The 54,493-nt window shown below is 70.5% G+C and carries 56 protein-coding genes (2 of these 56 only partly in view); 24 read left to right on the top strand and 32 right to left on the bottom strand.

The genetic code is table 11. The features are described from left to right. Together ACFV9W_RS04965 and ACFV9W_RS04960 are read left to right on the top strand one after the other, a co-directional pair. On the top strand, positions 1-593 hold the end of the coding sequence (locus ACFV9W_RS04965; RefSeq protein WP_385755695.1) for a 3-oxoacyl-ACP reductase. It extends 745 nt beyond the left edge of the window; 593 of the gene's 1,338 nt are visible here — the last part of the coding sequence; its start codon lies off the left edge, out of view; it ends in the stop codon at positions 591-593. A 204-nt stretch (positions 594-797) separates the two neighbouring features. After that, positions 798-1,655, top strand: coding sequence for a MaoC family dehydratase (locus tag ACFV9W_RS04960; RefSeq protein WP_385755693.1), 858 nt, complete (start codon positions 798-800; stop codon positions 1,653-1,655). A 6-nt stretch (positions 1,656-1,661) separates the two neighbouring features. On the opposite strand, the gene ACFV9W_RS04955 is transcribed toward ACFV9W_RS04960, so the two are convergent. Next, a complete protein-coding gene (locus tag ACFV9W_RS04955) occupies positions 1,662-2,276 on the bottom strand; it encodes a TetR/AcrR family transcriptional regulator (RefSeq protein WP_385755691.1) in 615 nt (204 codons plus the stop codon). A 178-nt stretch (positions 2,277-2,454) separates the two neighbouring features. After that, complete coding sequence (locus tag ACFV9W_RS04950) at positions 2,455-2,850, bottom strand: hypothetical protein (protein WP_385755689.1); 396 nt, start codon at positions 2,848-2,850, stop codon at positions 2,455-2,457. Positions 2,851-3,353: 503 nt separating this feature from the next. Between ACFV9W_RS04950 and ACFV9W_RS04945 the strand changes: the two genes are divergently transcribed. Then, positions 3,354-3,761: a hypothetical protein gene (locus tag ACFV9W_RS04945; protein WP_385755688.1), complete on the top strand. Its 408-nt coding sequence runs from the start codon at positions 3,354-3,356 to the stop codon at positions 3,759-3,761. Between the two features lie 84 nt (positions 3,762-3,845). On the opposite strand, the gene ACFV9W_RS04940 is transcribed toward ACFV9W_RS04945, so the two are convergent. The 3 genes from ACFV9W_RS04940 to ACFV9W_RS04930 form a co-directional block, all read right to left on the bottom strand. Beyond that, positions 3,846-5,165, bottom strand: a complete 1,320-nt coding sequence (locus ACFV9W_RS04940) for a dicarboxylate/amino acid:cation symporter (protein ID WP_385755686.1) — start codon at positions 5,163-5,165, stop codon at positions 3,846-3,848. Positions 5,166-5,531: 366 nt separating this feature from the next. Beyond that, entirely contained in the window at positions 5,532-5,828 is a 297-nt protein-coding gene (locus tag ACFV9W_RS04935; RefSeq protein WP_385755684.1) for a DUF4229 domain-containing protein, read from the bottom strand. A gap of 109 nt (positions 5,829-5,937) precedes the next feature. Beyond that, positions 5,938-6,516: a hypothetical protein gene (locus ACFV9W_RS04930; RefSeq protein ID WP_385755683.1), complete on the bottom strand. Its 579-nt coding sequence runs from the start codon at positions 6,514-6,516 to the stop codon at positions 5,938-5,940. Between the two features lie 160 nt (positions 6,517-6,676). Between ACFV9W_RS04930 and ACFV9W_RS04925 the strand changes: the two genes are divergently transcribed. After that, positions 6,677-7,216, top strand: a complete 540-nt coding sequence (locus tag ACFV9W_RS04925) for a GNAT family N-acetyltransferase (RefSeq protein ID WP_385755681.1) — start codon at positions 6,677-6,679, stop codon at positions 7,214-7,216. Positions 7,217-7,305: 89 nt separating this feature from the next. Here the strand turns inward: ACFV9W_RS04925 and mqnE are convergent, their stop codons facing one another. From mqnE to ACFV9W_RS04910, 3 genes are all read right to left on the bottom strand, one after another. Beyond that, the gene (gene mqnE / locus ACFV9W_RS04920; protein ID WP_385755680.1) at positions 7,306-8,469 is read right to left on the bottom strand and encodes an aminofutalosine synthase MqnE; all 1,164 of its coding nucleotides are present in this window, start codon (positions 8,467-8,469) and stop codon (positions 7,306-7,308) included. Between the two features lie 44 nt (positions 8,470-8,513). Further along, the gene (locus ACFV9W_RS04915; protein ID WP_385755679.1) at positions 8,514-8,969 is read right to left on the bottom strand and encodes an Lrp/AsnC family transcriptional regulator; all 456 of its coding nucleotides are present in this window, start codon (positions 8,967-8,969) and stop codon (positions 8,514-8,516) included. Between the two features lie 203 nt (positions 8,970-9,172). After that, positions 9,173-9,856: a UbiX family flavin prenyltransferase gene (locus ACFV9W_RS04910; RefSeq protein ID WP_385755678.1), complete on the bottom strand. Its 684-nt coding sequence runs from the start codon at positions 9,854-9,856 to the stop codon at positions 9,173-9,175. Positions 9,857-9,938: 82 nt separating this feature from the next. Between ACFV9W_RS04910 and ACFV9W_RS04905 the strand changes: the two genes are divergently transcribed. Next, a complete protein-coding gene (locus ACFV9W_RS04905; protein WP_385755676.1) occupies positions 9,939-10,556 on the top strand; it encodes a rhomboid family intramembrane serine protease in 618 nt (205 codons plus the stop codon). Between the two features lie 25 nt (positions 10,557-10,581). Here the strand turns inward: ACFV9W_RS04905 and mqnP are convergent, their stop codons facing one another. Both mqnP and ACFV9W_RS04895 read right to left on the bottom strand, forming a co-directional pair. Next, positions 10,582-11,487, bottom strand: a complete 906-nt coding sequence (mqnP, locus tag ACFV9W_RS04900) for a menaquinone biosynthesis prenyltransferase MqnP (protein ID WP_385755674.1) — start codon at positions 11,485-11,487, stop codon at positions 10,582-10,584. Further along, the gene (locus tag ACFV9W_RS04895; RefSeq protein ID WP_385755673.1) at positions 11,487-12,944 is read right to left on the bottom strand and encodes a menaquinone biosynthesis decarboxylase; all 1,458 of its coding nucleotides are present in this window, start codon (positions 12,942-12,944) and stop codon (positions 11,487-11,489) included. Before ACFV9W_RS04895 ends, mqnP begins: the two co-directional genes overlap by 1 nt. A gap of 87 nt (positions 12,945-13,031) precedes the next feature. Between ACFV9W_RS04895 and ACFV9W_RS04890 the strand changes: the two genes are divergently transcribed. From ACFV9W_RS04890 to ACFV9W_RS04880, 3 genes are all read left to right on the top strand, one after another. Then, positions 13,032-13,310, top strand: coding sequence for a PLD nuclease N-terminal domain-containing protein (locus tag ACFV9W_RS04890; protein WP_385755671.1), 279 nt, complete (start codon positions 13,032-13,034; stop codon positions 13,308-13,310). A 5-nt stretch (positions 13,311-13,315) separates the two neighbouring features. Then, a complete protein-coding gene (locus tag ACFV9W_RS04885; protein WP_385756037.1) occupies positions 13,316-13,774 on the top strand; it encodes a nucleoside deaminase in 459 nt (152 codons plus the stop codon). Between the two features lie 190 nt (positions 13,775-13,964). Continuing rightward, positions 13,965-14,558 carry a TetR/AcrR family transcriptional regulator gene (locus ACFV9W_RS04880; RefSeq protein WP_385755669.1) on the top strand — a complete coding sequence of 198 codons (594 nt, stop codon included), beginning with the start codon at positions 13,965-13,967 and terminating at the stop codon, positions 14,556-14,558. A gap of 60 nt (positions 14,559-14,618) precedes the next feature. On the opposite strand, the gene ccsB is transcribed toward ACFV9W_RS04880, so the two are convergent. From ccsB to hemL, 7 genes are all read right to left on the bottom strand, one after another. Then, complete coding sequence (gene ccsB / locus ACFV9W_RS04875; protein ID WP_385755667.1) at positions 14,619-15,707, bottom strand: c-type cytochrome biogenesis protein CcsB; 1,089 nt, start codon at positions 15,705-15,707, stop codon at positions 14,619-14,621. Then, the gene (locus ACFV9W_RS04870) at positions 15,704-17,422 is read right to left on the bottom strand and encodes a cytochrome c biogenesis protein ResB (protein ID WP_385755665.1); all 1,719 of its coding nucleotides are present in this window, start codon (positions 17,420-17,422) and stop codon (positions 15,704-15,706) included. Before ACFV9W_RS04870 ends, ccsB begins: the two co-directional genes overlap by 4 nt. A gap of 3 nt (positions 17,423-17,425) precedes the next feature. Further along, the gene (locus ACFV9W_RS04865) at positions 17,426-18,190 is read right to left on the bottom strand and encodes a cytochrome c biogenesis CcdA family protein (RefSeq protein ID WP_385755664.1); all 765 of its coding nucleotides are present in this window, start codon (positions 18,188-18,190) and stop codon (positions 17,426-17,428) included. Between the two features lie 6 nt (positions 18,191-18,196). Continuing rightward, a complete protein-coding gene (locus ACFV9W_RS04860) occupies positions 18,197-18,817 on the bottom strand; it encodes a TlpA family protein disulfide reductase (RefSeq protein WP_385755662.1) in 621 nt (206 codons plus the stop codon). A 66-nt stretch (positions 18,818-18,883) separates the two neighbouring features. Beyond that, the gene (locus ACFV9W_RS04855) at positions 18,884-20,119 is read right to left on the bottom strand and encodes a hypothetical protein (protein WP_385755660.1); all 1,236 of its coding nucleotides are present in this window, start codon (positions 20,117-20,119) and stop codon (positions 18,884-18,886) included. Between the two features lie 167 nt (positions 20,120-20,286). Then, positions 20,287-20,979, bottom strand: coding sequence for a histidine phosphatase family protein (locus tag ACFV9W_RS04850; protein ID WP_385755658.1), 693 nt, complete (start codon positions 20,977-20,979; stop codon positions 20,287-20,289). Next, positions 20,976-22,301, bottom strand: coding sequence for a glutamate-1-semialdehyde 2,1-aminomutase (gene hemL / locus ACFV9W_RS04845; RefSeq protein WP_385755657.1), 1,326 nt, complete (start codon positions 22,299-22,301; stop codon positions 20,976-20,978). The genes ACFV9W_RS04850 and hemL overlap by 4 nt, the downstream gene beginning before the upstream one ends. Positions 22,302-22,506: 205 nt before the next feature. Here hemL and ACFV9W_RS04840 point away from each other — a divergent pair, with 205 nt between their 5' ends. After that, a complete protein-coding gene (locus tag ACFV9W_RS04840) occupies positions 22,507-23,079 on the top strand; it encodes a hypothetical protein (protein ID WP_385755655.1) in 573 nt (190 codons plus the stop codon). Between the two features lie 8 nt (positions 23,080-23,087). Here ACFV9W_RS04840 and ACFV9W_RS04835 read toward each other — a convergent pair whose 3' ends face one another. Next, positions 23,088-23,954 carry an LLM class flavin-dependent oxidoreductase gene (locus tag ACFV9W_RS04835; RefSeq protein ID WP_385755654.1) on the bottom strand — a complete coding sequence of 289 codons (867 nt, stop codon included), beginning with the start codon at positions 23,952-23,954 and terminating at the stop codon, positions 23,088-23,090. 137 nt (positions 23,955-24,091) lie between these two features. On the opposite strand from ACFV9W_RS04835, the gene ACFV9W_RS04830 reads away from it, so the two are divergent. Continuing rightward, on the top strand, positions 24,092-25,291 hold the full coding sequence (locus ACFV9W_RS04830; RefSeq protein WP_385755652.1) for a glycosyltransferase family 4 protein: 1,200 nt from the start codon (positions 24,092-24,094) through the stop codon (positions 25,289-25,291). A 529-nt stretch (positions 25,292-25,820) separates the two neighbouring features. On the opposite strand, the gene ACFV9W_RS04825 is transcribed toward ACFV9W_RS04830, so the two are convergent. The 3 genes from ACFV9W_RS04825 to ACFV9W_RS04815 form a co-directional block, all read right to left on the bottom strand. Then, a complete protein-coding gene (locus ACFV9W_RS04825; RefSeq protein WP_385755651.1) occupies positions 25,821-26,474 on the bottom strand; it encodes a CE1759 family FMN reductase in 654 nt (217 codons plus the stop codon). Continuing rightward, positions 26,471-27,562 carry an LLM class flavin-dependent oxidoreductase gene (locus tag ACFV9W_RS04820; RefSeq protein ID WP_385756035.1) on the bottom strand — a complete coding sequence of 364 codons (1,092 nt, stop codon included), beginning with the start codon at positions 27,560-27,562 and terminating at the stop codon, positions 26,471-26,473. The genes ACFV9W_RS04825 and ACFV9W_RS04820 overlap by 4 nt, the downstream gene beginning before the upstream one ends. 110 nt (positions 27,563-27,672) lie before the next feature. After that, positions 27,673-28,263: a TIGR03086 family metal-binding protein gene (locus tag ACFV9W_RS04815; RefSeq protein ID WP_385755650.1), complete on the bottom strand. Its 591-nt coding sequence runs from the start codon at positions 28,261-28,263 to the stop codon at positions 27,673-27,675. A gap of 100 nt (positions 28,264-28,363) precedes the next feature. On the opposite strand from ACFV9W_RS04815, the gene ACFV9W_RS04810 reads away from it, so the two are divergent. Continuing rightward, a complete protein-coding gene (locus ACFV9W_RS04810) occupies positions 28,364-29,170 on the top strand; it encodes a DUF6597 domain-containing transcriptional factor (protein ID WP_385755648.1) in 807 nt (268 codons plus the stop codon). Positions 29,171-29,174: 4 nt separating this feature from the next. Here the strand turns inward: ACFV9W_RS04810 and ACFV9W_RS04805 are convergent, their stop codons facing one another. Together ACFV9W_RS04805 and ACFV9W_RS04800 are read right to left on the bottom strand one after the other, a co-directional pair. Beyond that, positions 29,175-29,360, bottom strand: a complete 186-nt coding sequence (locus ACFV9W_RS04805; protein ID WP_385756055.1) for a hypothetical protein — start codon at positions 29,358-29,360, stop codon at positions 29,175-29,177. Next, positions 29,347-30,117 (bottom strand): SDR family NAD(P)-dependent oxidoreductase, encoded by a 771-nt coding sequence (locus tag ACFV9W_RS04800; protein WP_385755646.1) that lies wholly within the window; start codon positions 30,115-30,117, stop codon positions 29,347-29,349. Before ACFV9W_RS04800 ends, ACFV9W_RS04805 begins: the two co-directional genes overlap by 14 nt. A 204-nt stretch (positions 30,118-30,321) precedes the next feature. On the opposite strand from ACFV9W_RS04800, the gene ACFV9W_RS04795 reads away from it, so the two are divergent. Then, positions 30,322-31,179 (top strand): hypothetical protein, encoded by an 858-nt coding sequence (locus ACFV9W_RS04795; protein WP_385755644.1) that lies wholly within the window; start codon positions 30,322-30,324, stop codon positions 31,177-31,179. A gap of 49 nt (positions 31,180-31,228) precedes the next feature. On the opposite strand, the gene ACFV9W_RS04790 is transcribed toward ACFV9W_RS04795, so the two are convergent. Then, positions 31,229-32,422: an RtcB family protein gene (locus ACFV9W_RS04790; protein WP_385755642.1), complete on the bottom strand. Its 1,194-nt coding sequence runs from the start codon at positions 32,420-32,422 to the stop codon at positions 31,229-31,231. A gap of 201 nt (positions 32,423-32,623) precedes the next feature. Here ACFV9W_RS04790 and ACFV9W_RS04785 point away from each other — a divergent pair, with 201 nt between their 5' ends. The 3 genes from ACFV9W_RS04785 (at position 32,624) to ACFV9W_RS04775 (ending at position 35,906) form a co-directional block, all read left to right on the top strand. Then, positions 32,624-33,484, top strand: coding sequence for a DUF3558 domain-containing protein (locus ACFV9W_RS04785; RefSeq protein ID WP_385755640.1), 861 nt, complete (start codon positions 32,624-32,626; stop codon positions 33,482-33,484). A gap of 149 nt (positions 33,485-33,633) precedes the next feature. Further along, on the top strand, positions 33,634-34,440 hold the full coding sequence (locus tag ACFV9W_RS04780; RefSeq protein ID WP_385755638.1) for a DUF3558 family protein: 807 nt from the start codon (positions 33,634-33,636) through the stop codon (positions 34,438-34,440). Between the two features lie 137 nt (positions 34,441-34,577). After that, positions 34,578-35,906, top strand: a complete 1,329-nt coding sequence (locus ACFV9W_RS04775; protein ID WP_385755636.1) for a DUF2637 domain-containing protein — start codon at positions 34,578-34,580, stop codon at positions 35,904-35,906. A gap of 68 nt (positions 35,907-35,974) precedes the next feature. Here ACFV9W_RS04775 and lysS read toward each other — a convergent pair whose 3' ends face one another. Continuing rightward, positions 35,975-37,744, bottom strand: a complete 1,770-nt coding sequence (lysS, locus tag ACFV9W_RS04770) for a lysine--tRNA ligase (protein WP_385756034.1) — start codon at positions 37,742-37,744, stop codon at positions 35,975-35,977. Positions 37,745-37,884: 140 nt separating this feature from the next. Here lysS and argS point away from each other — a divergent pair, with 140 nt between their 5' ends. Together argS and ACFV9W_RS04760 are read left to right on the top strand one after the other, a co-directional pair. Then, positions 37,885-39,645, top strand: a complete 1,761-nt coding sequence (gene argS, locus ACFV9W_RS04765) for an arginine--tRNA ligase (protein ID WP_385755634.1) — start codon at positions 37,885-37,887, stop codon at positions 39,643-39,645. A 117-nt stretch (positions 39,646-39,762) separates the two neighbouring features. Next, complete coding sequence (locus ACFV9W_RS04760) at positions 39,763-40,128, top strand: PH domain-containing protein (protein WP_385755633.1); 366 nt, start codon at positions 39,763-39,765, stop codon at positions 40,126-40,128. 18 nt (positions 40,129-40,146) lie between these two features. On the opposite strand, the gene ACFV9W_RS04755 is transcribed toward ACFV9W_RS04760, so the two are convergent. Next, positions 40,147-41,715 carry a FadD3 family acyl-CoA ligase gene (locus tag ACFV9W_RS04755; protein ID WP_385755631.1) on the bottom strand — a complete coding sequence of 523 codons (1,569 nt, stop codon included), beginning with the start codon at positions 41,713-41,715 and terminating at the stop codon, positions 40,147-40,149. Positions 41,716-41,824: 109 nt separating this feature from the next. Here ACFV9W_RS04755 and ACFV9W_RS04750 point away from each other — a divergent pair, with 109 nt between their 5' ends. The 3 genes from ACFV9W_RS04750 to ACFV9W_RS04740 all read left to right on the top strand — a co-directional run bounded on the left by ACFV9W_RS04750 (position 41,825) and on the right by ACFV9W_RS04740 (position 44,285). Next, the gene (locus ACFV9W_RS04750) at positions 41,825-42,973 is read left to right on the top strand and encodes a lipid-transfer protein (RefSeq protein WP_385755630.1); all 1,149 of its coding nucleotides are present in this window, start codon (positions 41,825-41,827) and stop codon (positions 42,971-42,973) included. Between the two features lie 80 nt (positions 42,974-43,053). Next, positions 43,054-43,512, top strand: a complete 459-nt coding sequence (locus ACFV9W_RS04745) for a Zn-ribbon domain-containing OB-fold protein (protein ID WP_385755629.1) — start codon at positions 43,054-43,056, stop codon at positions 43,510-43,512. Continuing rightward, a complete protein-coding gene (locus ACFV9W_RS04740) occupies positions 43,509-44,285 on the top strand; it encodes an enoyl-CoA hydratase/isomerase family protein (RefSeq protein ID WP_385755628.1) in 777 nt (258 codons plus the stop codon). Before ACFV9W_RS04745 ends, ACFV9W_RS04740 begins: the two co-directional genes overlap by 4 nt. A 6-nt stretch (positions 44,286-44,291) precedes the next feature. Here ACFV9W_RS04740 and ACFV9W_RS04735 read toward each other — a convergent pair whose 3' ends face one another. From ACFV9W_RS04735 to ACFV9W_RS04725, 3 genes are all read right to left on the bottom strand, one after another. Continuing rightward, on the bottom strand, positions 44,292-44,798 hold the full coding sequence (locus ACFV9W_RS04735; RefSeq protein ID WP_385756033.1) for a hypothetical protein: 507 nt from the start codon (positions 44,796-44,798) through the stop codon (positions 44,292-44,294). A 50-nt stretch (positions 44,799-44,848) separates the two neighbouring features. Then, positions 44,849-47,254: a PQQ-binding-like beta-propeller repeat protein gene (locus tag ACFV9W_RS04730; protein ID WP_385755626.1), complete on the bottom strand. Its 2,406-nt coding sequence runs from the start codon at positions 47,252-47,254 to the stop codon at positions 44,849-44,851. Positions 47,255-47,412: 158 nt separating this feature from the next. Next, positions 47,413-48,129, bottom strand: coding sequence for a VOC family protein (locus ACFV9W_RS04725; RefSeq protein ID WP_385755625.1), 717 nt, complete (start codon positions 48,127-48,129; stop codon positions 47,413-47,415). Positions 48,130-48,292: 163 nt separating this feature from the next. On the opposite strand from ACFV9W_RS04725, the gene ACFV9W_RS04720 reads away from it, so the two are divergent. Then, the gene (locus tag ACFV9W_RS04720; protein ID WP_385755623.1) at positions 48,293-48,940 is read left to right on the top strand and encodes a TetR family transcriptional regulator; all 648 of its coding nucleotides are present in this window, start codon (positions 48,293-48,295) and stop codon (positions 48,938-48,940) included. 79 nt (positions 48,941-49,019) lie between these two features. On the opposite strand, the gene ACFV9W_RS04715 is transcribed toward ACFV9W_RS04720, so the two are convergent. Both ACFV9W_RS04715 and ACFV9W_RS04710 read right to left on the bottom strand, forming a co-directional pair. Continuing rightward, on the bottom strand, positions 49,020-49,496 hold the full coding sequence (locus ACFV9W_RS04715) for a nitroreductase family deazaflavin-dependent oxidoreductase (protein WP_385755622.1): 477 nt from the start codon (positions 49,494-49,496) through the stop codon (positions 49,020-49,022). Continuing rightward, positions 49,496-50,695: an acyl-CoA dehydrogenase family protein gene (locus ACFV9W_RS04710; RefSeq protein WP_385755620.1), complete on the bottom strand. Its 1,200-nt coding sequence runs from the start codon at positions 50,693-50,695 to the stop codon at positions 49,496-49,498. Before ACFV9W_RS04710 ends, ACFV9W_RS04715 begins: the two co-directional genes overlap by 1 nt. A gap of 104 nt (positions 50,696-50,799) precedes the next feature. Between ACFV9W_RS04710 and ACFV9W_RS04705 the strand changes: the two genes are divergently transcribed. From ACFV9W_RS04705 to ACFV9W_RS04695, 3 genes are all read left to right on the top strand, one after another. After that, positions 50,800-51,969 carry an acetyl-CoA acetyltransferase gene (locus ACFV9W_RS04705; protein ID WP_385755618.1) on the top strand — a complete coding sequence of 390 codons (1,170 nt, stop codon included), beginning with the start codon at positions 50,800-50,802 and terminating at the stop codon, positions 51,967-51,969. 190 nt (positions 51,970-52,159) lie between these two features. Next, positions 52,160-53,410, top strand: coding sequence for a hypothetical protein (locus ACFV9W_RS04700; protein ID WP_385755616.1), 1,251 nt, complete (start codon positions 52,160-52,162; stop codon positions 53,408-53,410). 49 nt (positions 53,411-53,459) lie between these two features. After that, entirely contained in the window at positions 53,460-54,179 is a 720-nt protein-coding gene (locus tag ACFV9W_RS04695) for a pyridoxal 5'-phosphate synthase (RefSeq protein ID WP_385755615.1), read from the top strand. Between the two features lie 31 nt (positions 54,180-54,210). Here the strand turns inward: ACFV9W_RS04695 and ACFV9W_RS04690 are convergent, their stop codons facing one another. After that, a protein-coding gene (locus ACFV9W_RS04690; protein ID WP_385755613.1) for a GNAT family N-acetyltransferase crosses the window boundary here: on the bottom strand, positions 54,211-54,493 show its end. The gene runs 611 nt beyond the window's last position; 283 of the gene's 894 nt are visible here — the last part of the coding sequence; its start codon lies beyond the right edge, outside the window; its stop codon occupies positions 54,211-54,213.

Genomic DNA, 54,493 nt, shown 5'->3' with positions numbered 1-54,493 from the left:
TGGCGGAGCGGCTCGGCGGGCGCGCGCTGCCGCTGGACATCACGGCCGACGACGCGGGCGAGCGGATCGCCGAGTTCGTGCCCGACGGCCTCGACACACTCGTGCACAACGCGGGCATCACCCGCGACCGGCGCCTGGCCAACATGCCCGCCGAGCGGTGGAGTTCGGTCCTGGAGGTCAACCTCGCGAGCGTGCTGCGGACGACGGACTCGCTGCTCAAGGCGGGGGCCGTGCGGCGCGGCGGCTCGATCGTCGCCACCGCCTCCATCGCCGGCATCGCGGGAAACACCGGGCAGACCAACTACGCGGCCAGCAAGGCGGGCATCGTCGGCCTCGTACGGTCCCTGGCGCCGCGCGCCGCCGCGGAGCACGGGGTCACGGTGAACGCGGTGGCCCCCGGGTTCATCGAGACCAGGATGACGGCGGCCGTCCCCCTCTTCATCCGGGAGGCCGGGCGGCGCATGAACTCCCTCGGTCAGGGCGGACTTCCGGTGGACGTGGCGGAGACGACGTCGTGGTTCGCGTCCCCGGCGTCGGGGGCGGTGAACGGGCAGGTGGTGCGGGTGTGCGGACAGTCCCTCCTCGGCGCGTAAGCCCTCCGGGCGGGACGGGACGGGCGGGCGGGCCGACCGTTGCGCCCGACCGTCCCCCGGCCTCGGGGCTCCGCCCCGGACCCCGCGCCTCAATCGCCGGCGGGGCTTGAACTGCCCACCCGCCCCCGACGCCGGAGGGCTTGAATTGCCCACCCGCCGCTCGGGCTTGATTTGCTCGACCGTCGCCTCGCTAGGACGTTTCTCATGACCCACACCGTCGCCCTCGACGCCGCCCCCTCCCTGCTCCCCCTCATGCTCCGCGGCGCCGCCCTCTCACCGCTCAAGCGGCCACGCCAGGACGCTCCCCTGCCCGACACCCGGCTCACCGTCCCCGGTCTCCGGATCACGCAGCACCACCTCACCGCGTACGAACGCGCCTGCGGATTCGCCACCGAGCGGCCCGAGGTACCCGTCACCTACCCGCACGTCCTCGGATTCCCGCTCGCGATGCGGCTGATGTCGGAGCGCGCGTTCCCGCTGCCGCTGCCCGGCCTCGTCCACACGTCGATCGCCATCACGCAGCAGCGCGACCTGACACCGACCGAAACGTTCGAACTGGGCGTCCGTGTACGGGAGTTGCAGCCGCACCGCCGTGGCACGGAGGCCGTCGTCGTCACCGAGCTGCACACCGAAGGGGAACCGGTGTGGCAGTCGACCAGTACGTATCTCGCACGGCACAAGACATCGGCGCCCGCCGCCGAGGAGCCGCGAGAGGCCACCCCCGCCGAACCGCTCCCCGAACTCGCCCGCTGGTGCCTCGGCGACGACCTCGGCCGCCGCTACGCCGCCGCGTCCGGCGACCGCAACCCCATCCACCTGCACCCGCTCACGGCCCGCCTCTTCGGCTTCCCGCGCGCCATCGCGCACGGCATGTGGACGGTGGCCCGCTGCCTGGCGGAGCACAAGGCGCACGGGCCCGTCCACGTACAGGCCCGTTTCAAGGCGCCGGTGCTGCTGCCGGGCGAGGTGGCGTACGCGGCGCAGGGCCCGGCCTTCGAGCTGCGGGCCGCCAAGGGCGACCGGGTGCACGTCACCGGCGAGGTACACGGGCTGGCGGACTAGGGGGCCCTAACGCGCCGACCACCGCTCCCCGGCCATCAGGTTGCCGAGCCCCGACCACGCGAAGTTCATCATCGTCGCGGCGGCCTCCTTCGCGGACACCGACGCGTCGCCGTTCGCCCAGCCGGCCAGCGCCTCCGCCGCGCCGACCAGGGCCTGGGCGAGGCCCGCGACCTCGCGCTCGGCCAGCTCCGGGTTGTCGTGCGCCTCGCGCGCCGCCTCCGCGATCAGATGCGTCACGAACGCCACGATCTCCTCGCGCATCGCGACGACCTCCGCCACGAACGGGTCCCCGCCGGAGCGCGCCTGGCTGTGCAGCACCGCCCAGCCGTCGGGCCGCTCGGCGGTGTGCGCGAAGAAGGCGGTCAGGCCCTCCCACAGCTGCCGGTCGGCGGTCGCATCGGTGCGTACGCCCGCCCTGATCGCGTCGACGAGGGCCGCGGACTCCCGCCGGATGCACGCGCTGAACAGGTCTTCCTTCGAGTTCAGATACAGGTACACCAGCGGCTTGGAGACGCCCGCGAGGTCGGCGATCTCGTCCATCGAGGCGGCCCGGTAGCCCCGCTTGCCGAACACCAGCACGGCGGCGTCCAGCATCTGCCGCTCCCGCTCGGCCCTCGGCATCCTCTTCTGCCTCACCACCCCGGACCGCACGCCACCGCCCACCCCAGTCGCCTTTCCTCGCACGTTCTACCCGGTTCAGCGTACGCATCGGGCGCCTCGTCACGGCACGCCGAGGCCCCCACGACGATCCGTACCTGGAGGAACACGGGTCGTCGGCGGGGGCCTCGGCGAACAGCGGTCAGATGATGCGCTCGGGGGCGTCGAACTGGTCGACCGGCGCGTCGTTGCACGCGGCGACCGGGCCGCCGAGCACATTGCCGCCGACGCCCTGGGCGGCGGGGACCGCGCAGCGCAGGTCGGCGTTGACGAGCGGGGCGCCGTACGTGTTGAGGATGCCGCCCGGGTCGCCGCCGATGGCGACGTCGCCGTTCGCGGTGCCGAACTGCGAGACGCCCGTCCCGCTGGTCGTGTCGCCGAAGGCGGCGGCGCGGCCGGCCTCGTTCGCGTCGTGGGCGTTGGTCATCGTCTCGGCCTGCGGGCCGGACTCGGCGGCGGTCGCGGCACCCGCCCCACCGACGGTGGCGGCGACGGCGGCCGAGGCGAGAGCGGCACCGGACAGAACCTTGCGGATCATGATCACTCCAAGCTGTGGGGGTGGACAGCAGGAGCTTGCACGTTCCGGTGGCCGCGGCACACGAATTACAGGCGGTAGATCCCATCAATCCAACCAAACAGATCAATGATTTTCGACCGGAAAGCACAGAAACGTTTCTTCTTTGAAGAAAAAAAGGTGTGAGATTCTCGCGACGACCCGCGCAAGGAGTGACGCGCGTCATCGCGAGAACCTCGTCCCGCCGGCGCCGAGCCCGAGAGAAAGGGAAGACTCCGGGCGGCGCGGATGCAGCATGCACTCCTATGACCTGCGAAAACGGCAACGTTCGTTGACGTGTCCCAGTGATCCACTCCATTGGATCAAAAGCACCGCCGCGGCCCGGAATTCGCCCGGCATATCGCCGCCGGGGCTTTATTGATCTATTCGGTTAGTTTGATGTGCCGTTTCACAGGTGGTGTGCCCGGTGTCGGGGCGGCGGCGTGCATGCTCCTGCTGTCCACTCCCCCCGCATGCTTGGAGAATTCATGATTCGCAAGGTTCTGGCCGGCGCCGCTCTCGCGTCGGCCGCCGTCGCCGCCACCGTCGGAGCGTCGGGCGTCGCGTCCGCCACCGGATACGGCGAGGGGTACGGCGACGCGCCGGAGACGGTGTCCGGCGGCTACGACGGGACCGACACCGACGCCGCCACCATGACGGGCGACACCACGAGCGGCACCGGTGTCTCGCAGTTCGCCACCGACAACGGCGACGTGGCGATCGGCGGCGACCCGGGCGGCATCCTCAACTCCTACGGTGCCCCGCTCGTCAGCGCCGACCTGCGCTGCGCGGTTCCGGCCCCGCAGGGCGTCGGCGGCAATGTGCTCGGTGGCCCGGTCGCCGCGTGCGACGACGCCCCGGTCGACCAGTTCGACGCGGCCGAGCGCATCCTCTGACCCCTCCGCGGCCGCGGACACACGGAAAGGCCCGCCCCGGGTTTCCGGGAGCGGGCCTTCGCGTGGGGACGGGCCTGGGGGACGTCAGGCGGCGGCCGGCACGGCCACCTCCTGCGGCTCGTCCACCGGGGAGGACGTCGCGCTGTTGTAGGCGTCGCGGTCGAGGATCTTCTCGCGGGCGGAGACGAGCACCGGCACGAGCGCCTGACCGGCGACGTTCGTCGCGGTCCGCATCATGTCGAGGATCGGGTCGATCGCGAGGAGCAGACCGACGCCCTCCATCGGCAGGCCGAGGGTCGACAGGGTCAGCGTCAGCATGACCGTGGCGCCCGTCAGACCGGCGGTGGCGGCGGAGCCGATCACCGAGACGAAGGCGATGAGCAGGTAGTCACCGACGTTGAGGTCGATGCCGAAGATCTGCGCGACGAAGATCGCGGCGATCGCCGGGTAGATCGAGGCGCAGCCGTCCATCTTGGTCGTCGAGCCGAACGGCACGGAGAAGGAGGCGTACTCCTTCGGAACGCCGAGGCGCTCGGTGACCCGCTGCGTGAGCGGCATGGTGCCGACGGAGGAGCGGGAGACGAAGGCCAGCTGGATCGCGGGCCAGGCGCCCTTGAAGAACTGCAGCGGGCTCAGCTTGGCGACCGTGGCGAGCAGCAGCGGGTAGACGCCGAAGAGGACCAGGGCGCAACCGATGTAGATGTCGGCGGTGAACGTCGCGTACTTGCTGATGAGGTTCCAGCCGTACGTGGCGATGGCGTTGCCGATGAGGCCGATGGTGCCGATCGGGGCGAGCTTGATGACCCACCACAGGGCCTTCTGGAGCAGTTCGAGGACCGACTCGGAGAGGGTGAGGATCGGCTGGGCCTTCTCGCCGACCTTCAGGATGGCGATGCCGGCGACGGCGGCCATGAAGACGATCTGCAGCACGTTCAGCTCGGTGAACGGCGTGATGATGTCCGTCGGGATGATGCCGGTGAGGAAGTCGATCCAGGACCCGGCCTCCTCCGGCTTCGCGCCGTCCTTCGGCGTCAGGCCCGTACCGGCGCCCGGGTTGGTCAGCAGGCCGATGGCGAGGCCGATGACGACCGCGATCAGCGACGTGACCATGAACCAGATCAGCGTGCGCGAGGCGAGCCGGGCGGCGTTGTTGACCTTACGAAGGTTGGTGATCGACACCAGGATCGCGAAGAAGACGAGCGGGGCGACGGCCAGCTTCAGGAGCTGGATGAAGGTGTCGCCGACCTTCGCCAGGGTGGTGACCAGCCAGGATATGTCCTGGCTGCGGGCCAGCCAGCCGAGCAGCACACCCAGGACGAGACCGCCGAGGATCTGCGCCCAGAACGGGATCTTGGGTATGCGGAAGCCGGACTTCTGTTCGGCTGCGGGGGTGTTCGCGGACACGGAGGCACTCCAGTGATGACGCGCGGGGTTGCGGGCAACGTGCGGGAGCGGCGACCGCTGGATCCTCGGATCCGGTCAACGACGCCGCTGCATACTTCGGAATTTCGCGATCAGACGCGACACGCCGCGGACATGCAGCGGCAGAGATCGACATGCAGGCGCTCCACGAGCGGGACGCCCATGGCCTTCTGATGCGCTGCTGATGTCTTCATGACAGGAACGTTAACACTGCAACTTTGAGAACATCAAAGGGGTTCTTTGGGGAAGATGAGGTGCCCGTACGCCCCCAAAGCGGGATTTGCCTTGAAAACGCAGGCGACCCCGGCACCAGATCCGGTGCCGGGGTCGTGCGAGGTGTGAGGAAGCTTACGAGGCCGAGCCCGTGCGGGCGGCGTCGTCCGCGTCGTCCTCCATGGTGCGGTTGGCCGTCATGTTCGCCTTGGCGCGGTCCACGCGGGCGACGACCTTCTTGGAGGCGCGGTCGCGCTCACCGCGCAGCACGATGTAGCTGATGGGTGCCGAGACCACGAGACCGAGCAGGGCGATCCAGAGCCAGTAGGAGCCACCGATGCCAGCGGGCACGATGCCGGTGGCGACGAGACCCCAGACGACGAGGAAGCAGCCCACGAAGATCCCGAGCCGCATCAGCGTGTAGCGGAGCATGTCAATCCACTCTTCCGTTCCGAAATGGTGCCCTTACAGGACGAGCGCCCCTCCAGTGAAGCACGGGGAGGGGCGTCCGATTCCGGCGGGGGCTCATGGAGTCCCGGCGTCAGACCAGCCAGCGGTTCTTGCGGACGGCGGGCAGCTGGGCCCACACCCCGCCGAGGCCGTAAGTGCGGCCCGCGCCGGTCGCCGCGGTGACCAGCAGGACGAGGGCGATCATCCAGTGGTCGTCCATGAACGGGTTGCTGTCGGGCCACAGCGAGACGAGCCACATGAAGGCCATCATCAGCGTGCCCGCGGCGGCGGCGATCCGCATGCCGATGCCGAGGATCATGGCGAGGCCGACGCCGAGCAGGCCGAGCATGAAGACCATGTCGAGCCACCAGGCCCCGGCCACGGAGTCAAACATGTGGGCGAAGGGCCCGGTCGTGCCGTGCAGCAGGAAGCCCTCGGTGGGGCTGCCGCCGTTGAGCCAGCTCCCGGCGGAGGGGGTCGCCTTCCCGAGGCCGAAGGTCTTGTCGAGGAAGGCCCACAGGAAGTAGAAGCCGACGAGCACGCGGGACGCGGCGAGGACCTTGCGGGCGGCGGGCGCGCGGACGAGCACGTCGTCCTGGCTGCCGGCGTCGCGGCGCGGGGCGCCCGTGGCGCCGTGTCGGGCGGGACTGTCCGATGCGTGGAGAGCCATGGCCGTTGCCTTCTTCCTTGAGCACCCTGCGGTGCGCTCCGCTCGTGAATACATTCACAAGCTACGCCCGGTACTTAGCTCTCCCCTACGGCCGAAGGTCCCGATCCCGGCATACGAACGTCCCGACCTCACCGGGAATCCCGTGGTTACGCTCGCCCACATGTCCCTCCGCTTCACCCTCGACCCCGCGATCGACCCCGCCCTGCGCGACGGGCTCCTCGCCCTGTGGTCGGACGTCACGAACGCCGGCGGCGCGGTCGGCTTCGTCCCGCCGGTCACACCCGATGACATACGCCCCGAGCTGGTCAAGCGCCTCGCCGACCTCGCCGAGGGTCGCACCCGGCTCCTGGTGGGCCACGACGAACACGGCGGGATCGCGGCGTCCGCCTTCCTCGCGTACAACCAGCACCGCCTGATGAAGCACCACTTGTGGCTCTACACGGTGATGGTCCACCCCGCCCACCAGGGCAAGGGCTACGGCCGCGCCCTGATGTCGGCCGCCGCCGACGCGGCCCGCACCTTCGAGGGCATCGAGGCCATCCGCCTCACGTGCCGCGGCGGCACGGGCGCGGACGCCTTCTACGCGGCATGCGACTACAAAGAGGTCGGCCGCGTCCCCGGCGCGATCCGGGTGTCCCCGGGCGACGACCGGGACGACGTCCACATGATGCTGCCCATCGGGAGCCCCGCCGGCGATTGAGGCGCGGGGTCCGGGGCAGAGCCCCGCGACCCATGGAGACGCCCACCGCAACAAAAACGGGCCCCGGCAGAACCGGGACCCGTTAAAGATCAGACCCGCATGGGCTGCGGCTCATCCCGCCGCCCCGGGTCGGCCCCCTCGTACTCCCGGATGATCTCGTACCGCGTGTTCCGCTCCACCGGCCGGAACCCCGCGTCACGAATGAGGTCGAGCAGATCCTCACGCGTCATCTTGCTCGGCGTCCCGTAGTTGTCCGCGTCATGCGTGATCTTGTACTCGACGACCGAGCCGTCCATGTCGTCCGCCCCGTGCTGGAGCGCGAGCTGCGTGGTCTGCAGTCCGTGCATGACCCAGAAGCACTTCACGTGCGGCACGTTGTCGAACAGGAGACGGGACACGGCGAAGGTCTTCAGCGCCTCCGCGCCCGTGGCCATCGTCGTCCGCGCCTGCAGCTTGTTGCGGACCTTGCCGTCCTGCATGTCGACGAAGTCGTGCTGGTAGCGCAGCGGGATGAAGACCTGGAAACCGTTGGTCTCGTCCTGGAGTTCGCGCAGCCGCAGCACGTGGTCGACGCGGTGCCGGGGCTCCTCGATGTGCCCGTACAGCATCGTGGACGGGGTCTTGAGGCCCTTCTCGTGCGCGAGCCGGTGGATCCGCGACCAGTCCTCCCAGTGGGTGTCGTGGTCGACGATGTGCTGCCGGACCTCCCAGTCGAAGATCTCGGCGCCGCCGCCGGTGAGGGACTCGAGACCGGCCTCGATCAGCTCGTCGAGGATCTCGCTCGCGCTCATCCCGGAGATCTTCTCGAAGTGATGGATCTCGGTGGCGGTGAAGGCCTTCAGCCCGACGTTCGGCAGGGCCTCCTTGAGCGCCTTGAGCGAGCGCGGGTAGTACCGCCACGGGAGGTTCGGGTGCAGCCCGTTGACGATGTGGAGTTCCGTCAGGTTCTCCGACTCCATCTCCTGGGCGAGCTTGACGGCCTCCTCGATGCGCATCGTGTAGGCGTCCTTCTCGCCGGGCTTGCGCTGGAAGGAGCAGTAGGCGCACGACGCGGTGCACACGTTCGTCATGTTCAGATGACGGTTGACGTTGAAGTGCACGACGTCGCCGTTCTTGCGCGTGCGCACCTCGTGGGCGAGGCCGCCGAGCCAGGCCAGGTCGTCCGACTCGTAGAGCGCGATGCCGTCCTCGCGGGACAGCCGCTCGCCGTCCCTGACCTTCTGCTCCAGCTCGCGCTTGAGCCCTGCGTCCATGCCCGTTACCTCTCCTCGCTCAACGACCGTCCCACCGTACGCCGTCACGCTTCCTCGGGAAGTTCCCCCACCCGGTTCTCCCACTTCGTGGAGAGGATGATCGTGGTGCGCGTCCGGGACACGCCCTTCGTGCCGCTGAGGCGCCGGATCGTGCGCTCCAGGCTGTCGACGTCGCCCGCGCGGACCTTGAGCATGTACGAGTCGTCGCCCGCGATGAACCAGCAGTCCTCGATCTCGTGCAGGTCGCGCAGGCGGGCCGCCACATCCTCGTGGTCGGCCGCGTCGGAGAGCGAGATGCCGATGAGGGCGGTGACACCGAGGCCGAGCGAGGCGGAGTCGACGGTGGCGCGGTAGCCGGTGATCACGCCGGCCGCCTCGAGGCGGTTGATGCGGTCCGTGACGCTGGGTCCGGACAGGCCGACGAGCCGGCCCAACTCCGCATACGAGGCGCGGCCGTTCTCGCGCAGGGCCTGGATGAGCTGCCTGTCCACGGCGTCCATAAGGTCCAATGCCTTTCATTGTTCAGCGTTGACGCGAGCTTATGTGTACGATCGAAGGCGCGCTAGGGTTTTCCCCCGCAAAATCTAAAGTCCATCCTTCGGATCAGCGAAGATCCATCGGATATCGAGCCTCGGCGTGCCGGCCGTTCGTGCGGCGCGCGGGGGCGGGCTGCTCGGCACCAGAAGCGCTGACCGCGACCGCGTCACCCTGTCGCACGGGAGCCTCCCCCGAGCTCTCCCTCCCAGCGGCGGTACAGCGTGTGCGGCACCCCCGCCGCGTCCAGCGTCCGCCCCGCGACGAAGTCCACCAGGTCCTGGATGTGCGTCGCCCCCGCGTAGAACGCCGGTGAGGCGGGCAGCACCACGGCGCCCGCCTCGTCGAGCGACACCAGGTGCTTGAGCGTCTGGCCGTTCAGCGGCGTCTCCCGTACGGCGACGATCAGCGGCCGCCGCTCCTTGAGGGTCACACTCGCCGCCCGCTGCAACAGGTCCTTCGAGAGCCCGAGCGCGACCCCGGCCACGCACGCCGTCGAGGCGGGCACGATGATCATGCCCTTGACCGGGTACGAGCCGGAGGAAGGGCCCGCCGCGAGATCGCCCGCGGGCCAGTACCGCACGTCGTCGAGGCCGATCCCGCCGAACGTGTCCGGCTTTCCGTCGGCGCCGCGCGCCAGCCACTGCGCCAGGTCCTCGCGCCAGTGCGCGTCCCGCAGCGGGATGCCCGTCTCGTCGAGCAGCGTGAGCCGCGAGGCCCGCGAGACGACGAGGTCCACCGATTCGCCCGCCGCGAGCAGGGCCCGCAGCACGGAAGCGGCGTACGGGGTACCCGACGCTCCGGACACCCCGACGACCCAGGGCCTGCGGCTGCTTGCTTTGACGTGCTCCACACCACGAGCCTATCCGGCGGCCCGGCGGGGGAACTTGAGCAGGGGCGGCGAGCGTTCCTTCCATGACGGGCGGGGGGCTGGGATGACGTACGAGGACGGAATTGCCGGATCGGGCCGGGCGGTGGCGCGGCGCCGGCCGACGCGCGGGCGGGCGCTGACCGCGGGCAAGGTGATGCTCGCCTGGGTGGCCCTGCTGTGGCTTCTCGAAGCGGTCGACGCGGCGTCCGGCAACGCCCTGGACACCTTCGGCATCCAGCCGCGCGAGGCCTCCGAGCTGATCGACGTCGTCCCGGCGTCCTTCATCCACTTCGGCTTCGCGCACGTCGCGGCGAACTCGATACCCCTGCTGGTCCTCGGCTTCTTCGCGGCGCTCGGCGGGCTGCGCCGCTTCTTCCTGGCCTGCGCCCTGATCGTCGTCGCGGACGGCCTCGGGGTGTGGCTGGTGGCCCCGGCCCATACGAACACGGCGGGCGCCTCGGGCCTGATATTCGGCCTGTTCGCCTTCGTCGTCCTGTCCGGCTTCGTGGAGCGCCGCCCGCTCGGCATCGTCGTCGGCGTGCTCATAGCCGCGTACTGGGGCACGTCGTTCCTGGCGGGCCTCTCCCCCACGAACGACGGGGTGAGCTGGCAGGGCCACCTGATCGGCCTCGCGGCGGGCGTGGCGGCGGCGTTCGTCTTCCGCCGCCGCCCGTCGGACTGAGGGCCTGAGGGCCTGAGGCCCTGTCCTAGACCGACAGCCCCCGCACCAGCAGGTCGAGGAGCGCGCACACGAAAAGCGCGATCCCGATGAAGCCGTTGACCTGGAAGAACGCCCGGTTCAGGCGGGACAGGTCATGGGGCTTGACGATCGTGTGCTCGTAGAGGAAGGCGCCCGCGACGATCACGAGGCCGACCCAGAAGAACGTGCCCGCGTCGGTGGCCAGGGCGTACCAGACGAACAGCGCCGTCGTGACGGTGTGGCAGGCGCGGGCGCCCCAGATCGCGCCGGGGATGCCGAAGCGCGCCGGGACCGACTTCACGCCGACCTCGCGGTCCGTCTCCACGTCCTGGCAGGCGTAGATCAGGTCGAAGCCGCCGATCCAGATGCCGACGGCGAGGCCGAGGATCACCGCGGTCCAGGACCACTCGCCGGTGATCGCGATCCACGCGCCGATCGGGCCCATCGCCTGGGCGAGGCCGAGGATCGCCTGCGGGAAGTTCGTGAACCGCTTGCCGTACGGGTAGACGACCATCGGGATCACCGCGATGGGCGCGAGCGCCAGGCAGAGCGGGTTCAGGAGCGCCGCCGCGCCGAGGAAGACGACGAGCGCGACCAGCGCGCCGGTCCACGCGGTCTTCACCGACATCGCGCCGGTGACGAGTTCGCGGTGGGCCGTGCGCGGGTTGCGCGCGTCGATCTCCCGGTCGATGATCCGGTTCGCCGCCATCGCGAACGTCCGCAGGCCGACCATCGCGATGGTGACCAGGAGCAGGCGCCCCCAGTGGATGTTCCCGTCCAGCTCGAACATGGCCGTCAGCGCGGCGATGTACGCGAAGGGCAGCGCGAAGACCGAGTGCTCGATCATGACCAGGCGCAGAAACGCCCTGGTCCGTCCCGGCTGCTGCGGGATTGCTGCTGAAGCGCTGGTCACTAGAGTCCGTACTCCTTCCAACGGCGGTCCACCAGGGCCGCCGTACGGGGGTCGGAGACGACCATCTCGGGCCAGCCGCCGTCCCTCGTGTAGCCCTCCTCGGGCAGCTTCTTCGTCGCGTCGATGCCCGCCTTGCCGCCCCAGAACTGCTGGTACGAGGCGTGGTCGAGGTGGTCGACCGGGCCCTCGGTGATCATCAGGTCGCGGGCGTAGTCGGTGTTGCCGAGGGCCCGCCACGAGACTTCATGAAGGTCGTGGACGTCGCAATCGGAGTCGACGACCACGATGAGCTTGGTCAGCGACATCATGTGCGCGCCCCAGATCGCGGACATCACTTTCTGGGCGTGCTTCGGGTACTTCTTGTCGATCGAGACGATCGCGCAGTTGTGGAAGCCGCCGGACTCGGGGAGGTGGTAGTCCACGATGTCCGGGACGATCACCTTGAGCAGCGGCAGGAAGAAGCGCTCAGTGGCGCGGCCCAGCGGGCCGTCCTCCGTCGGCGGGCGGCCGACCACGATCGACTGGAGCAGCGGACGCTTCCGCATCGTCACGCAGTCGATCTTCAGCGCGGGGAACGGCTCCTGCGGCGTGTAGAAGCCGGTGTGGTCGCCGAACGGCCCCTCGGGCAGCATCTCGCCCGGCTCCAGCCAGCCCTCGATGACGACCTCGGCGTTGGCCGGGACCTGGAGCGGCACCGTCTTGCAGTCGACCATCTCGACGCGCTTGCCCTGGATGAACCCGGCGAGCATGTACTCGTCCATGTCGCCGGGCAGCGGCGCCGACGACGCGTACGTGACCGCGGGCGGGCAGCCGAAGGCGATCGCGACGGGCAGCTTCTCGCCCTTGCGGGCGGCCACCTGGTAGTGGTTCCGGCTGTCCTTGTGGATCTGCCAGTGCATGCCGATGGTGCGCTTGTCGTGGCGCTGGAGGCGGTAGAGCCCGAGGTTGCGGACGCCGGTCTCCGGGTCCTTGGTGTGGGTCAGACCCAGGTTGAAGAAGGAGCCGCCGTCCTCGGGCCACGTGAACAGCGCCGGAAGCTGCTCCAGGTCGACGTCCTCGCCCTGCAGCACCACCTCCTGCACGGGCGCGTCGTCCGACTTCACCTTCTTCGGCGGTACGTGGGTCATCGCCCCGAGCTTGCCGAACGCCTCGCGGATGCCGACGAACCCGTGCGGCAGCTCCGGCTTGAGCAGGCCGCCGATCTTCTCGCTGATGTCCTCGTACGACTTGAGGCCGAGCGCCTTGAGGAGGCGCCGGTCCGTGCCGTACACGTTCATCGCGAGGGGCATCGACGAGCCCTTCACGTTCTCGAAGAGGAGAGCGGGGCCGCCGGCCTTGTTCACCCGGTCGACGATCTCACCGACCTCCAAGTACGGGTCGACCTCGGCCTTGATGCGCTTCAGGTCGCCCTCGCGGTCCAGAGCCCTGAGCAGGGAGCGAAGATCGTCGTAAGCCATGCGTTCCAGTATCCGGCAACCGTTACCCTGGCCCCGTCACCGGGGGCCCGATGTGCCCCGTTCCGCTCCTTGGGGGACCACGACACCATGCTGCGCTACTTGCCGTTCCTGCTGGTCCTTGCGCTCTGGATCTACACGTTCATCGACTGTCTGAACACGCCGGAGAAGGAGGTGCGCAAGCTGCCGAAGCTGGCCTGGGTCTTCATCATCCTGCTCTTCGGCCAGGTGCTCATCGGGCCGATCGCCTGGCTGGCGGTGGGCAGGCCGCGGCGCGCGCCCGCGGGCGGCGGCAAGCGGTTCGTCGCGCCCGACGACAACCCCGAGTTCCTGCGGTCCCTGAGGGACGACGACAAGAAGGACGAATGAGCACCATGGACCTGGACCTCGCCCGCACCTGGCTCGCCACCGCCGTGGCGGAGGCCAGGGCAGGGCTCGCCGAAGGGGGCATCCCGATCGGCGCCGCCCTGTACTCCGCTGACGGCGAGGTGCTCGGCCGCGGCCACAACCGGCGTGTGCAGGACGCCGACCCGTCCGTGCACGGGGAGACCGACGCGTTCCGCAGGGCGGGCCGGCAGCGCACGTACCGGGGCACCACGATGGTGACCACGCTCAGCCCCTGCTGGTACTGCTCGGGCCTGGTGCGGCAGTTCGGGATCTCCCGCGTCGTCATCGGCGAGGCGCGCACCTTCCACGGCGGGCACGACTGGCTCGCCGAGCACGGCGTGGAGATCGTCCTGCTCGACGACCCCGAGTGCGCCGGCCTGATGGCGGACTTCATCGCGGCGAAGCCGGAGCTGTGGCACGAAGACATCGGGGACATCGGCGAGTGAGCCGGTGGGCGCGTCGCCGGTGACGTCGAGCGGTCCCCTGTGCCGCTCGACGCCCCCGGGCCTGAGGTTCCCCCCCTCGGGCCGTACGCGGAGTTCAGTGTGGCTCAGCACCTTACTGAACTGGAGTGAATTTCTAGAAATTCACTATAGAAACACAGCCTCGAAGCGGTGCCTTACGCTGGTGGTCGACATGAGCCCCAAACAACTGCGCGGCGCCGAGACCGTCGACCGACTCCTCGACGCCGCACTGCGCGTGTACGCGGAATCGGGCGAACAGGGCGTCACCGTCAGCGCCTTGACGGGCACGAGCGGGGCCAGCCCGGGCAGCCTCTACCACCACTTCGGCAGCGTCGACGGACTGATGCGGGAGCTGCTGCTGCGCTGGCTCGGCCGGCTCCTCGGCGAACTCGGCACCGCCCTGGGCGACTCGCGCACCCCGACCGCCGGAATCCGCGCGCTCACCGAGGCGTATCTCGGCTTCATCGAGCAACACCCGGACGCCGCCCGCCTGTTGCACTCCTCCTACGCCGACCGGCTCACCATGGAGCACGCCCAGCAGCTGCGCGACGCCCAGGAGGCCCGGCTCTCGCCGCTCACCGAGTGGATGCGGCAGCACGTCGAGTCCGGCGCCGTCGCCCCGCTGCCCGCCCCGCTCATCGAGGCGCTCGTCCTCGGCCCGGTCATCGCCGTCGCCCGCAGCTGGCTCGCCGGGGTCGGCGACATCGACCTCGCCGAGGCCGCCCGCACCCTGCCGGACCGGATCTGGCGCTCGCTGGCGCCCTGAGGGCCCCGGACATGCCGAAGGCCGGCCCCGCAGCGCGGGACCGGCCCTCTCGACCCGGTGTCACACCCCGGCGTACGAGTGCTTGCCGGTGACGAAGATGTTCACGCCGTAGTAGTTGAAGATCCAGCAGCCGAACGCGATCAGCGCCAGGTAGGCGGCCTTGCGGCCCTTCCAGCCGGCCGTCGCGCGGGCGTGCAGATACGCCGCGTAGGCGACCCAGGTGATGAACGACCAGGTCTCCTTGGGGTCCCAGCCCCAGTAGCGGCCCCACGCGTCGCCCGCCCAGATGGCGCCCGCGATGATCGTGAACGTCCACAGCGGGAAGACGGCCGCGTTCACGCGGTAGGAGAACTTGTCGAGGGACTGCGAGGCGGGCAGCCGCTCCATGACCGAGGTCGCGAACTTGCCGGGCGTGCCGCCGCTCGCGAGCTTGTTCTCGTAGGAGTCCTTGAAGAGGTACAGAATCGTGCCGACCGCGCCGACGTAGAAGACCGCGCCGCAGAAGATCGCCGTCGAGACGTGGATGTACAGCCAGTACGAGTGCAGCGCCGGGACCAGCTGGTCGCTGGAGGTGTAGAGCACGGTGGTGGCGAGGCCGAGGTCGAGCAGGACCGTGATGACCAGGGGCAGGCCGAGCCAGCGCACGTTCTTCTTCAGCGCGAGCAGCACCAGGTAGATGCCGACGGCCACGGTGGAGAAGGTGATCGAGAACTCGTACATGTTGCCCCACGGGGCCCGCTCCACCGAGAGCGCGCGGGTGACCACACCGCCGAACTCGATGATGAAGCCGAGCGCCGTGAGGGACACGGCGATGCGCCCGTACAGGTCGCCCTGCACGTCACCGGCGGCGGCGCCGGGCCCGTCCGGCACGTCGCGCGCGCCGGCCGCGGCGCGGGTGACGACCTGCGGCCGCTCCATGACGGCCGTGCCGCCCTCCTTCTTGACGGTGACCGCGGGCGCGGCGGCCGCCGACTTCGTCTCGGCCTTGCCGGTCAGCGCGGCGGCGGTACGGCCGACCTTGCTGCGGCTGCCGAAGATCCACTCGGCCATGTTCGCGAAGAACGCGAGCAGGTACACGGCCATCGACGAGTAGATGAGGACGTTACTGGTGTGAGCCAGGTTCTCGTTGACTGCGGCGGCGAGATTCACTTCTCAGCCCCTTCGGCGGCAGGAACAGCAGTAGGTGATTCGGTGGAGTCGGGGGTGTCGGGCGCGCTCGGTGCCTCGCTGTGGAGCTGGTCGACCAGGGAGCCGAGCTCCTCCGGCAGCTTCGCGGACTCGCTGCGGCCGAGGCCCGCGAGTTCGACGACGGTCACCCCGTCGGGGCCTTCGACGGCGCGCACCCAGACGCGGCGGCGCTGGATGAACAGGGAGCCGGCCAGACCGCCGATCGCGGCGATGGCGCCGCCGAGTGCCCAGGTGTCACCGGGCTGGTGGGAGATCTGGAAGGTGACCCATTCCTTGATGTCCTTGTCGAACGTGACGGAGCCCGCCCCGTTCGGCAGCTTCATCGTCTCGCCGGGCAGCAGCCGCTGCTTGAGCGCCTTGCCCTTGGAGTCCTTGAAGGACTTCATGTGCGAGGTGTCCAGCTGGTACACGTTCTGCGGCAGGCCCGCGTCCACGCCGAGGTCGCCGTGCGTCGCGTTCAGCGCGAGGACGGGGAAGTCGAGCGCGGGGAACTGGGAGAGCATCGTGCCCTTGCCCGCGCCCGCGAACGTCGGCACGAACCAGGCGGCGAAGCCCAGCTGCTCCTTCTCGCCCTTCGCGTTCTTGTAGCCGTCCATCACCTTGATGGCGCCCTGCGAGGAGATGTTGGAGTCGATCGGCAGCATCGGCACGGTCTGCTTGGAGACGACCTTGCCCTTGCCGTCCCGGACCGTGACGGGGACCGCGTAGCCGTGCCCGTTGAGGAAGATCTTGGTGCCGTCGATGTCCAGCGGGTGGTTGGACTCGATCTTGCCCTTCTTCGTCTTGTCGCCGGAGCCCTCGGTGTAGCTGACGTTCGCGCGGAACGTGCGCGGGGTGCCCTTCTCGGGGCCCGTGCGCTCGTACGTGGCGGTGAACTTGTCGAGGGTGAAGCTGAACGGCGACAGGTCGTGGTCGCTGTCGAAGAGGTTGCCGGACTTGAAGTCGTCGTACTGGGTGAGGGTGTTGGCGAACCCGTCGCCCTCGGTGACGAGCTTGCCGCCCTCGAACTTGAACAGCTGGCCCCAGGCGAAGGACACCAGCATCACGATCAGCGCGATGTGGAAGACGAGGTTGCCGACCTCGCGCAGATAGCCCTTCTCGGCCGCGACCGCGGTCCCGGAGACGTGCGCCCGGTAGCGGCGCTTCCTCATCATCGCGAGGGCGGCGGCGCGCACCTGCTCGGGGTCCGCCTCGGTGCGCCACGTCGCGTACGCGGGCAGCCGGGTGAGCCGCTTGGGGGCGCCCGGCGGGCGGCCGCGCAGCTGCCCGACGAACTGCCAGGTGCGCGGCACGATGCAGCCGATGAGGGAGACGAACAGCAGCAGGTAGATCGCGGAGAACCACACCGAGCTGTAGACGTGGAAGAAGCCGATCTTGTCGTAGAGCGGCGCGAGCACGTCGTGTGCCTTGCGGAAGTCCTCGACCTTGGTCGGGTCGGTGCCCTGCTGCGGGATCAGGGAGCCGGGGATGGCGCCGAGGGAGAGCAGGAACAGCAGGATCAGGGCGACCCGCATCGAGGTGAGCTGCCGCCAGAACCAGCGGACCCAGCCGATGACACCGAGTTTCGGCAGGTTGGGCGCGCGGTCCTCCTGGGGGGCCGTGCTCAGCTGGGACGCGGCCTCGGCCTCAGTGGGATCGCCACCGGTCGCCTGCACGTCGTCGGTCGTGTTGCTCATGGATCAGATTCCCACCTGGAAGCCGGTGGACCAGGTCCGCATCTGCCCGACAAGGGCGTCCCACGCGCCCGTGAGCAGAAGAACTCCGGTCAGGATCATCATGATGCCGCCGATGCGCATCACCCACGTGTAGTGCTGCTTCACCCAGCCGAACGCGCCGAGCGCCTTGCGGAAGGCGATGGCGGCGAGCACGAAGGGCAGGCCGAGGCCGAGGCAGTACGCGATGGTCAGTATGGCTCCGCGGCCGGCGGTGCTCTGCACCGAGGAGAGGCCGATCACGGAGGCGAGGGTCGGGCCGATGCAGGGGGTCCAGCCGATGCCGAACAGCGCGCCGAGGACCGGGGCCCCGGCGAGCCCGGCGGCGGGCTTCTTGTGGAAGCGGAACTCGCGCTGCGTCATCCAGGGCATGAAGCCCATGAAGAAGACACCCATGGCGATCATGAGGCCGCCGAGCACCTTGGTCAGTACGGGCTGGTACTCCTGCAGCGTCTGGCCGAAGAAGCCGAACAGCGCGCCGCCGGAGACGAAGACGGCGGTGAACCCGAGGACGAACAGACTGGCGCCCGCCGCCATCCGGCCCCGCCGCTGTTCCATCAGGTCGGTGCCGGTGATGCCGGTCACGTACGAGAGGTAGCCGGGTACGAGGGGCAGCACGCACGGCGAGAAGAAGGAGACGAGGCCGCCGAGGAGGGCGATGGGGACGGCGAGGAGGAGCGCGCCGTCCGTGACGGTGTCACCGGCGGCGAGTGCGACGAGGGAGGAGCTCACCTTCGCTCACTTCTCCGCGACGACCGGCGCGACCATCTTGCGCAGGGCCTTCTCGCTGAGCGGCTTGAGGGAACGCGCCGCGATCTTCCCCTCGCGGTCGACGACGATCGTCGAGGGGATGGCCTGCGGGTTGAGCGTGCCCTTCTCGAACTTGAGGAGCAGCCGCCCGGTCGGGTCGTAGAAGCTCGGATACGGGACCCCGTAGGACTCCTCGAACTTCTTCGCCGGGTCGGTGCTGGTGTCGCGGGTGTTGATGCCGAGGAACTGGACGCCCTGCTTCTCGGTGTCCTTCGCGACCTTCACGAAGTTCGGCGCCTCGGCGCGGCACGGCGGGCACCAGGAGCCCCAGACGTTGAGGACGACGACCTTGCCCTTGTAGTCGGACATGTCGAGCTGCTTGCCCTCGAGGTCCTTGCCGGTCAGGGAGGGGGCGTCGTGCCGCTCGCCCTTCTTGACCGTGGCGACGCCGCCGGACCCGGTGACGAAGTTGGTGTTGTTGCCGCCGCCGGACGTACCGCCGGAGCCGCAGGCCGTCAGCGCGAGGGCCGCCACGGCGGCTCCTACGGTCAGCTTGGCGGCGCGGCGCTTCGTCGCGGTGGTGCGGGGGGCGCGGGAGGCGGCACTCATGTGAAAAGTTTCGCATGTCTGTTTAGGGGATCTTCCGCACCCCCCTCGCGGTGGGAAAAGCCCACTTCAGGAGGGGTTTGCGAGGAACTTGCGCCAGCCCTCGGAGGGCTGCTGTCCGACATCGAGCGTACGCAGCTTCGCGAGCGTTTTCGGGTCCTGCGCGTCGAGCCAGTCGACGAACTGCCGGAAGGAGACGAGCCGCACGTCGTCGTGTTTGTCGGCGGTGGCCGCGATGTGCTTCAGCGCGTCCTCGACGGCGTCCATGTAGATGCCGCCGTTCCACTCCTCGAAGTGGTTGCCGATGAAGAACGGCGCCCGGTTCGTCTCGTGTGCCCGCTTGAATCCCTGGATGTACGCCTGCGTCGACTGCTCGCGCCAGCCCGGGTAGTTGGCGGCGGGCGCGCGCGTGGTGTTGAGGGACTGGTTGGCCAGCATGTTGTAGTCCATCGACAGGACCTCGAAGCTGCGGCCGGGGAACGGGACGGCCTGCAGCGGCAGGTCCCAGATCCCGAGCCGCTTGTCCGGCCAGCGCTGGACGCCGCCGGGCGAGGACGCGTCGTAGCGCCAGCCGAGTTCGCGGGCGGCGGGCAGCAGGTTCTCCTGGCCGAGCAGGCAGGGCGTACGCCCGCCGACGAGTTCCCTGTCGTAGTCGAAGGGCAGCGCGGGCAGGTCCTTGCGGCCCGTGTGCGTACGCCACTTCTTCACGAAGGACGTCGCCTGGTCGATCTCGTCGCGCCACTGCGCGGGCGTCCAGTTCGCGACGGTGCCGGGGCCCGCGCAGAAGTGCCCGTTGAAGTGCGTGCCGATCTCGTGCCCTTCGAGCCAGGCCCGGCGCACGTACCTCAGCGTCTCCTCGATGTGCGCGTCGGTCAGATAGCCGATGTCGGAGGCGCCGACGGGGTTGTTCGGCGGGCGGTAGAGCCGCTTCTTCGACTCGGGCAGCAGATACAGGCCCGAGAGGAAGAAGGTCATGTGCGCGCCGTGGTCCTCGGCGAGCTTCAGGAAGCGGGGGAAGAGGCCGTTGCCCACCTCGCCCGCGCCGTCCCACGAGAAGACCACGAACTGCGGCGGCTTCTGCCCCGGTTCGAGCCGCTCGGGCCTGCCCGGCTGACGGGGCTGCTTCCCCGTGTACGCCGTCGAGCCGTCGCCGATGGGCCGCGGCCGCGGTCCGTGCGCGCCCGCCTCGCCGTGCCCCGAAGGGGCGACCGTCCGGCCACCGCCCGTGCCGCATCCGGCGAGCAGTGCCCCGCCCGCCGCGCCCGCACCGAGCCCGAGCAGCCCCCTGCGACTCACGTCCCGCATTCCGTCGTCCCCTGTTCCTCACGCCACCCCATTCACAGGGGCGCCCCGGAAGAGGGCATGAGGAACACGCGGGTTCCGGTAAACGGTCCGGTTTTGCGGGGATTTGAAGAGGTACGCGAAAGGCCGCCGGGTTGACGGCGGCCTATCGCTGGAGTCGTTGCCCGGGCTCAGGCCCCGAAGGCCTTGTCCTTCCCCTTCACGGGCTTGGCGCCCGCGAGGAGATGCGCCGGAACGAGATCGCGGGCGGGCTCCGTGTAACCCACGGACACGATCTTGTCGCCCTGGTACGTGAACGTCGTCAGCGAGGCCAGCGTGCACTGCCGCTTGCGCGGGTCGTGCCACAGGCGCCGCTTCTCGACGAACGACCGGACGATCCAGATGGGCAGCTGATGGCTGACGCACACCGCCTCGTGCCCGCGCGCCGCGTCCTTCGCCGCGTCGAGCGCGCCCATCATCCGCACGACCTGCTCGATGTACGGCTCGCCCCAGGACGGCTTGAACGGGTTGACCAGGTGCTTCCAGTTCTCCGGGTTCTTCAGCGCGCCGTCGCCGACACCGAAGGTCTTGCCCTGGAAGACGTTGCCCGCCTCGATGAGCCGCTCGTCGCTGTCCAGGTCCAGGCCGTGCGCCTTCGCGATCGGCGTCGCCGTCTCCTGCGCCCGGTCCAGCGGCGACGCCACGACGTGCGTGACGTCCCGCACCGAGAGGTGCTCGGCGACCCGGTCGGCCATCCGCCGGCCGAGGTCGGACAGGTGGTAGTCCGGGAGGCGCCCGTACAGGATGCCGTCCGGGTTGTGCACCTCGCCGTGGCGCATCAGATGGACGACGGTGATGTCGTCGCCCGACTTCGGGCCGCTCATGCCGTGGCCTCCGCGGCGGCGCGCGCGGCGGCCGGAAGCGCCGCGGCGATCCGCTCGATCGCCCGCTCGTCGTGAGCGGTCGACACGAACCAGGACTCGAACGCCGACGGCGGCAGGTACACGCCCTGCTCCAGCATCGAGTGGAAGAACGGGCCGAAGCGGAACGCGTCCTGGCCCTTCGCGTCCTCGTAGTTCGCCACCTCGTTCTCCGTGAAGAACACGGTGAACATGTTGGAGGCGTTCTGCACGCGGTGCGCGACACCCTCCTTGGTGAGCGCCTCCGAAACCAGGCCGCGCAGCTGCTCGCTGGTCGCGTTGACCTTCGCGTACGCCGCGTCGTCGAGCAGCCGCAGCTGGGCGACACCGGCGGCGGTGGCGACGGGGTTACCGGACAGCGTGCCCGCCTGGTAGACGGGGCCGGCCGGGGCGAGGTGCGCCATCACGTCGGCGCGACCGCCGAACGCGGCGGCCGGGAAGCCGCCGCCCATCACCTTGCCGAAGGTCAGCAGGTCGGGAACGACGCCGTCGACACCGAACCAGCCGGCCTTCGACGTACGGAAACCGGTCATCACCTCGTCGGAGATGTACAGCGCGCCGTTGGCCGCGCACACGTCCTTGAGGCCCTGGTTGAAGCCGGGCTTCGGCGGCACGACACCCATGTTGCCGGGCGAGGCCTCCGTGATCACACAGGCGATCTCGCCGGGGTTCGCGGCGAACGCGGCGCGCACCGCCTCGATGTCGTTGTACGGCAGCACGATCGTGTCGCCGGCCTGCGCGCCCGTGACACCCGGGGTGTCCGGCAGGCCCAGCGTGGCGACGCCGGACCCGGCGGCGGCGAGCAGCGCGTCGACGTGCCCGTGGTAGCAGCCCGCGAACTTGATGACCTTCGCCCGGCCGGTGAAGCCGCGCGCCAGCCGGATCGCCGACATGGTCGCCTCGGTGCCGGACGACACGAGGCGCACCTGCTCGACGGGGTCGATCCGCCCGACGATCTCCTCGGCCAGCTCGACCTCGCCCGCGCCGGGCGTACCGAAGGAGGTGCCGCGCGAGACGGCCTCCTGCACGGCCGCGATCACCTCGGGGTGGGAATGGCCGAGGATCATCGGCCCCCACGAGCACACGAGGTCGACATACTCGCGCCCGTCGGCATCGGTGAGATACGGACCGCTGCCGGACACCATGAACCGGGGCGTTCCGCCCACCGCCCGGAATGCGCGCACGGGCGAGTTCACGCCACCGGGCGTCACCGCTTCCGCACGGTCGAAAAGCCCCTGCGACGCGGGTGCCTCATAGGGATAGGGAGTGTTGTTCGCCTCTGCCATACCTCTCAGCGTACGGCCCACCCTCGCGCGCCCCAGCGCGCGGACCCGCGGGACCCTAGACTCTGCATCGCGCCACGGCGCGCCGACACGTTTCGGCGGGGGACCGTGGGGGAGGTCACTGACACGATGATCGGGTTGCGCGCAGGCGGTCGCGCGGCCTACAAAAGGGCTTGCGCGGCCCGGGGAACAGCAGTCGGGTGGAGATATGCATCGCGGTGGCGGACTGGGCGAGGGGACCGGTGACCTGGGCCCACGGCGTGCCCGGCGGGGGAAGCACCGACGCGAAGAGGGCGAAGAGGCCCGGGACATCAGGGACGGGGACATCGGGAATGGTGGCCGGGTGGGGGTGACGTACAAATACTTCGGCGCGCCCGACGGCGCGACCGCCGCCCGCGTCCCGATCTCCATGCGCCCCGAGGAGCTCGGGGGCGACGAGCTGGGCATGGGCGGCATGTTCACCAAGATCAAACCGGAGACGATGGCCGCGATGGTCCTCACCGGCATCGAGGGCATACCCCTGCACAAGGTGCCGCCCCTGGAGCTCGTCGTCCTGCACCCCGACTACGCGGTGGTCAAGCTCCCCATGACGGTCGTCGACCCGCTGCGCGGGGTCGGCGAGGAATCCGTCGGCGCCGCGGCGTTCATCTGGTCCACGGTCCCCGACCGCGGCGGCCCGCGCGACGCGTTCAACGTGTACCAACTGCTCCACGAATGGCAGGACTTCAGCCACCGGCTGCACGACGCGGGACACCAGGCGTACTGCCTGGTCTGGCCGTAGCCGGGCCCCTACACCTCCGGCGGACCCGCCTCGACCCTCCGCAGCACCGCCTCGTACGAGTCGATCGACCCGCCCGTCTGCAACTGCCGCTCGTCCCACCACGTCGCGCCCGCGTCGGCCAGCGGCCCCACGACATCGAGCGCCGCCGCCTTGCCGGGCGGCGTGAGCCCGCCGACGACGAACTCGAAGGGGCCCTCGGTCGGCTCCCGGTGCTCGTTCACGTACCGGACGACCTCCGCGAACCGCTCCGGGCGCGGCGGCACCCCGTGCAGCGCGTCGGCGAACAAGGGGGCCGCGCCGTCCCAGCGGGCCGCCCGTCGCATCGGCCGGCGGGCGGGCCAGAAGCCGCCGATCCACACGGGCGGGCGGGGCCGCTGGACGGTCGCCGGCAGCAACTGCGTCTCCCGTACGCGGAAGTGGGCGCCGTCGTGGTCCACGTCCTCGCCCGACCAGTACCGGGCGAGCAACCCGAGCCCCTCGTCGAGGCGTTCGGCGTGCAGGACCCGGTCGACGGTGTCGCCGAAGCTCCCGAACTCGTCGTCGGCGGGCCCGCCCAGACCCGCGCCGAACACGACACGGCCACCGCTGACCGCGTCCAACGTGGCGACCTGGCGGGCCAGTTGCTCGGGCCGGTGGCGGGGCACCGCCGCCACCAGCGTGCCCAGCCTGATCCGGGACGTGGCCAGGGCCGCCGCCGTGAGCAGCATCCACGGGTCGCCGAAGGGCTTGCCGCGCTGCGCCTTCTTGTCGTGCACGACGTGGTCCCACAGCAACAGGCCGTCCCAGCCCGCCTGTTCGGCCGCGACCGCGGTGCGGGCGACGGTGCGGGCGTCGGCGAAGTCACCGAAGTTCGGAATGTTGACCGAGAAACGCATGCCGCCATGATGGCGGCCGGGACGGCAGCCCGACAGGCCCGGGAGCCGTCGGAGGGTCCCCTGTTCGGTGGGCGGCCGAAGGGCTTCTTCCCCGGATCTCACCCGCGGCGCGCCCCCGGCGGGGAACACATCCGCACATGAAGATCGCGTTCCTGCTGCACAACGTGTACGCCGTCGGCGGCACGGCGCGCACCACGCTGAACCTCGCCACCGCGCTCATCGAGTACGGCGGCCACGAGGTGGAGATCGTGTCGGCCTCCCGGCACCGGGAGGCCCCGCGCTTCCCCGTCGACCCGCGGATCACCCTCGTACCACTGGTGGACCTGCGGGCCGGGACGACCGACACGCTCCACCGCGCGTACGGGAAACGGGCCCGGGTCTACCCCGCCGCCGACAAGCGGCACCGCCAGTACACGCTGCTGCACGACCTCCGCGTACGCGAGTACCTGGAGGAGCACTGCGAGGCCGACGTCGTCATCGGGACGCGGCCCGGGCTCAATGTCTGCCTCGCCCAGTGGGGGCCGAAGCGGGCGCTGCGGATCGCGCAGGAACACCTGCGGCACGACGCGCACAGCACCAGGCTGCTCAGGACCATCGCCCGGCGCTACCGGACGCTCGACGCCCTGGTCACGGTCACGCGGGAGGACGCGGAGGTGTACCGGGCGCGGATGCGGCTGCCCGGCGTACGGATCCTGTCCGTGCCGAACATCGTGCCGCCCGTCGACGTACCGCCGTCGGACGGCACCTCGAAGATCATCGCCGCGGCCGGGCGGCTCTCCCCCGGCAAACGCTACGACCTGCTCCTGGAGGCCTTCACCGCGGTCTCCGCGAAGCATCCCGACTGGGAACTGCGGATCTACGGCGGCGGCCGGCAGGAACCGCGGCTGCGGGCCCTCGTGGACGAGCTCGGGCTGCGCGGGCGGGCCCGCCTCATGGGGGCGGTGTCGCCCATCGAGCCGGAGTTCGCGCGGGCGTCGATCGTGGTGAGCGCCTCCGACGCGGAGTCCTTCGGGATGACGCTCGTCGAGGCGATGCGGTGCGGGGTGCCCGTCGTCTCCACGGACGCGCCGCTCGGGCCCGCCGAGATCATCACGGACGGCGTCGACGGGCGGCTCGTGCCGGTCGGCAACGCGAGCGCGCTCGCCGAGTCACTGGTCGACCTCATCGAGGACGAGCCGGCGCGGCGGAGGATGGGGGCGGCGGCGCGGGCTGCCGCGCAGCGCTATGACCCGGAGCCGATCGTGGGGCGCTACGAGGCGCTCTTCGAGGACCTGGCGGCGTCTCGGCGGCGGCGGGCCTGGCGGCGGATCGGGGGGCGGCTCCACCGGGGGGCCTGAGCTTTGCCGTACCGGCGTTACGGGGCTGCTTTCGCCGAACCGGCGTCACGGCCACGGGGCTCTGCCCCGGACCCCGCGCCTCAAGCGCCGGCGGGGCTGATCATGCCGAACCGGCGTGACGAGGCCGATCACGCCCAACCGGCGTTACGGCCACGGGGCTCCGCCCCGGACCCCGCGCCTCAAGCGCCGGCGGGGCTGATCATGCCGAACCGGCGTGGCGGCCTCGGGGCTCCGCCCCGGACCCCGCTGCTCAATCGCCGCAGGGGCTTGATTTACCTGCCCGCACCGCCCCACCGGGCCCCCGTTGCCTCGGCCCGTCCCCCCGCCCAATTTCCCACCCACCCGCCCCCTCCGGGGGCGTCGGCCTCGCGGGGTGCCGCCACCACCTGGGGCGAGCCGTTGCCAGGCCCGGCTCCCAACCCGCCACGGTCGACCGCCGCCGCCTTGGGCAATCTGCCGCCTGGGGCGGCAGGGTGGGCAAGGCGGCGCCCCGGTGCCGCGCGATGGGCACCGGGGCGTCGGCCACGGGTCAGCCGACCCGCAAGGCCTCCAGGCGTTCCGCGAACGGGGTGACCTCGAAGCCGTCCGCCGGGTCCACCGACGTGACCGCTCCGTGCAGCGAGCGCGGGGCGATCGCCGCGGACGTGTCGACGTCGGGGGCCGCGGCCGACGGGACCATCAGACGGGCAAGCTCACCGCCCGCCCGGGCGATCCGGGACGCCAGCCCCTCGTCGCCCCAGTCCTCCGACGCCGCGTACACCGCCGTGGGAAGGACGACCGCCCGCAGATACGTGAACAGCGGGCGCAGCGCATGCTCGGTCACGAGCGAGTGGCGGGCCGTCCCGCCCGTCGCCCCGACCAGCACCGGCTTCCCGGTCAGCGCGTCCTTGTCGATCAGGTCGAAGAACGACTTGAACAGACCGCTGTAGGACCCCGAGAAGACCGGCGTGACCGCGATCAGCCCGTCCGCCGCCGCCACCGCGTCGAGCGCGGCGGCGAGCCGGGCCGGCGGGAACCCGGTGACGAAGTGCTGGGCGATCTCCGTGGCGTAGTCACGCAGCTCCAGGACCTCGACCCCGACCTCCGCGTCCACGCGCTCCGTGGTCGCGGCGGCCAGCCGGTCCGCGAGGAGCCGGGTGGACGACGGGGCACTCAGCCCCGCCGAGACGACGACGAGCTTCATGCGCTCTTGACCTCCTCGTTCTTGGCGGCGACCCGCGCGGCGTGGGTGGGCGCGTCCGGCACGTTCGCAGGACGCTTGTTCGCGAACTCCTTGCGCAGCACCGGCACGACCTCCTCGCCCAGCAGGTCGAGCTGCTCCAGGACCGTCTTGAGCGGCAGTCCCGCGTGGTCCATGAGGAACAGCTGACGCTGGTAGTCGCCCACGTGGTCACGGAACGACAGGGTCCGCTCGATGACCTCCTGCGGCGAGCCGACCGTCAGCGGCGTCTGCGAGGTGAACTCCTCCAGGGAAGGACCGTGGCCGTACACCGGCGCGTTGTCGAAGTACGGGCGGAACTCCCGCACCGCGTCCTGCGAGTTCTTCCGCATGAACACCTGGCCACCCAGGCCCACGATCGCCTGCTCCGGCGTGCCGTGCCCGTAGTGGGCGTAGCGCTGCCGGTACAGGTTCACCATCTGCTTGGTGTGGCTCATGGGCCAGAAGATGTTGTTGTGGAAGAAGCCGTCGCCGTAGTACGCGGCCTGCTCGGCGATCTCCGGCGAGCGGATGGAGCCGTGCCAGACGAACGGCGCGACGCCGTCCATCGGACGGGGCGTGGACGTGAAGGACTGCAGCGGCGTGCGGAACTTGCCCTTCCACGACACCACGTCCTCGTCCCACAGCCGCCGCAGCAGCGCGTAGTTCTCGATGGCGAGGTCGATGCCGTCACGGATGTCCTTGCCGAACCACGGATACACCGGGCCGGTGTTGCCGCGGCCCATCATCACGTCGACCCGGCCGTCCGCGACGTGCTGCAGCATCGCGAAGTCCTCGGCGATCTTCACCGGGTCGTTCGTCGTGATCAGCGTCGTCGACGTCGACAGGATCAGGTTCTCGGTGCGCGCCGCGATGTGGCCGAGCATCGTCGTCGGCGAGGACGGGACGAACGGCGGGTTGTGGTGCTCACCGGTGGCGAAGACGTCGAGGCCGACCTCCTCCGCCTTCCGCGCGATGGCGAGCATCGCCTTGATGCGCTCGTGCTCGCTCGGCGCGCGTCCGGTCGTCGGGTCAACGGTGACGTCACCGACGGTGAAGATCCCGAACTGCATGCTGCTCACCTTGCTCACCTTCCGCAGGTTGTTGATGCTTCAACTATACCTTCCGAACGGTGCGCCGTCGCGAGCTATTCCCGCCCCGGACCGACCCCCTCCCGCTCCTCCTACTTCCCGTACGGGTCCCGGCCCGTGGCCGCGAGCATCCGCGCGAACGGATCCGCGTCCGCACCCACCGGCACCGCCGCCCCGAACGCCCCCATCTCCCGGCCCGTCGGCGCCAGCCGCTCCACCACCCCGGTGAGCTCCACCACCACCGCCGGATCGGCCCCGTACTCCTGACCCGTCGCCCGCGCCAGGTCCCACGCGTGCGCGGTCAGATCCAGCAGCGCCATCCCGCCCACGGTCCGCGCCGGCATGTTCAGCGACCCGGTCGTCCCCTCCTCCGCACCGGGCGTCGACCAGGCCTCGACCAGCGCGTCCGCCTCGCTCGCGAACCGCTCCCGCCAACCACCCTCCGCCACGTAGTCCGGCGTCGAGGAGAAATCGGAATCCCGCTTCACCGCCAGCTTCTGAAACTCGACGACCACGTGCAGAAGATGATTGACCAGCGCCCGCACGTCGTAGTCCGCACACGGCGTGGGGCCATCGAGATCCTTGTCCTCGACACCCGCGACGACGGGGACGGCCCGGGAGACGGCCGCACCAAGCAGCACGCCCAGCGGCTTCACGTCCATCTGCTTCTCGTTCGTGTCCATACCTCGACGCTACGAGCACCCGCCCCGCCCGGCTTGAAGAAACACGACGCACGACACCACAGCCACTGCCGCTGTCAGTGCCCCCCTCTACGCTCTCTTCATGCCAGAGGACCGCCGCCCCGACACCCGCGGAATCGTCGACCCGACCGCGCTCCTCACGCGCGTACGGCTGCGCCGCCACGAGCCCGCCGAACCCCTGCGGCGGTACGTCGAGCACTACTGGTTCATCGACTGGGACCTGCCGGAGCCGTACGCCTCGCACGTCCTGCCCCACCCATCCGTGCACCTCACCTTCCAGCAGGATGACATCGACCAACCGCCCTACGGGGAACTGACCGGCGTCGCCGCACCCGGCCTCTACGTCCGCAAGATCCACGGGCGGGGAAAGGTGTGCGGGGTGAAATTCCGGCCGGGAGCCTTCCGCCCCTTCGCACCGGACGCACCGGTCTCCCAGTGGACGGGCCGCGTCCTGCCCTACGAGGAGATGTTCCCGCCCACGGACCCGACGGCGATCCTCTCCCCCACCGACGACACCGACCGCATCGCCGCCCTCGACGCCTACCTGCTCCCCCTCGCCCCCGCCGAACCCGACCCACAGGCCGAACTCGCGACCGGCCTGGTCGACCGCATACGCGCCGACCGCGGAGTACGCCGCGTAGCCGACTTCGCACAGGCCGAGGGCATGACGGTCCGCTCGCTCCAGCGCCTCTTCCACGCCTACGTCGGCGTCAGCCCCAAGTGGTGCATCCTGCGCTACCGCATCCACGAAGCCGTGGAAACGGCCGCCGCCCGCCGCGACATCGACTGGGCCGCGCTCGCCGCCGACCTCGGCTACGCGGACCAGGCCCACCTCGTACGGGACTTCACGGCGACGGTGGGCGTGCCACCGACGGCCTACGCCGGCTAGCTGACTAGTTCGCGTGCTTGATCGCGTAAATCATCACGAACGCGACGATGTGAATGCCGAACAGGAAGTACGCCAGGTACCACCACATGTACCGCTCGCCGCGCTTCTCCTCAGCCCGGCGCCGGTCGTCGTACTCCCGCTGAAGCACGTCCAGCGGATCGCTCTCACCAGCCGGGCTAGGACTGCTCACGATGCACCTTCGTATTGGAAGCCTGCGCACGCGGCCGCACCACCAGCAGGTCGATGTTCACGTGCGGCGGCCGGGTCACGGCCCAGCCGATCGTGTCGGCGACATCGTCCGCACTCAGCGGCTCCGCCACGCCCTGGTACACCTTGGCGGCCTTCGCCTCGTCCCCGCCGAACCGGGTCAGCGCGAACTCGTCGGTCTTCACCATCCCCGGCGCGACCTCGATGACCCGCACGGGCGTCCCGACGATCTCCAGCCGCAGCGTCTCGGCGAGCACATGCTCCCCATGCTTGGCAGCGACGTACCCGCCGCCACCTTCATAGGTCCCGTGCCCAGCAGTCGACGACAGCACAACAACAGTCCCGTCCCCGCTCGCGGTGAGCGCGGGCAGCAGCGCCTGCGTGACATTGAGCGTGCCGATGACGTTCGTCTCGTACATCTGCCGCCACTGATCCGGGTCCCCGGTGGCAACGGGATCGGCCCCGAGCGCACCACCGGCATTGTTGACGAGCACCCCGATGGCCTTGAACGCCGAAGCGAACTCATCGACAGCAGCCCGGTCGGTCACGTCCAACGCATACGCCACGGCATCGTGCCCGGCAGCCGTGATCTCCTTGGCGACCGCCTCGATCCGGTCCTCCCGGCGAGCCGTGAGCACCACGCGATACCCCTCGGCCGCCAGCCGCCGAGCAGTGGCGGCACCAATGCCACTGCTCGCGCCCGTGACGACGGCGATACGAGATGCGGGGGCGGGAGCCATGGCCTTGCCCTACCTTTCGGCGACGATCCACTGAACCGAATCCCAGGGTACGCGCGCCACTCACACGGGTGACGCCCCTCGATCACCCGGACGGACAGGGAACGCGCGGGCTAGCGTCACGAACGACAACCGAAAACAGAACGGCCCCCGGCGGGATTGCAGTCCCGACCGGAGGCCTGACCAAGAGGAAGGCAGTAACTTCCCATGGCTGAACGCGAGCCTAGCGCTCACCAACTGGCGTTCGACGATCCCTCGGCGTCCGGGTTCATGGACCTGGAGGTCCCGGAGTACTCGTACATGTTCGGATTCCTTCAGATGGACGGGCACCTTGAGAAGGGCACTGGCCAGAAGGGCCGCCTGACCGCCGAGATCAACATCCGTGACGTCGACATCCTGCGCAGGTTCCAGGAGCTGACGCCGTACAACAGCAGCATCAAGGAACGCGTCCGAGAGACGAACTTCGCCAAGGCCCACCACTCGGCGACCTGGACCCTGTGTTCCTTGGAAGCACGCACGAAGATCAACGATCTCGGACTGCCCTACGGGCGCAAGTCCAAGCAGATCAAGCCACCCCGGGTGCCGTTCTCGCGACGCGACTACTTGCGGGGAGTGATCGACGCGGACGGTTCCGTCGGGTACACGGGCAAGGGGCTCCCGTACATCACACTCGCCACGCAAAGCACGGCCATCGCGGTCTACCTGTGCTTCTACGCCCGCAAGGTCGCCGAGGTGCAGCGTCACCCCAAGCGCAATGAGCGGGACGGCATCTACAACGTCATGTACGCGATGGAGGCCGCCCAGAAGCTGAGCGCCCATCTCTACTATCCGGGCTGCCTCGCGCTCGAGCGCAAGCAGACTTCGGCCGACTCGCTGATCGGCTGGACCCGGCCGGCCGACATGAGGGCGGCGTACACCGCGCGACGTTGGAAGGAGTGGGAGGACCGCGTTCTCCTGAAGCACGACAGCATCGCGGCCGCCGCCGAGGAGCTGGGCCGCACCTACCAGAGCTGCAACCTGCGACGGTGGCGCCTGCTGAGCGGGAAGGTGCCGATGCCGGAGTGATGCCCGGCCGAGGGTCCGAGTTGCCAACGGCTCGGGCCCTCCGGCCAGTTCAGCCCTTCACACACACAACCTGCTTGATCTTCGCCACGACCTCCACGAGGTCGCTCTGCTGAACCATCACCTGGTCGATGTTCTTGTACGCACCCGGAATCTCGTCCAGGACCCCGGAGTCCTTACGGCACTCGACGCCGCGAGTCTGCTCCTCCAGGTCCCGCACCGTGAAGTGGCGCTTCGCCGCGTTGCGGCTCATCCGCCGGCCGGCTCCGTGCGAGGCCGAGTTGAACGCCTTGCTGTTGCCGAGGCCCTTCACGATGTACGAGCTGGTCCCCATGGATCCGGGAATGATCCCGTAGTCGCCGGACCCGGCCCGGATCGCTCCCTTGCGGGTGACCAGCAGGTCCATGCCGTCGTACCGCTCTTCCGCGACGTAATTGTGGTGGCACGAAATCTCGGTCTCGAACGTCGGCTTGGCCTTCTTGAACTCCTTGCGGATCACGTCCTTGAGCAGCGCCATCATGATCGCGCGGTTGTACTTCGCGTACTCCTGCGCCCAGTACAGGTCATTTCGGTACGCCGCCATCTGCGGAGTTTCGGAGATGAAGACCGCCAGGTCCCGGTCGACGAGTCCCTGGTTGTGCGGAAGCTTCTGCGCCACTCCGATGTGGTGATCCGCCAGTTCCTTGCCGATGTTGCGGGAACCGGAGTGCAGCATGAGCCAGACCGAACCTGACTCATCAAGACAAATTTCTACCAGGTGATTCCCCGAGCCGAGCGTTCCCATCTGCTTCACGGCCCGCCCCTCCCGGAACTTCACCGCATCGGCAACCCCGTCGAACCGCCCCCAGAACTCGTCCCACCCACCGGTGGCAAACCCATGCAGCCGCCCCGGATCCACCGGATCGTCGTGCATCCCCCGCCCCACCGGAATCGCCTGCTCGATCTTCGAGCGGAGGCGGGAGAGGTCGCCGGGGAGGTCGTTGGCCGTCAGGGACGTCTTGACCGCGCTCATGCCGCAGCCGATGTCGACGCCGACCGCCGCCGGGCAGACCGCGCCCTGCATGGCAATCACCGAGCCGACCGTGGCGCCCTTTCCGTAGTGGACGTCGGGCATGACGGCCAGGCCCTTGATCCAGGGCAGCGTCGCCACGTTCTGGAGCTGCTGGAGCGCGCCCGGGTCCACCGTGGCCGGGTCGGTCCACATGCGGATCGGGACCTTGGCTCCCGGAACCTCTACGTATGACATGAAATCCCCCGAGGATCGGATGAGTTGGTTCGTAGGTGGTGAAGCGAGTGAAGTGGATGTAGCGCAAATACCGGCGCCAGGGCGGCAAATCGGATGCCGGAACGGCGTCCACGGCGGCGCGTGCGATAGACATAGTGCCCATTGGCCGCCCCGCCGCGGCAACCGATTAACCAGGCGCAAGGCGCCGAGAGGAGCCTCAGGGTGCAGCGGAAGTCGTACGCGTTCGTACCGGGTGTCGCCGTGCTCCTTGCGGCCGTGCTCGCCGGCTGTACCAGTGGCTCCGACAGCGACGGCGGGACCGACGACGCGAAGCCCGGTGAGCCGAGCGCGACCGCGTCGACCGCGGAGCCGGGCAGGTACCGGACGCTGCCCGAGCCGTGCGGCCAGCCCGGCACGGAGACGCTGAACGAGATGCTGCCCGGCATCAACCGGCTCCCGGACGCGGAACAGCGCGAGAAGGCGTACGAGGGCGTGGCCACGGTCACGTACGACACGGACCGTCGGGTCGGGTGCCGGTGGAAGGACGATTCGGCCCGGGGTGGCACGCATCGTCTGAGCCTCGATTTCGAGCGGGTGGTGTCGTACGACACGTCGGTGAGCGACGACGATCGTGCGGCGGCGGTGTTCGCGTCGAAGGCGGAGGCGGCGGATCTGCCGGATCCGCTGTCGTCGGAGGCGTCGGCTTCGGCCTCGGAGGAGGCTTCGGAGGATGCCTCGGAGGGCGCTTCCGCGTCCGCGTCGGACGAGCCGTCCGGCAAGGCATCGGGGGATGCCTCCGGCTCCCCGTCCGCGTCAGCTTCCGCGTCCGCTTCCTCCGTCGCCGATCTTCAGCCGCGGCTGCTGGACGACCTCGGCGACGAGGCGTTCGTCGACGACGTGCTGGCGGGTCCGACGACCGGTCGGCACCGGACGGTGACTGTGGCGTTCCGCACGTCGAATGTGTTGGTGACCGTCCAGTACGAGGTGCAGACGGCGACCGCCGAGAAGGTCCCGGACAGCAAGGAAATGCAGGACACAGCCCGGAATCTGGCCGGGAACCTGGTCGGCAAGTTCGGCGATTAGGGGCATTCGGGCGCAGTCCGGTGGCATGGTGAAGGCGAGACGCGCGCGTCGGGCACGGCGTACGGTGACCCATCGAGCCCCACTCGTGAAGGTCGAATGGTCGTCACGTGGCGGGGCCGTGGCCCTGTCAGCGTCCTAGTGAAGGAACCATGCACCGTCCGACCAAGCGACTCACCCGCACCCTTGTCTGCGCGGCCGCTGTGCCTGCGGTTCTCGTCGTAGCCGGCTGCTCGTCCGGTTCCGGTTCCGACAGCGCGAAGGACGACTCGCAGGCGAAGGCCTCGGCCTCGACCTCGGGCGCCAAGGCGAAGAAGGTCGCGCCCGCGACGTACAAGGAGCTGCCGCAGGCGTGTTCGGCGTTCTCGAAGGACACGCTGGGCGATCTGGTCCCGAAGGCCGAGAGCAAGGCCGGCGCGTCCGACGACGAGTCGACGCGTGCGAGCTGCTCCTGGTCGAGCCTGGACAACAACGGCGTGAAGGGCTCGCAGTTCCGCTGGCTGAATGTGTCGTTGGTCCGTTTTGACTCGGATGTGAACCGGGGCAGCGGCGACAAGCTGGCCGAGGCGTACTACACGAAGCAGATCGAGGACGCCAAGGCGACCAAGGACGCGAAGGACGTCAAGACGACGCCGGTGTCCAAGACGGGCGACGCGGCGACGCAGATCAGCTACGAACGCAAGTACAAGGACAAGAAGGACGACGTCACGTCCAAGCAGCAGACGATCGTCTCGCGTGTGGACAACGTCGTGGTGACGGTGGACTACAACGGTTCGGGTCTTGCGGGCGAGGAGGCCCCGGCCGCCGGCTCGCTGTCGAAGGACGCGCAGAAGGCGGCGAAGGAAGCGGTGGCGAAGGTCATCGAGTCCGCCAAGGGCGGCGACGCGGGTGGTTCGGCGAAGCCGTCGGCCTCCTCCCCGGAGTCCAAGGAGTCCAAGGAGTCGAAGAAGGGCGCGTGATCGCGGCCCGCTGACCTCGTGCTGGAAGCCCGGTTCCCCCTTGGGGGGCCGGGCTTTCGCGCGTACCGGCCCGCGCCCCTGCTGGTGCATGTGCCACTCTGTTGGCCGCAACAGCCGGAACTTGGAGGGGAAGTGGAGTGGCCGGGCCACTGAAGCTGACACGGACGCACCGGATACTCGTGGGGGTGGTCATCGCCGGGGCGGTGGTCATCGCCGCCATCGGGTTCGCCGGTTCGTACGCCGCTGTGCGGGAGTTGGCCCTGGAAAAGGGCTTCGGCAACTTCTCGTACGTCTTCCCGATCGGTATCGACGCCGGTATCTGTGTGCTTCTCGCACTGGATCTGCTGCTGACGTGGATCCGGATTCCGTTCCCGTTGCTGCGGCAGACGGCGTGGCTGCTGACGGCGGCGACGATCGCCTTCAACGGTGCGGCGGCCTGGCCGGATCCGCTGGGCACCGGCATGCACGCGGTGATCCCGATTCTGTTCGTGGTGGCTGTCGAGGCGGCTCGGCATGCGATCGGGCGGATCGCGGACATCACGGCGGACAAGCACATGGAGGGTGTGCGGATCACGCGTTGGCTGTTGTCTCCGGGGCCGACGTTTCTGCTGTGGCGGCGGATGAAGCTGTGGGAGCTGCGTTCGTACGACGAGGTCATCAAGCTGGAGCAGGAGCGGCTGGTGTACCAGGCGCGGTTGCGTTCGCGGTTCGGGCGGGCGTGGCGGCGGAAGGCTCCGGTGGAGTCGTTGATGCCGTTGCGCCTCGCGCGGTACGGGGTGCCGTTGGCGCAGACGGCGCCGGAGGGGCTTGCGGCGGCGGGTATCGAGACGCCGTTGTTGCCGCCCGCTCCGCGTGAGGCGCCGGCCCAGCTCATGTCGGCGCAGCCGCGGCCCGAGCCGGCCTCCGTCCCGGAGGACGCGAATGCGGGCTACGTCCCGCCGGCGTTCAACGGGGAGCCGCGCAAGGAGTACCGGGGCGGCTACGACCCGCACTTCGAGCTGCCGTCGTACGTGCCCGAGCCGGAGCACCAGGGCCGGTACGAGGAGCAGCCGCCGCAGCCCCAGGCCCAGGTGCCTGTGCCGGCTCCCCGCGCTCCGGAGCCGGAGCACTCGGAGCCGGAGTACCAGGAGCCGCAGTACCAGGAGCCGCAGTACCGGGAGCCGGAGCAGCAAGAGCCGCAGTACGCGCAGCCGGAGTTCCAGGAACCCGAGTTCCCCGTGCCGAACGGTGCGGGCGGTACGCGGCCGTTGGGTGACGGGGCGCCGGAGCTCGTCGAGGACCCCACGGACGACGAGCTGTATCAGGTGTTCCGGGGCGCGATAGACGGCGAGGGGTATCCCACGAAGAAGGTCTTCACGGCGAACGTGGAGGCGCAGTACGGGCAGCGGCTGACGTCGGACGACGCGGACCGGTACATGAGCCAGTTCGTGGTCCGCTTCGAGCAGGACATGATGAGCGAGGCGTAGACGCAGACGCAGACGTAGACACGTGTGAGGGGCGGCACCGAACGGTGCCGCCCCTCACGTGTGTCCCGTTACGCGCCGAGCAGCTTGCGCACGCGGTCCGCGCCGACGGCGAGGAGCAGCGTGGGCAGTCGCGGGCCGGTGTCGCGGCCGACGAGCAGGTGGTAGAGCAGCGCGAAGAACGAGCGCTGGGCGGTCTTGATCTCCGCCGGGAGCTCCTTCGCCGTGGCGTCGGCGGGGAAGCCGGCCTGCACCTTGGGGACGCCGTAGACGTGGTGGGTGAGGCCGTCGAGCGACCAGTGCTCGTCCAGGCCTGCCAGGAGGAGGCGGATGGATTCGCGGGCCTGGTCGTCGAGCGCGGCGAGCGCCTCGGTGTCGGGCTCGGTGCGCACGATGGTGCGGGACTCGGCGGGGACGTACTTGGTGATCCAGGCCTCGGCCTTGTCGAGCCGGGGCCGGACGGTGTCGAGGTCGGTGACCGGGTTGTCCGGGTCGAGCTCGGAGAGGATCCGCTGGGTCTGCTCCTCGTCCCCTGCCGTCACGTCGGCGACGGACGCCAGCGTGCGGTACGGCAGCGGGCGCGGGGTGCGGGGCAGCTCGCGGCCCGCGACGCCGACGGCGCGGCTGTGGGCGGCGGCGTCGGCGGGCAGCACGGTGCCGTCGGCGACCTTCGCGTTCAGCTTGTCCCACTCGTCGTAGAGCCGCTGGATCTCCTGGTCGAAGGCGATCTTGAAGGACTGGTTGGGCTTGCGGCGGGCGTAGAGCCAGCGCAGCAGCTGCGGCTCCATGATCTGGAGCGCGTCGCCGGGCGTGGGGACGCCGCCCTTGGACGACGACATCTTGGCCATGCCGGAGATGCCGACGAAGGCGTACATCGGGCCGATGGGCTGCTTGCCGCCGAAGATCTTGCCGACGATCTGGCCGCCGACCTGGAACGAGGAGCCGGGCGACGAGTGGTCGACGCCCGACGGCTCGAAGATGACGCCCTCGAAGGCCCAGCGCATCGGCCAGTCGACCTTCCAGACGAGCTTGCCGCGGTTGAACTCCGACAGCAGGACGGTCTCGGTGAAGCCGTCGAGGGTGCAGGTGTAGGACAGCTCGGTCGTGTCGTCGTCGTACGAGGTGACGGTGGTGAGGTCCTTGCCGCACTGGCCGCAGAACGGCTTGTACGGGAAGTAGCCGGCGGAGCCGCTGGAGCCGTCGTCCTCGGACGCGGCGCCGGAGCCCTCGGCGGCCTCCAGCTCGGCCTCGTCGACCGGCTTCTGCTGCTGCTTGCCCTTGGCCGGGTCCTTCTTGGTGCGGTACTGGTCGAGGATCGCGTCGATGTCGGCGCGGTGCTTCATGGCGTGCAGGATCTGCTCGCGGTACGTACCGGCCTGGTACTGCTCGGTCTGGCTGATGCCGTCGAACTCGACGCCGAGATCGGCGAGGGCCTGGACCATGGCGGCCTTGAAGTGCTCCGCCCAGTTCGGGTACGCCGAGCCGGCCGGGGCCGGGACGCTGGTCAGCGGCTTGCCGATGTGCTCGGCCCAGGACGCGTCGGTGCCGGGGACGCCGGCCGGGACCTTGCGGTAGCGGTCGTAGTCGTCCCAGGAGATCAGGTGCCGCACGGTGTGGCCGCGGCGGCGGATCTCGTCGGCGACCAGGTGCGGGGTCATGACCTCGCGGAGGTTGCCGAGGTGGATCGGGCCCGACGGGGAGAGGCCGGAGGCGACGACGACCGGTTTGCCGGGGGCACGACGCTCGGACTCGGCGATGACATCGTCCGCGTATCGGGAGACCCAGTCCTGGGTCTCCGCGCCTGTGCTCTGGGCCACGATCGGTTGTCCCTCTCTACGAATCCGGGGTGGGGCTTCACTTCAGCCCATCCCATTCTCCCAGTTTCCCGGTGCGGAACGAAAACGCGTTACGGCTTCGCTTCGCGGCTCTGGGATACTGGCCGTGCATTCCAGCCCACCCCGACCAGAACGGCAGCCCCTACATGGCCCCGGTCAAGTCCATCACCGCCAACGTCAACGCGCGCCTCGCCGACGCCCTGACCTCCGCCCTGCCGGAGGCCGGCGGCGCGGACCCGCTGCTGCGACGTAGTGACCGGGCCGACTTCCAGGCCAACGGGATCCTGGCCCTCGCCAAGAAGGCGAAGGCGAACCCGAGGGACCTCGCCACGCAGGTCGTCGAGAAGATCACGAACGGTGAGCTGATCGCCGACGTCGAGGTCTCGGGCCCCGGCTTCCTGAACGTGACGGTCACCGACAAGGCGATCATCGACACGCTCGCGGCCCGTGCCGCGGACACGGACCGGCTCGGCGTCCCGCTGAAGGACGTCCCCGGCACGACGGTCATCGACTACGCGCAGCCGAACGTGGCGAAGGAGATGCACGTCGGCCACCTGCGGTCCGCCGTGATCGGTGACGCGCTGCGCGGCATGCTCGACTTCACGGGCGAGAAGACGATCGGCCGGCACCACATCGGTGACTGGGGCACGCAGTTCGGCATGCTCATCCAGTACGTGATCGAGCACCCGGACGAGCTGCCGGCGGCCGGTACGGACGCGGACGGCGAGCAGGCCATGTCGACGCTGAACCGGATCTACAAGGCCTCGCGCGCGGTCTTCGACGCGGACGAGGACTTCAAGGAGCGGGCCCGGAAGCGGGTCGTCGACCTCCAGTCCGGCGACAAGGAGACCCTCGCCCTGTGGCAGCGGTTCGTCGACGAGTCGAAGGTCTACTTCTACTCGGTCTTCGAGAAGCTCGACATGGAGATCCGGGACGACGAGATCGTCGGCGAGTCCGCGTACAACGACGGCATGCCGGAGACGGCCCGCCTCCTGGAGGAGATGGGCGTCGCGGTCCGCTCCGAGGGCGCGCTCGTGGTCTTCTTCGAGGACATCAAGGGCAAGGACGACCAGCCTGTGCCGCTGATCGTGCAGAAGGCGGACGGCGGCTTCGGCTACGCGGCGTCCGACCTCACGGCGATCCGCAACCGTGTGCAGGACCTGGACGCGACGTCGCTGCTGTACGTGGTGGACGTGCGGCAGTCGCTGCACTTCAAGATGGTGTTCGAGACGGCGCGGCGCGCGGGCTGGCTGTCGGACGACGTGACGGCGCACAACATGGCGTACGGCACGGTGCTCGGAGCGGACGGCAAGCCGTTCAAGACGCGTGCCGGTGAGACGGTGCGCCTTGAGGACCTGCTCGACGAGGCGGTGCAGCGTGCCGCCGAGGTCGTGCGGGAGAAGGCGCGGGACCTCACCGAGGACGAGATCCAGGAGCGGGCCGCGCAGGTCGGCATCGGCGCGGTGAAGTACGCGGACCTGTCGACGTCGCCGAGCCGCGACTACAAGTTCGACCTGGACCAGATGGTGTCGCTGAACGGCGACACGTCGGTGTACCTGCAGTACGCGTACGCCCGTATCCAGTCGATCCTGCGCAAGGCGGGCGAGGCGAAGCCGGTCGCGCACGCCGAGCTGGAGCTGGCCCCGGCGGAGCGGGCGCTCGGCCTGCACCTGGACGCGTTCGGGGACACGGTCTTCGAGGCGGCGGCCGAGTACGCGCCGCACAAGCTGGCCGCGTACCTGTACCAGCTGGCGTCGCTGTACACGTCGTTCTACGACAAGTGCCCGGTCCTGAAGGCGGATTCGGCGGAGCAGGTGGAGAACCGGCTGTTCCTCTGCGACCTGACGGCGCGGACGCTGCACCGGGGCATGGCGCTGCTCGGTATCCGTACGCCCGAGAAGCTCTGACCCCTCCGTCGTACGTTTCGTCGTCGGGCGCCGGGAACCCTGGCGCCCGGGGACCCGTTCTCTGGACGACCACCGGAGCTCGACGACGAGACGACGAAACGACGAAACGGGGTACCCATGGCACTGTTCGGCAACGCCCATCCGATCGACCTGGCCAAGGCGGCGCAGGACTACGGGCGGCTGCTCGGTCAGGGTGAGCAGATATACGGCGCCTATCAGTTGATACGTGACGCGATCCTGCTCACGGACCGCCGCATGATCCTCATCGACAAGCAGGGGATGACGGGCAAGAAGGTCGAGTACCACTCGGTGCCGTACCGCAGCATCTCGCACTTCGCCGTGGAGACGGCCGGGCACTTCGATCTGGACGCCGAGCTCAAGATCTGGATCTCGGGGAACACGGTGCCGATCGAGAAGACCTTCACGAAGGGCGTCGACATCTACGAGGTGCAGGCGATCCTGACGCAGTTCGTCGCGCGCTGACGTCACGGCGGGCGGGGGTCAGCGGCGCAGTTCGCCCTTGACGACCTTCCCTGAGGCGTTGCGCGGGAGTTCCGTCACGAACTCGACGGTCCTGGGGACCTTGTAGTTCGCCATCTCGCGCCGCGACCAGGCGATGAGGTCGTCCTCGGTGAGGACGCCGCCGGGCCTGCGGACCACGTACGCCTTGCCGACCTCGCCGAGGCGGCCGTCGGGGACGCCGACGACGGCGACGTCGGCGACCGCCGGGTGCAGGCCGAGGAGTTGCTCGATTTCGGCCGGGTAGGCGTTGAAGCCGCCGACGATGAACATGTCCTTGATGCGGTCGGTGATCCGGAGGTTGCCGGCCGCGTCCATGATTCCGACGTCGCCGGTCCGCAGCCAGCCGTCGGGGGTGATGGTCTCGGCCGTGGCGGCGGGGTCCTCGAAGTACTCGCGCATGACGTTGAAGCCGCGGACGAGGACTTCGCCCGGCTCGCCGGGGGCGGCCGAGTCGACGCGGACCTCCGTGCCCGGTATCGCCCGCCCGGAGGTCTCGGCGATCACTTCGGCCGGGTCGCCGCGGCGGCACATGGTGGCGATGCCGCTGGCCTCGGAGAGCCCATACGCGGTGAGGACGGTGGCGACGCCGAGTTCGCCGCGCAGCCGTTCCACGAGGCGCAGCGGGACGACCGCGGCGCCCGTCACGACGAGCCGCAGCGCGGACAGGTCGTGGGAGTCCCGCGAGGGGTGGTCGAGGAGCGACTGGTGGAGCGTGGGCGGGCCGGGGAGCACGGAGATCCGCTCGGAGGCGATGTTGGCGAGGGCCGTGTCGACGTTGAAGACGGGCTGCGGCACCATCGTGGCGCCCCGCATCAGGCAGGCCAGCACCCCGGCCTTGTAGCCGAAGGTGTGGAAGAACGGGTTCACGATCAGATAGCGGTCGCCCTCGCGCAGGCCCGCGAGCTCGGCCCAGATCTCGTAGCCACGCAGGGTCTGGGCGTGGGTGATGACGGCGCCCTTGGGGCGGCCCGTGGTGCCGGAGGTGAAGATGATGTCCGAGGGTGCGGAGGCGTCGACGGCGGCGGAGCGTGCGCGGACCTCGGCGGCCGTGATCTTGTCGCCCGCCGCGAGGAACTCCTTCCAGCCGCGGTAGCCGGGGGCCTCTGGTGCGCCGTCGCCGAACACGACGACCTGTTCCAGGTCGGGCAGTTCGGCGCCCGCCTCCTGGGCGCGGCGCAGGGACGCCACGTAGGACGTGCCGAGGAAGGTGCCCGTGACGAACAGCAGGCGGGCCCGGGAGCGGGCCAGGATGTCGGCGGCCTCGCCGCCCTTGAAGCGGGTGTTGAGCGGTACGAGGACGGCTCCCGCGCTCACCGCGCCGAGGGCCGAGACGATCCAGTCCAGGGTGTTCGGCGCCCAGACCGCCACCCGGTCGCCCGCCTCGACGCCCGCCGCCATGCATGCGGCGGCGGCCCGTTCGACGCGTTCGCCGAGTTCCGCGTAAGAGATCCGGGCACGCCCCTCGACGACGGCCTCGCGCTCGCCGTACCGTTCGGCGGCGTCCCGCACCAGCTCCGGGACCGTTCCCCACTCGCCATCCGTGCGCATCGAACGACCTCCCACAACGCCGTAGCTGACTATCCGTCAGATTAGCTGTAGCCTGACGCGCTGTCAGCAGATGGAACCGGCGGCAGACGGAACCAGTGGGGGTGTGCCCATGGCGGGACTCAAGGACGCGACGGCCATCGTCGGCATCGGACAGACGGCCTTCGCGAAGCAACTCCCGGAATCCGAGAAGACGTTGGCGTGCCGGGCGATCATCGACGCGCTCGACGACGCGGGGATATCCCCGTCCGAGGTCGACGCCTTCGCCTCCTACACGATGGAGGAGACGGACGAGGTCGAGGTCGCGAAGGCCATCGGCGCCGGGGACGTCACGTTCTTCTCCAAGGTCGGCTACGGGGGCGGCGGTTCGTGCGCGACCGTCGCGCATCTCGTCGCCGCGATAGCCACAGGCCAGGCCAGCGTCGGCATCGCCTGGCGGTCCCGCAAGCGCGGCTCGGGGCCGCGCCCCTGGAAGAACACGGCCGTCCAACTCCCCACGCCCGCCCAGTGGACGCGCCCGTACGGGCTGCTCCGCCCCGCCGACGAGATCGGCATGCTGGCCCGCCGCTACATGCACGAGTTCGGCGCTACACGGGACCACCTCTTCAACGTCGCGCTCGCCTGCCGCAACCGGGCCAACCAGAACCCCGCCGCGATGATGTACGAGCGCCCCATGACCCGCGACAGCTACATGACCTCGCGGTGGATCAGCGAGCCGCTCTGCCTCTTCGACAACTGCCTGGAGACGGACGGCGCGCTCGCCTGCGTCATCGTCTCCGCCGAGCGGGCCCGCGACTGCCGGCAGAAGCCGGTCTACGTCCACTCCGCGGCGCAGGGGCTGCCCGCGCAGCACCACGGCATGGTCAACTACTGGAACGACGACCCGCTGACGGGCCCGGCCTGGACGGCCGCCCGCCACCTGTGGAAGAACGCGGACGTCACCCCCGAGGACGTCGACGTCGCCCAGATCTACGACGCGTTCACCCCGCTCATCCCGCTGTCCCTGGAGGGCTACGGGTTCTGCGGGCGCGGCGAGGGCGCGGCGTTCACGGAGGGCGGCGCCCTCGAGATCGGCGGGCGGCTTCCCATCAACACGGGCGGCGGCGGCCTCTCGGAGGCGTACGTCCACGGCTTCAACCTCATCAACGAGGGCGTCAAGCAGTTGCGGGGGGTCAGCACGGCGCAGGTCCCGGACGCGGAAACCTGCCTGGTGACGGCGGGTGAGGGGGTCCCGACGTCCGCGCTGCTGCTGCGTTCCTGACGTCTCGGGGCTCTGCCCCGGACCCCGCCGGCTCTCGTACGAAGAGCGGGCTTGACTTGCCTACCCGAAGGGACGGCCACATGACAGACGCGACGACGACCTCCCAACTCCTCACTCCCACCCCCGACGACGACGGCGCCCCCTTCTGGGAGTACGCCGCCCGCGGCGAACTCCGCATGCAGGCCTGCGCCAACCCCGACTGCGGCGAACTGCGCTTTCCGCCCCGGCCCTGCTGCCCGCACTGCCAGTCCTTCGACAGCGAGTGGCGCCGGATGAGCGGGCGCGGACGGATCTGGTCGTACGTGATCCCGCACCCGCCGCTGCTCCCGGCCTACGCCGCCCAGGCCCCGTACAACGCGATCGTCGTCGAGCTGGCGGAGGCGCCCCGGATCCGGCTCGTCGGCAATCTGGTCTCGGCCGCGGACGCCCCGCTGAACTCCGTCGACCCGGACCGCATCAAGATCGGCGCGCGGGTGCAGGTGGTGTTCGCGGAGGTCGACGGGGTGACGGTGCCGCGCTGGGTGCTGGAGCGCTCATGACCGTACGCACGGAGACCGACAAGGCCACGGGCGTCGCCACCGTCACCCTCGACCGGCCGCACCGCCACAACGCCCTCGACCAGGACACGGTCGACCAACTTGCCGCCGCCTGGCGCGACTTCCGCTTCGACGACGCCGTACGAGCGGTCGTCCTCACCGGGGCCGGGGAGCGGGCGTTCTGCACGGGCATCGACCGCGGCTGGGACGTTCCGCAGCCGGACTCTCCGTACTCGGCGGACGATCCGCTGCCCACGGTCGGGCCGAAGGCCAACGACCTGTGGAAACCGGTGATCGCCGCGGTCAACGGGATGGCGTGCGGCGGCGCGTTCTACCTGATCGGCGAAGCGGAGTTCGTGGTCGCGGACGAGACGGCGACGTTCTTCGACCCGCACACGACGTACGGCATGGTCAACGCCTTCGAGTCGATCTACCTGGCCCAGCGGATGCCGCCCGGCGAGGTGGCCCGGCTCGCGCTGATGGGTTCGGCGGAGCGGATGTCGGCGCGGCGCGCGTACGAGGTGGGCCTGGTGTCGGAAGTCACGGGCACCGGTGGGGCGTTGGAGGCGGCGCTGCGGTGCGCCGCCACCATCGCCTCGTATCCGACGGAGGCGGTCCAGGGCACGGTGAAGGCGGTGTGGGCGGCCACGGAGGCCGCCCGGGGCCACGCCTTCGCGCGGGCCCCGGACCTGATCTCGCTGGGCAATCTGCCGCCGGAGCGGCAGGCGGAGCTGTTCAACTCCCGTACGCAGGGCCGGGAGTTCAGGGTGCGCTGAGCGCGGTCAGCGCTGTACGAGCGCTGCGCGGTCGATGTCGCAGTGGTCGACCTTCGCGGCGAGGCCCTTGGTGCCGACCGGCACCCTGGCGGTCACCCGGCCGTTCGCCGGCACCGTCACCTTGTGGAAGAGGGCGTTCACGCTGGCGCCGCTCGCGTCGAGGAAGGAGGCATGGACGTCGAACCGCGCGCTCCTGCTGTTGGGGTTGGTGACCTCCACGGTGGCGTACGCCTGCCGTGCGTCCGCGCACTTGATCAGCCTCACGGTGCCGTTCCGCAGGCTCGGAGAGGAGGCGGACGACGACGTCGTGGGCGTGCGGTGCTTTGTTTGGCGGCTGTAGCCGCTGCTTCCCTTGGAGAGGCCGGACGACGAGTCGTGCTTCTGTGAGGAGCTGCTGCACCCGCCCGAGCCGCTGCTGCGGCTCTTGGATTTCCCGCCCTTGCCGGTGGTGAAGCCCGTGAGGGCGATCACCACCATCGTCGCCACCGCTGTCAGTTTCAGTCCCCGTTTCATCACGCGGGGCACTCTATCGGCGGCGGGGGCCCCGGACTCCGGGAATCCGATTAACGGCTGGTCCCCGTCCCCTTCTCCGCGTCGAGCGCGTACACGCAGCGGTCCTTGCTGCACGCGTAGACGACGCCGTCCTTCACGACGGGTGTGCCGGTGATCTCGCCGCCGGTGGCGAGCTTCCAGCGCAGCCGGCCGTCGTCGGCCTTCAGCGTGTAGAGCAGGTGGTCCGTGGACCCGAAGTGGATCCGCCCGTCCGCGACGACGGGCGCCCCGACGATCTCGCCGCCGGCCTGGAAGCGCCACTTCGGGGTGCCGGTCACGGCGTCCAGGGTGTAGAGCCCCTGGCCGCTGCCGACGTGCACGTGGCCCTGCGCGACGAGGACCGGGTCGACCGCCGAGGGCCTGGCCTCGGTCGCGATGCGCCAGCGGTCCCGGCCGTCCGTGGCGTCGAGCGCGTACACGGTGCCGAGGTGGTCGACGAGGTACACGCCGCCGCCGGTGACCGCGGGGCCGGGGGCGAAGGCGGGCGGGGACAGGAACACGGCGGGTGCCTCGAAGTGCCAGCGGACGCGGCCCGAGGCGGCGTCGACGGCGAGGACGCGGGTGCCCGCGGCGACGTACACGTAGCCGTCGGACGCGGGCGTCAGGCGCATCGGGACGCCGCCGCAGGACGCCGCGTCGCCGATCGGGTACGACCAGCGCTCGTCACCCGTACGGGCGTCGAGGGCGCGCAGGCGGGCGTCCTGCCACACGTAGACCGTGCCGTCGTGCACGACGGGTCCGGCCTCGGTGGCCTCGAAGTCGGTCTGGCAGCCGGTGATCTCCCACAGCAGGTCGCCGCTGACGGCCTCGCGGGCCTGGACGCCGCCGCCGCGGGTCGCGGTGACGACGGTGCCGCGGTCGGCCTGGAGCGCGTACACCCAGGCGTCGGTCTGGATCCGCCACAGGTCGCCGCCGTCGCGGGCGTCGAGCGCCCACAGGGTGGGGCCGTCGGAGGCGTGGATGCGGTGGTCGGCGACGGCCATGGACCAGGCGACGTCGCGGGTCTTGAAGCGGCGCCGGCCTGTGGCCACGTCCAGGACGTGCACCTCGAACGATGTGACGTAGACGAGGTCGCCCGCGACGGCGGGCGTGCCCCACACATCGTTCGACATGCGGAACCGCCAGGGCCGCCAGGCGGCGCTCTCGGCGACGGCGGGCGCGGGCACCACCGGTTCGTGCGTGCCGTTCACCGCGGGTGCGGAGCGGGACCAGGAGCCGGCGAGGCCCGATTCGGCGGGCGGCGCCTTCACGGCGGCGGCCCGGGCGTCGGCGACGCGCGGTCCGGGGCCGATCGGTACCTGCGCCCCGGCGAGGTGCACGGGCCCGTCCGCGACGAGGCTCTGGCCGGCGGGCACGGGCGAGTGCCGCCAGCCGTCCGTCGCCACGGGGTGCGGGGCGGGGGCGGCCATCGGCGGGGCGGGCGGCTGCGAGGGCATCGCGGGGATCGGGGCACCGTGCCCGTTCGGCGCGGCGTGTGCGCCGGGGCCCGGCGGCCGGGTCGCGGGGGCCTTCGGGGCGGGGCGGCCGCCGCGGCGCGACTCGATCAGCGCGACGGACCGCTCGGGCAGCCACGCGGAGGCGGTGCCACTGTCGTCGCTGCCCGCGCCGAACAGGTGCGGGGCGAGCTGGGCCTGAAGGTCGGCCGGTGAGGGCCGCTGGCCCGCCTCCATCTGCATGCACGCTTCGAGCAGCGGCCGCAGCTCCTCCGGGAGGCCCTCCAGGTCGGGGCCCTCGCGCAGCAGCATGAACACGGTCTCGACGGGGTTCGCGCCGTGGAACGGGGCGTGCCCGGTCGCCGCGAACACGAGCGTCGAGCCGAGCGAGAAGACGTCGGAGGCGCCGGTGACGCTGCGCGAGTCCTTCGCCTGCTCGGGCGACATGTACGCGGGTGTGCCCACGGCGACGTTCGTCATGGTCAGTCGCGTGTTCGAGACGCCGGACGCGATGCCGAAGTCGATGACGCGCGGTCCGTCCTCGACGACCAGCACGTTCGACGGCTTGAGGTCGCGGTGCACGAGCCCTGCGCCGTGGATGGACTGGAGGGCCTCGGCGACGCCCGCGGCCAGCCAGCGGACGGCCTGGGCGGGCAGCGGCCCGGTCTCGTTCACTATTTCTTCGAGCGAGGGTGCCGGCACGTACGCGGTGGCGAGCCAGGGCACGGCCGCGCGCGGGTCGGCGTCGACGACGGCGGCCGTGTAGAAGCCGGACACCGCCCGGGCCGCCTCGACCTCGCGCGTGAAACGGACCCGGAACAGCTGGTCCTCGGCGAGCTCCGTACGCACCGTCTTGATCGCCACGCGTCGGCCCGAGGCCGAGCGCGCCAGATAGACCAGGCCCATGCCGCCCGCTCCGAGCCGTCCAAGGACCTCGAACGGACCGATCCGCCTCGGATCGTGCTGCGTCAGCTGATCCATCACTTGCCTGCCACCTCCCCGTGCGGGCCACCGCACTCACGGCCCCCGTCAGCGTCTCACCACCGAAGCGCCACGGCGGCACGCACCCCGATTCTTCCTGTCTCGGCCCTCAGTTGCGAACCTCGGGTCAAAACGGGGTGTCTCGGAGCATTCAGGGCCTCTTACGCCTGCTCGCACACCGCGAACACCGCCCCTTGATCATCCTCGATCACGGCGGCTCTTCCGTACGCCGTGGGGTGCGGCCCCGTGCACACCCGCCCGCCGAGGCGGACGGCGGCCGCCGCGGTGGCCCCGGCGTCGGCGCAGCCGAAGTACAGCAGGAACCTGCCGGGCCCCTCGGCGACGGCCCGATGGCGGACCGCCGCCCCGGAGCCCCCCTCATCGAATACGGCCCGATGGAAGGAATCGCTCAGCGCGGCATCCGGTGTGAGAAGTTCCGCGCCGCAGAACGCGCCGGCCCCGCCCACCCGCTCGAACCCCCGGTGGCTTCCCGCCTGGCGCAGCACGAACGCCGCCCCCTCGGGCCCCCGCGCGAGCGCCACGGTCGCCTCGGTGCCGCCGGACAGCGGGCCCGCCACGATGTGGCCGCCCGCCGCGAAGACCCGTTCGGCGGCGGCGTACGCGTCGCGCACGGCCAGGTGCACCCGCCATTCGACGCCCAGGTTCGCCGGGGCGAGGGCGGCGACGGCGCGGTCCTCGCTGTAGGCCGCCGTGTAGTAGCCGCGCTCGGCGCCGGCGCCCTCGTCGAAGGTCCAGCCGAGGAGATCTCCGTAGAAGCGTTTTCCCGCCTCGACGTCCGCGAGCCTGGCGTCGGCCCAGCACGGGGCCCCTTCGGGAAATTCGGGGACCGCGTGCTCGTCGCGGCGTGCGGGGCGCATGAGCGTCACGCTAACCAGGCCGAACGGGCCGATGCGCTTTAAATTCGAACGTTTGGCCAATTCCGGTCGCTCTCGGCGCGTCATTTGACCGGAGGTCATGACGGCCAACCCCATTTGCAGTCGGCCAGATCGCGCTCCGATCACCCCTCGGTAAGCTGACGGCATGACAGGACAAGTACGGACCGTCGACGGCCGCGTGGCCGGCCGGCGTGGTCAGGCAACACGTCAGAAGCTGCTCGACTGCCTCGGCGAGATGCTCAGCTCCTCGCCCTACCGGGACGTCAAAGTCATTGATGTCGCGCGAAAGGCGGGCACTTCGCCCGCGACCTTCTACCAGTATTTCCCGGATGTCGAGGGCGCCGTCCTGGAGATCGCCGATCAAGTGGCCACCGAGGGAGCCGGGTTGACCGAACTGGTCGCGGACCGCTCCTGGGTCGGCAAGGCCGGCTGGACCACGGCGCAGGAACTCGTGGACGGATTCCTGGAGTTCTGGCGCAAGAACGACGCGATCCTGCGCGTCGTCGACCTCGGCGCGGCCGAGGGCGACAAGCGCTTCTACAAGCTCCGCATGAAGATCCTGAACTCGGTGAACAACTCCCTCGCGGACGCCGTCAAGGACCTTCAGGACAAGGGCAAGGTCGACAAGGACGTGAGCCCGGCCGCCGTCGCCGGCTCGCTGGTCGCGATGCTCGCGGCGGTCGCCTCGCACCAGAGGGGCTTCCAGACCTGGGGCGTCAAGCAAGCCGAACTCAAGCCGAACCTCGCGCTGTTGGTGCACCTCGGCGTGACCGGAAAGAAGCCCGTCAAGTAACTCTTCCTGGTCCTGTCGTGCAGCGGCGGTTCGCGTGGTGCAACGTGAGCCGCCGCTGTTGCAGTTCCCGGCCCGCCGCTCAGCGGCGCTCCAGCCGGAACAGCCGGATCTGCCTGTCCACCCGCCGCTGGTACGTGGCGTAGGGCGGCCAGAACTTCAGCGCCGCCGCCCAGGCCGCCTCCCGCTCGCTCCCCTCCAGGAGCCGGGCCGTCACCGGGACGTCGGCCCCGCGCCAGTTGATCTCGGCGTCCGGATGCGCGAGCAGATTCGCGGTCCAGGCCGGATGGCCCGGCCGCCCGAAGTTCGACCCGATGAGCAGCCAGGTCCCGCGCTCCTCCTCGGGCATGCACGCGAGTGGCGTACGCCGCTCGATCCCGCTCTTCGCGCCGCGCACGCGGAGGATCACCCCCGGCAGCATCTGCGCGCTGAGCAGCACCTTTCCGCGCGTGAGCCGGTGCACGGTGCGGTCCAGGGCGGGGATGACGTGCGGTGCGATGCGGCCGAACGCCCGCGTCGACGACACCTTCTGCACCAGCTTGACGCCCGGCGGTGCCATCAGACCGCCACCTCCAGGCCGGGTCCCGGCGCGAACAGCTCGGCGGCCTGCGCGGCCCGGTCCCGCAGCAGATGCACGGGCCCGAACAGCAGCTCGTCGCCGGTGGCCCGCTTCAAGTACAGGTGCGCCTCGTGCTCCCAGGTGAATCCGATGCCGCCGTGCAGCTGCACGGCCTCCCCGGCCCCGGTCCGCAGCGCTTCGAGCGCCTGGGCGAGCGCGAGCCCGCCGACGGGCGCCTCGTCGTCGGTGCTGGCGGCCCACGCCGCGTAGTAGGCGGCCGAGCGGGCCGCCTGCACCTGTACGTAGACGTCGGCGAGCCGGTGCTTCACGGCCTGGAAGGACCCGACGGGCCGGCCGAACTGCTCCCGCTCCTTGACGTACTCGACGGTCCGTTCAAGGGCCCGGTCGGCGGCGCCGACGGCCTCGGCGGCGAGCAGGGTGGCGACGGTGTCCCCGACGGCGGCCAGCGCCCCGGTCACATCACCGTCCTCCTCACCCAGCAACTCGGCTTCCACATCGCGGAGTTCGATGCGTGCCTGCGGCCGCGTCTCGTCCATCGCCGTCTGGCGTACGCGGACGAGCCCGGGGGCGTCCTCGCGTACGAGGAACAGGAGCGTGCGGGAGCGGGCGAAGCCCCCGGTGTGCGCGGCGACGAGCAGCAGTCCGGCGCTGTGGCCGTCGAGCACCTGCTCGGCCTGCCCGTAGAGCCGCCAGCCGTTCTCCTTCCGGGCGGCCTGTACGCCGCCGGCCCGGCCGCCGCCCGCCCAGTCGCCCGCGTTGTCGGCGACGAGGCCGAGGGCGGTGGCGAGGCCCGTGCCCGGCACCGCGAGCGTCGCGGTCAGGGCGCCCTCGGCGATCCTCGGCAGCAGCGCGGAGCGCTGGTCCCCGGTGCCGAGGGCGGAGATCAGCGGGGCCGCGAGCCCGCTGGTGGCGAGCAGCGGCGTGGGCGCGAGGGCGCGTCCCAACTCCTCGACGGCGAGCGCGAGTTCGACCACGGATCCACCCACGCCCCCGCGCTCCTCCGGGAGCGCGAGCCCCGGCAGGCCGAGTTCGGCGCTGAGGGTGCCCCACAGGGCGAGGTCATGGCCGGCGGGGGTGCGGGTGGCGGCCTTGACGTCGTCCGGGGTGCAGCGCTTGGTGGCGAGTTCGCGCAGGGTACGGCGGATCTCTTGCTGTTCCTCGGTGAACCTGGCGTCCATGTGGGCCCCTTTCTGACGGGGCGTCATGTTAGGCCGCCGGCCACCGGATGCCCAGAGCTACGCACACTCCTCCACACCCCCGTATCTGATGTACCGTCAGATTCATGACTGAGAGCGGAAGCAAGGTCGCCATCGCGGGCATCGCCCTCTCCGGCTGCGGCCGCGTCGACGAGGCCACTCCCTACGCCCTGCACGCCCAGGCCGCCCGCCGGGCGCTCGCCGACGCGGGGCTCGCCCCCGACGTCGTCGACGGCTTCGCGAGCGCGGGCCTCGGCACCCTCGCACCGGTCGAGGTCGCCGAGTACCTGGGCCTCAAACCCCGCTGGGTCGACTCCACTTCGGTCGGCGGCTCCACCTGGGAGGTCATGGCCGCGCACGCGGCGGACGCGATACGGGCGGGCCACGCGCGCGCCGTCCTCCTCGTCTACGGCTCCACGGCCCGCGCCGACATCAAGGCGAAGCGCCGCACCTCGAACCTGTCCTTCGGCGCGCGCGGCCCGCTCCAGTTCGAGGTTCCCTACGGCCACTCGCTGATCGCCAAGTACGCGATGGCGGCCCGCCGCCACATGCACGAGTACGGCACGACGCTCGACCAGCTGGCCCAGGTCGCCGTCCAGGCCCGCGTGAACGCGTCCCGCAACCCGGACGCCATGTTCCGCGACCCGATCACGGTCGACGAGGTCCTGGACGGGCCGATGATCGCCGACCCGTTCACCAAACTGCACTGCTGCATCCGCTCCGACGGCGGCGCCGCGGTGCTGCTCGTGGCCGAGGACCTGCTGCGCGACTGCGCGAAGCCGCCGGTGTGGGTGCTGGGTTCGGGCGAGCACGTGTCCCATACGACGATGTCGGAGTGGGACGACTTCACGGTCTCGCCGGCGGCGGTCAGCGGCCGCCTGGCGTTCGAGCGGGCCGGGGTCCGGCCCGACGAGATCGACATCGCGGAGATCTACGACGCCTTCACGTACATGACGCTCGTGACCCTGGAGGACCTCGGCTTCTGCGCCAAGGGCGAGGGCGGCGCCTTCGTCGAGAAGGGCCGCCTCCTGCACGACGGGGAACTCCCCACGAACACCGACGGCGGCGGCCTCTCCGCCCAACACCCCGGCATGCGCGGCCTGTTCCTCCTGGTGGAGGCGGCGCGACAGCTCCGCGGGGAGGCGGGCGGCCACCAGGTGCGGCGGGCGGACGGTTCGCTGCCGCGACTGGCCGTGGCGTCGGGGACGGGTGGGTGGTTCTGTTCGGCGGGGACGGTGGTGTTGGGGGTGGGGTGACGGGGCCTACGGGCGAGGTGGTCTTGGCCTCGCTCCTGGACGAGAGGCCGCGGGTCCGGGTGAGACGAGCAAATTCAGCCCCGCCGGCGTTTGAGGCGCGGGGTCCGGGGCAGAGCCCCGCGACGTAGGCCCGGACGACCGGACGAGGCGTACTGCCGAGGCGCAGATTCCACCCCTACCGTCGACCACCATGGGGCGATGGCGGATCTGGAGCCGGGTACTGGCCGGGGCGCTCGTGGCCGGGGCCATCGGATCGCTCCTGGTCCTCGCGCCGGACGGCGCCGGCGGCGACGAGGACCGGAAGTCGAACCCGGAACGCCGCCCGGCCCCCACCAAGGCGTTCACCGTCGCCGTCGTCACCCGGTACGCCCACCAGGACCGCGCCGCCCCCGCCCGCACCGCCCTCGCCGAACTGCGCCGGCTGCTGCGTGACAACAAGTCGCCCGGCACCCTGCCGCTGGAGTTCGTCGCGGTGCGCCCGCGCGAGGGCCTGACGTACGAGGAACTGCGCTCGGCGCACCCCCGGCTGGTGGCGGTCATCGCGGACGAGCCGTCGAAGGAACTGAGCGGTGCGGCGTCCGTGCCGGTGATCGGGACGTGCCGGATCGAGCATCCGGGCGGCCTTGATCCCACCTTCCAGCAGTCGGTCGCACCCGAGATACCCGAAGTGGGCTGGGAGCTGAGGGCGTATCTCGCGAAGCGGCACGACACCCGGACCCTGACCGTGCTCGGCGCGTGGGGCATGGCGAAGGACACGGCCGACCAGTTGGGCGCGGGGGTCGTGGGGCCGGAGTTCGAGGAGCTGAAGCTGCCCGGCGTGCCCGTGTTCACCGAGCGGCCCGCGCTCCTGACCAGGAAGGAACTGCGCGCGGCGGTCGGGGGCGGCGGGCGCGGCGAGGCCGTGTTCCTCACCGGAACGCTCGACCTCGACAAGGACCTGCCGGCGTTGGCGCGCGCCGGATTCCGGGGCCCGGTGCTGTACTCGCCGCGCCTGGAGAACGACTGCGGCGAACCGTGGGACGACCCGCCCGCCCGGGTGCCGGACGGCATCACCCTGTACCGCGTCGACACGGTCGCGCCCGGCCCCGTACGGGAGAAGGACTGCAGGACCGGCAACACCGAGCGGTGCCCCTGGCTGCTGCGGCTGCCCGACCGGGCGGGGGCCGTGGAGGAGTACGAGGCGGCGCAGGCCCTCGTACGGATCTACCGCACCGCGTGGGTCGACGGGAAGAACACCGTTCCGGACCAACCGGACGCCCTGGCAAGCGAGTTGAACGCACGTGTCGACGGGCAGATCGTGCGCGGTCTTTCGGGCTGGTTCGAGATGGGCGGCCCGGAGGGAAAGGGCCACACCCTCGGCTTCGGGCACGACGTGTGGCTGCACCGGTGGGCCGGGCACGGACGGTGGACGAACCTGGGGCCGGTCTCCGCCGCGTGGTGAAACCGCGGGCCACCGCCGTGGCCCGCGGGCGGCGCGCGACAATCGCCCCATGGAACCGGAACCCGACCGTCCCGACCGCCGCGACCGCCGCGACCCCCGCGACCCCCGCGACCGTCCTGACCTGGACGCCCTCCTGCGCTCCCTGCGCGTATGGGACACCGAGCTGCCCGCCTTCGACCCCGAGGACACCCCCGCCGCTCCGCTCCCCCTGTTCACGGAGTGGTTCGCCGCGGCCGTGGCGGCGGGCCAGCCCGAACCGCACACCCCGTCGCTCGCGACGACGGACGCCGAGGGCCGCGCCGATGTCCGTACGGTGATGCTGCACGGCGCCGACGAGGCGCACGGCTGGCACTTCGCCTCGCACGCGGGCAGCGCGAAGGGCCGCCAGCTCGCCGCGCACCCGTACGCGGCGCTCGGCTTCTACTGGCCGGCGCAGGGCCGCCAGATCCGGGTCCGCGGCCCCGTCCGCACGGCACCGCCCGAGACCGCCCACGCCGACCTGCACGCCCGCTCGACCGGCGCCCTCGCCTCCGCCCTCGTCGGCCACCAGAGCGAACGGCTCGACTCCTATGAGGAGTTGGAGCGCGCCTCGCAGGCCGCGTGGGAGCACGCGCGGCGCGAACCGGACGCCGCCGCCCCGTCCTGGACGGTCTACGAGCTGGCCCCGGACGAGGTGGAGTTCTTCCAGGGCGACGCCCGTCGCCGCCACGTCCGCCTCAGGTACCGCCGCACGCCGGACGGCTGGGCCAAGGAACTGCTGTGGCCGTGAGCGGCCGGGCCCGCGGGGCCGACCGGGCCGCTCAGCCGGCGGTGAACGCCCACACCGCGAACTCCCGCACCGGCCGGTAGCCGAGCCGCTGGTAGAGGGCGTTGCTCGTCGGGTTGGCCAGGTCGGTGAAGAGCAGCACCTCTTCGGCGCCGGCCGCCCGCGCGGCCCGGCTGACCTCGGCGGTGACGGCGGCGGCGTAGCCCCGGCCGCGCAGCGCGGGTGGTGTGTAGACGGGGGCGACGCGGACGGTGCCGACCGATCCGCGGGTGACGCCCGCCATCGAGACGGGTGTGCCGTCCGCGGCCTCCCAGAGC

The organism is Streptomyces sp. NPDC059897 (assembly GCF_042730865.1).
Taxonomy (GTDB): domain Bacteria; phylum Actinomycetota; class Actinomycetes; order Streptomycetales; family Streptomycetaceae; genus Streptomyces.
The sequence above is the reverse complement of the archived record's forward strand: the minus strand, read 5'-3'. Positions and strand labels throughout refer to the sequence as shown.

Excerpts from the sequence above, each read along its gene's own strand:
- ACFV9W_RS04960 (WP_385755693.1), top strand. The coding sequence starts at position 798 with ATGACCCACACCGTCGCCCTCGACGCCGCCCCCTCCCTGCTCCCCCTC.
- ACFV9W_RS04955 (WP_385755691.1), bottom strand. The coding sequence starts at position 2,276 with ATGCCGAGGGCCGAGCGGGAGCGGCAGATGCTGGACGCCGCCGTGCTG.
- ACFV9W_RS04950 (WP_385755689.1), bottom strand. The coding sequence starts at position 2,850 with ATGATCCGCAAGGTTCTGTCCGGTGCCGCTCTCGCCTCGGCCGCCGTC.
- ACFV9W_RS04945 (WP_385755688.1), top strand. The coding sequence starts at position 3,354 with ATGATTCGCAAGGTTCTGGCCGGCGCCGCTCTCGCGTCGGCCGCCGTC.
- ACFV9W_RS04935 (WP_385755684.1), bottom strand. The coding sequence starts at position 5,828 with ATGCTCCGCTACACGCTGATGCGGCTCGGGATCTTCGTGGGCTGCTTC.
- ACFV9W_RS04930 (WP_385755683.1), bottom strand. The coding sequence starts at position 6,516 with ATGGCTCTCCACGCATCGGACAGTCCCGCCCGACACGGCGCCACGGGC.
- ACFV9W_RS04925 (WP_385755681.1), top strand. The coding sequence starts at position 6,677 with ATGTCCCTCCGCTTCACCCTCGACCCCGCGATCGACCCCGCCCTGCGC.
- mqnE (WP_385755680.1), bottom strand. The coding sequence starts at position 8,469 with ATGGACGCAGGGCTCAAGCGCGAGCTGGAGCAGAAGGTCAGGGACGGC.
- ACFV9W_RS04915 (WP_385755679.1), bottom strand. The coding sequence starts at position 8,969 with ATGGACGCCGTGGACAGGCAGCTCATCCAGGCCCTGCGCGAGAACGGC.
- ACFV9W_RS04905 (WP_385755676.1), top strand. The coding sequence starts at position 9,939 with ATGACGTACGAGGACGGAATTGCCGGATCGGGCCGGGCGGTGGCGCGG.
- ACFV9W_RS04895 (WP_385755673.1), bottom strand. The coding sequence starts at position 12,944 with ATGGCTTACGACGATCTTCGCTCCCTGCTCAGGGCTCTGGACCGCGAG.
- ACFV9W_RS04890 (WP_385755671.1), top strand. The coding sequence starts at position 13,032 with ATGCTGCGCTACTTGCCGTTCCTGCTGGTCCTTGCGCTCTGGATCTAC.
- ACFV9W_RS04885 (WP_385756037.1), top strand. The coding sequence starts at position 13,316 with ATGGACCTGGACCTCGCCCGCACCTGGCTCGCCACCGCCGTGGCGGAG.
- ACFV9W_RS04880 (WP_385755669.1), top strand. The coding sequence starts at position 13,965 with ATGAGCCCCAAACAACTGCGCGGCGCCGAGACCGTCGACCGACTCCTC.
- ACFV9W_RS04870 (WP_385755665.1), bottom strand. The coding sequence starts at position 17,422 with ATGAGCAACACGACCGACGACGTGCAGGCGACCGGTGGCGATCCCACT.
- ACFV9W_RS04860 (WP_385755662.1), bottom strand. The coding sequence starts at position 18,817 with ATGAGTGCCGCCTCCCGCGCCCCCCGCACCACCGCGACGAAGCGCCGC.
- ACFV9W_RS04855 (WP_385755660.1), bottom strand. The coding sequence starts at position 20,119 with ATGCGGGACGTGAGTCGCAGGGGGCTGCTCGGGCTCGGTGCGGGCGCG.
- ACFV9W_RS04850 (WP_385755658.1), bottom strand. The coding sequence starts at position 20,979 with ATGAGCGGCCCGAAGTCGGGCGACGACATCACCGTCGTCCATCTGATG.
- hemL (WP_385755657.1), bottom strand. The coding sequence starts at position 22,301 with ATGGCAGAGGCGAACAACACTCCCTATCCCTATGAGGCACCCGCGTCG.
- ACFV9W_RS04840 (WP_385755655.1), top strand. The coding sequence starts at position 22,507 with ATGCATCGCGGTGGCGGACTGGGCGAGGGGACCGGTGACCTGGGCCCA.
- ACFV9W_RS04835 (WP_385755654.1), bottom strand. The coding sequence starts at position 23,954 with ATGCGTTTCTCGGTCAACATTCCGAACTTCGGTGACTTCGCCGACGCC.
- ACFV9W_RS04830 (WP_385755652.1), top strand. The coding sequence starts at position 24,092 with ATGAAGATCGCGTTCCTGCTGCACAACGTGTACGCCGTCGGCGGCACG.
- ACFV9W_RS04825 (WP_385755651.1), bottom strand. The coding sequence starts at position 26,474 with ATGAAGCTCGTCGTCGTCTCGGCGGGGCTGAGTGCCCCGTCGTCCACC.
- ACFV9W_RS04820 (WP_385756035.1), bottom strand. The coding sequence starts at position 27,562 with ATGCAGTTCGGGATCTTCACCGTCGGTGACGTCACCGTTGACCCGACG.
- ACFV9W_RS04815 (WP_385755650.1), bottom strand. The coding sequence starts at position 28,263 with ATGGACACGAACGAGAAGCAGATGGACGTGAAGCCGCTGGGCGTGCTG.
- ACFV9W_RS04810 (WP_385755648.1), top strand. The coding sequence starts at position 28,364 with ATGCCAGAGGACCGCCGCCCCGACACCCGCGGAATCGTCGACCCGACC.
- ACFV9W_RS04800 (WP_385755646.1), bottom strand. The coding sequence starts at position 30,117 with ATGGCTCCCGCCCCCGCATCTCGTATCGCCGTCGTCACGGGCGCGAGC.
- ACFV9W_RS04795 (WP_385755644.1), top strand. The coding sequence starts at position 30,322 with ATGGCTGAACGCGAGCCTAGCGCTCACCAACTGGCGTTCGACGATCCC.
- ACFV9W_RS04790 (WP_385755642.1), bottom strand. The coding sequence starts at position 32,422 with ATGTCATACGTAGAGGTTCCGGGAGCCAAGGTCCCGATCCGCATGTGG.
- ACFV9W_RS04780 (WP_385755638.1), top strand. The coding sequence starts at position 33,634 with ATGCACCGTCCGACCAAGCGACTCACCCGCACCCTTGTCTGCGCGGCC.
- argS (WP_385755634.1), top strand. The coding sequence starts at position 37,885 with ATGGCCCCGGTCAAGTCCATCACCGCCAACGTCAACGCGCGCCTCGCC.
- ACFV9W_RS04760 (WP_385755633.1), top strand. The coding sequence starts at position 39,763 with ATGGCACTGTTCGGCAACGCCCATCCGATCGACCTGGCCAAGGCGGCG.
- ACFV9W_RS04755 (WP_385755631.1), bottom strand. The coding sequence starts at position 41,715 with ATGCGCACGGATGGCGAGTGGGGAACGGTCCCGGAGCTGGTGCGGGAC.
- ACFV9W_RS04750 (WP_385755630.1), top strand. The coding sequence starts at position 41,825 with ATGGCGGGACTCAAGGACGCGACGGCCATCGTCGGCATCGGACAGACG.
- ACFV9W_RS04745 (WP_385755629.1), top strand. The coding sequence starts at position 43,054 with ATGACAGACGCGACGACGACCTCCCAACTCCTCACTCCCACCCCCGAC.
- ACFV9W_RS04740 (WP_385755628.1), top strand. The coding sequence starts at position 43,509 with ATGACCGTACGCACGGAGACCGACAAGGCCACGGGCGTCGCCACCGTC.
- ACFV9W_RS04735 (WP_385756033.1), bottom strand. The coding sequence starts at position 44,798 with ATGAAACGGGGACTGAAACTGACAGCGGTGGCGACGATGGTGGTGATC.
- ACFV9W_RS04725 (WP_385755625.1), bottom strand. The coding sequence starts at position 48,129 with ATGCGCCCCGCACGCCGCGACGAGCACGCGGTCCCCGAATTTCCCGAA.
- ACFV9W_RS04720 (WP_385755623.1), top strand. The coding sequence starts at position 48,293 with ATGACAGGACAAGTACGGACCGTCGACGGCCGCGTGGCCGGCCGGCGT.
- ACFV9W_RS04715 (WP_385755622.1), bottom strand. The coding sequence starts at position 49,496 with ATGGCACCGCCGGGCGTCAAGCTGGTGCAGAAGGTGTCGTCGACGCGG.
- ACFV9W_RS04710 (WP_385755620.1), bottom strand. The coding sequence starts at position 50,695 with ATGGACGCCAGGTTCACCGAGGAACAGCAAGAGATCCGCCGTACCCTG.
- ACFV9W_RS04705 (WP_385755618.1), top strand. The coding sequence starts at position 50,800 with ATGACTGAGAGCGGAAGCAAGGTCGCCATCGCGGGCATCGCCCTCTCC.
- ACFV9W_RS04700 (WP_385755616.1), top strand. The coding sequence starts at position 52,160 with ATGGGGCGATGGCGGATCTGGAGCCGGGTACTGGCCGGGGCGCTCGTG.
- ACFV9W_RS04695 (WP_385755615.1), top strand. The coding sequence starts at position 53,460 with ATGGAACCGGAACCCGACCGTCCCGACCGCCGCGACCGCCGCGACCCC.